This window comes from uncultured Paraglaciecola sp. (assembly GCF_963977085.1).
In the GTDB taxonomy this organism is placed as follows: Bacteria; Pseudomonadota; Gammaproteobacteria; order Enterobacterales; family Alteromonadaceae; genus Paraglaciecola.
Map to the genome: position 1 here is coordinate 1 of NZ_CAXBNC010000018.1, position 57,671 is coordinate 57,671.

General features: G+C 41.1%; 54 protein-coding genes (1 of these 54 running past the window's edge). 27 read left to right on the forward strand and 27 right to left on the reverse strand.

The genetic code is table 11. The features are described 5' to 3' along the window. Nucleotides 1–169: 169 nt before the first annotated feature. The 4 genes from AAC000_RS17585 to AAC000_RS17600 are packed head-to-tail and all read right to left on the reverse strand — an operon-like array spanning nt 170 to nt 4,003. Nucleotides 170–865 (reverse strand): histidine phosphatase family protein, encoded by a 696-nt coding sequence (locus AAC000_RS17585; protein WP_339724504.1) that lies wholly within the window; start codon nt 863–865, stop codon nt 170–172. Nucleotides 866–877: 12 nt separating this feature from the next. Next, the gene (locus tag AAC000_RS17590; RefSeq protein WP_339724505.1) at nt 878–1,972 is read right to left on the reverse strand and encodes a phosphotransferase family protein; all 1,095 of its coding nucleotides are present in this window, start codon (nt 1,970–1,972) and stop codon (nt 878–880) included. A 4-nt stretch (nt 1,973–1,976) separates the two neighbouring features. After that, the gene (locus AAC000_RS17595; RefSeq protein WP_339724506.1) at nt 1,977–2,786 is read right to left on the reverse strand and encodes an SDR family oxidoreductase; all 810 of its coding nucleotides are present in this window, start codon (nt 2,784–2,786) and stop codon (nt 1,977–1,979) included. Further along, nucleotides 2,783–4,003: an acyl-CoA dehydrogenase family protein gene (locus tag AAC000_RS17600; RefSeq protein ID WP_339724507.1), complete on the reverse strand. Its 1,221-nt coding sequence runs from the start codon at nt 4,001–4,003 to the stop codon at nt 2,783–2,785. The genes AAC000_RS17595 and AAC000_RS17600 overlap by 4 nt, the downstream gene beginning before the upstream one ends. 119 nt (nt 4,004–4,122) lie before the next feature. Between AAC000_RS17600 and AAC000_RS17605 the strand changes: the two genes are divergently transcribed. Further along, a complete protein-coding gene (locus AAC000_RS17605) occupies nt 4,123–5,049 on the forward strand; it encodes a LysR family transcriptional regulator (RefSeq protein WP_339724508.1) in 927 nt (308 codons plus the stop codon). A 47-nt stretch (nt 5,050–5,096) separates the two neighbouring features. Here the strand turns inward: AAC000_RS17605 and AAC000_RS17610 are convergent, their stop codons facing one another. Both AAC000_RS17610 and AAC000_RS17615 read right to left on the reverse strand, forming a co-directional pair. Continuing rightward, nucleotides 5,097–5,306 (reverse strand): DUF6500 family protein, encoded by a 210-nt coding sequence (locus tag AAC000_RS17610; RefSeq protein WP_339724509.1) that lies wholly within the window; start codon nt 5,304–5,306, stop codon nt 5,097–5,099. A 392-nt stretch (nt 5,307–5,698) separates the two neighbouring features. After that, nucleotides 5,699–5,857, reverse strand: a complete 159-nt coding sequence (locus AAC000_RS17615; protein WP_339724510.1) for a DUF3012 domain-containing protein — start codon at nt 5,855–5,857, stop codon at nt 5,699–5,701. A 229-nt stretch (nt 5,858–6,086) separates the two neighbouring features. Here AAC000_RS17615 and AAC000_RS17620 point away from each other — a divergent pair, with 229 nt between their 5' ends. After that, a complete protein-coding gene (locus AAC000_RS17620; RefSeq protein ID WP_339724511.1) occupies nt 6,087–6,791 on the forward strand; it encodes a glycosyltransferase in 705 nt (234 codons plus the stop codon). Nucleotides 6,792–6,910: 119 nt separating this feature from the next. Continuing rightward, nucleotides 6,911–8,764 (forward strand): diguanylate cyclase, encoded by a 1,854-nt coding sequence (locus AAC000_RS17625; protein WP_339724513.1) that lies wholly within the window; start codon nt 6,911–6,913, stop codon nt 8,762–8,764. A 41-nt stretch (nt 8,765–8,805) separates the two neighbouring features. On the opposite strand, the gene AAC000_RS17630 is transcribed toward AAC000_RS17625, so the two are convergent. The 6 genes from AAC000_RS17630 to AAC000_RS17655 form a co-directional block, all read right to left on the reverse strand. Further along, on the reverse strand, nt 8,806–9,069 hold the full coding sequence (locus tag AAC000_RS17630) for a hypothetical protein (RefSeq protein WP_339724515.1): 264 nt from the start codon (nt 9,067–9,069) through the stop codon (nt 8,806–8,808). Between the two features lie 128 nt (nt 9,070–9,197). Continuing rightward, the gene (locus AAC000_RS17635) at nt 9,198–9,533 is read right to left on the reverse strand and encodes a VOC family protein (RefSeq protein WP_339724516.1); all 336 of its coding nucleotides are present in this window, start codon (nt 9,531–9,533) and stop codon (nt 9,198–9,200) included. Between the two features lie 14 nt (nt 9,534–9,547). Continuing rightward, nucleotides 9,548–10,078 carry a DUF4199 domain-containing protein gene (locus AAC000_RS17640; protein ID WP_339724517.1) on the reverse strand — a complete coding sequence of 177 codons (531 nt, stop codon included), beginning with the start codon at nt 10,076–10,078 and terminating at the stop codon, nt 9,548–9,550. A gap of 148 nt (nt 10,079–10,226) precedes the next feature. Next, entirely contained in the window at nt 10,227–11,435 is a 1,209-nt protein-coding gene (locus tag AAC000_RS17645) for an ammonium transporter (RefSeq protein WP_339724518.1), read from the reverse strand. A gap of 85 nt (nt 11,436–11,520) precedes the next feature. Further along, nucleotides 11,521–11,859: a P-II family nitrogen regulator gene (locus AAC000_RS17650; RefSeq protein ID WP_339724520.1), complete on the reverse strand. Its 339-nt coding sequence runs from the start codon at nt 11,857–11,859 to the stop codon at nt 11,521–11,523. Between the two features lie 141 nt (nt 11,860–12,000). Further along, on the reverse strand, nt 12,001–12,444 hold the full coding sequence (locus AAC000_RS17655; RefSeq protein ID WP_339724522.1) for a LuxR C-terminal-related transcriptional regulator: 444 nt from the start codon (nt 12,442–12,444) through the stop codon (nt 12,001–12,003). A 167-nt stretch (nt 12,445–12,611) separates the two neighbouring features. Between AAC000_RS17655 and lspA the strand changes: the two genes are divergently transcribed. Further along, the gene (gene lspA, locus AAC000_RS17660) at nt 12,612–13,106 is read left to right on the forward strand and encodes a signal peptidase II (RefSeq protein WP_339724524.1); all 495 of its coding nucleotides are present in this window, start codon (nt 12,612–12,614) and stop codon (nt 13,104–13,106) included. A gap of 7 nt (nt 13,107–13,113) precedes the next feature. Continuing rightward, nucleotides 13,114–13,290 (forward strand): hypothetical protein, encoded by a 177-nt coding sequence (locus AAC000_RS17665; RefSeq protein WP_339724526.1) that lies wholly within the window; start codon nt 13,114–13,116, stop codon nt 13,288–13,290. A 40-nt stretch (nt 13,291–13,330) separates the two neighbouring features. On the opposite strand, the gene AAC000_RS17670 is transcribed toward AAC000_RS17665, so the two are convergent. The 4 genes from AAC000_RS17670 to AAC000_RS17685 form a co-directional block, all read right to left on the reverse strand. Then, nucleotides 13,331–14,011, reverse strand: a complete 681-nt coding sequence (locus AAC000_RS17670) for a Fe2+-dependent dioxygenase (RefSeq protein ID WP_339724527.1) — start codon at nt 14,009–14,011, stop codon at nt 13,331–13,333. Between the two features lie 21 nt (nt 14,012–14,032). Then, complete coding sequence (locus AAC000_RS17675; protein WP_339724528.1) at nt 14,033–16,330, reverse strand: TonB-dependent receptor; 2,298 nt, start codon at nt 16,328–16,330, stop codon at nt 14,033–14,035. Between the two features lie 118 nt (nt 16,331–16,448). Then, nucleotides 16,449–16,787, reverse strand: a complete 339-nt coding sequence (locus tag AAC000_RS17680; protein WP_339724530.1) for a HopJ type III effector protein — start codon at nt 16,785–16,787, stop codon at nt 16,449–16,451. 597 nt (nt 16,788–17,384) lie between these two features. Beyond that, a complete protein-coding gene (locus AAC000_RS17685) occupies nt 17,385–17,993 on the reverse strand; it encodes a MarC family protein (protein ID WP_339724532.1) in 609 nt (202 codons plus the stop codon). Between the two features lie 306 nt (nt 17,994–18,299). Between AAC000_RS17685 and AAC000_RS17690 the strand changes: the two genes are divergently transcribed. Continuing rightward, on the forward strand, nt 18,300–18,656 hold the full coding sequence (locus AAC000_RS17690; RefSeq protein ID WP_339724534.1) for a hypothetical protein: 357 nt from the start codon (nt 18,300–18,302) through the stop codon (nt 18,654–18,656). 87 nt (nt 18,657–18,743) lie between these two features. On the opposite strand, the gene AAC000_RS17695 is transcribed toward AAC000_RS17690, so the two are convergent. Together AAC000_RS17695 and typA are read right to left on the reverse strand one after the other, a co-directional pair. Beyond that, entirely contained in the window at nt 18,744–21,938 is a 3,195-nt protein-coding gene (locus AAC000_RS17695) for a response regulator (RefSeq protein ID WP_339724536.1), read from the reverse strand. A gap of 323 nt (nt 21,939–22,261) precedes the next feature. Next, nucleotides 22,262–24,100, reverse strand: coding sequence for a translational GTPase TypA (gene typA / locus AAC000_RS17700; protein ID WP_339724538.1), 1,839 nt, complete (start codon nt 24,098–24,100; stop codon nt 22,262–22,264). 424 nt (nt 24,101–24,524) lie between these two features. Between typA and glnA the strand changes: the two genes are divergently transcribed. The 4 genes from glnA to glnG all read left to right on the forward strand — a co-directional run bounded on the left by glnA (nt 24,525) and on the right by glnG (nt 29,158). Then, nucleotides 24,525–25,934, forward strand: a complete 1,410-nt coding sequence (glnA, locus tag AAC000_RS17705) for a glutamate--ammonia ligase (protein ID WP_339724540.1) — start codon at nt 24,525–24,527, stop codon at nt 25,932–25,934. Between the two features lie 118 nt (nt 25,935–26,052). Next, nucleotides 26,053–26,583 carry a DUF4124 domain-containing protein gene (locus tag AAC000_RS17710; RefSeq protein ID WP_339724542.1) on the forward strand — a complete coding sequence of 177 codons (531 nt, stop codon included), beginning with the start codon at nt 26,053–26,055 and terminating at the stop codon, nt 26,581–26,583. Between the two features lie 92 nt (nt 26,584–26,675). Next, a complete protein-coding gene (gene glnL / locus AAC000_RS17715; RefSeq protein ID WP_339724544.1) occupies nt 26,676–27,755 on the forward strand; it encodes a nitrogen regulation protein NR(II) in 1,080 nt (359 codons plus the stop codon). Beyond that, nucleotides 27,752–29,158 carry a nitrogen regulation protein NR(I) gene (gene glnG, locus AAC000_RS17720; protein ID WP_339724546.1) on the forward strand — a complete coding sequence of 469 codons (1,407 nt, stop codon included), beginning with the start codon at nt 27,752–27,754 and terminating at the stop codon, nt 29,156–29,158. The genes glnL and glnG overlap by 4 nt, the downstream gene beginning before the upstream one ends. Before the next feature lie 55 nt (nt 29,159–29,213). Here the strand turns inward: glnG and AAC000_RS17725 are convergent, their stop codons facing one another. Continuing rightward, nucleotides 29,214–30,365: an HD domain-containing phosphohydrolase gene (locus AAC000_RS17725; RefSeq protein ID WP_339724547.1), complete on the reverse strand. Its 1,152-nt coding sequence runs from the start codon at nt 30,363–30,365 to the stop codon at nt 29,214–29,216. A 194-nt stretch (nt 30,366–30,559) separates the two neighbouring features. Here AAC000_RS17725 and AAC000_RS17730 point away from each other — a divergent pair, with 194 nt between their 5' ends. From AAC000_RS17730 to AAC000_RS17760, 7 genes are all read left to right on the forward strand, one after another. Beyond that, the gene (locus AAC000_RS17730; RefSeq protein ID WP_339724549.1) at nt 30,560–31,294 is read left to right on the forward strand and encodes a 1-acylglycerol-3-phosphate O-acyltransferase; all 735 of its coding nucleotides are present in this window, start codon (nt 30,560–30,562) and stop codon (nt 31,292–31,294) included. After that, entirely contained in the window at nt 31,291–31,653 is a 363-nt protein-coding gene (gene rraB / locus AAC000_RS17735; protein WP_339724551.1) for a ribonuclease E inhibitor RraB, read from the forward strand. Before AAC000_RS17730 ends, rraB begins: the two co-directional genes overlap by 4 nt. A 168-nt stretch (nt 31,654–31,821) precedes the next feature. Next, nucleotides 31,822–34,164, forward strand: a complete 2,343-nt coding sequence (locus AAC000_RS17740; protein WP_339724553.1) for a TonB-dependent receptor — start codon at nt 31,822–31,824, stop codon at nt 34,162–34,164. A 92-nt stretch (nt 34,165–34,256) separates the two neighbouring features. Continuing rightward, complete coding sequence (locus AAC000_RS17745; RefSeq protein ID WP_339724555.1) at nt 34,257–35,390, forward strand: alkaline phosphatase family protein; 1,134 nt, start codon at nt 34,257–34,259, stop codon at nt 35,388–35,390. A gap of 3 nt (nt 35,391–35,393) precedes the next feature. Further along, entirely contained in the window at nt 35,394–36,434 is a 1,041-nt protein-coding gene (locus AAC000_RS17750) for an alkaline phosphatase D family protein (RefSeq protein WP_339724557.1), read from the forward strand. A 47-nt stretch (nt 36,435–36,481) separates the two neighbouring features. After that, entirely contained in the window at nt 36,482–37,570 is a 1,089-nt protein-coding gene (locus tag AAC000_RS17755) for an alpha/beta hydrolase-fold protein (protein ID WP_339724558.1), read from the forward strand. A 253-nt stretch (nt 37,571–37,823) separates the two neighbouring features. After that, complete coding sequence (locus AAC000_RS17760) at nt 37,824–38,303, forward strand: hypothetical protein (protein ID WP_339724560.1); 480 nt, start codon at nt 37,824–37,826, stop codon at nt 38,301–38,303. Nucleotides 38,304–38,414: 111 nt separating this feature from the next. On the opposite strand, the gene AAC000_RS17765 is transcribed toward AAC000_RS17760, so the two are convergent. From AAC000_RS17765 to AAC000_RS17775, 3 genes are all read right to left on the reverse strand, one after another. Beyond that, nucleotides 38,415–39,629, reverse strand: a complete 1,215-nt coding sequence (locus tag AAC000_RS17765; RefSeq protein ID WP_339724562.1) for an alginate lyase family protein — start codon at nt 39,627–39,629, stop codon at nt 38,415–38,417. A gap of 168 nt (nt 39,630–39,797) precedes the next feature. Next, a complete protein-coding gene (locus tag AAC000_RS17770; RefSeq protein ID WP_339724564.1) occupies nt 39,798–40,694 on the reverse strand; it encodes a DapH/DapD/GlmU-related protein in 897 nt (298 codons plus the stop codon). Between the two features lie 143 nt (nt 40,695–40,837). Beyond that, nucleotides 40,838–41,686: a hypothetical protein gene (locus AAC000_RS17775; protein WP_339724566.1), complete on the reverse strand. Its 849-nt coding sequence runs from the start codon at nt 41,684–41,686 to the stop codon at nt 40,838–40,840. A 192-nt stretch (nt 41,687–41,878) separates the two neighbouring features. On the opposite strand from AAC000_RS17775, the gene AAC000_RS17780 reads away from it, so the two are divergent. Then, a complete protein-coding gene (locus AAC000_RS17780; RefSeq protein ID WP_339724568.1) occupies nt 41,879–43,402 on the forward strand; it encodes a VCBS repeat-containing protein in 1,524 nt (507 codons plus the stop codon). Between the two features lie 132 nt (nt 43,403–43,534). On the opposite strand, the gene AAC000_RS17785 is transcribed toward AAC000_RS17780, so the two are convergent. Next, nucleotides 43,535–44,851 (reverse strand): hypothetical protein, encoded by a 1,317-nt coding sequence (locus AAC000_RS17785; RefSeq protein WP_339724570.1) that lies wholly within the window; start codon nt 44,849–44,851, stop codon nt 43,535–43,537. Nucleotides 44,852–45,242: 391 nt separating this feature from the next. On the opposite strand from AAC000_RS17785, the gene AAC000_RS17790 reads away from it, so the two are divergent. Then, the gene (locus AAC000_RS17790; protein ID WP_339724572.1) at nt 45,243–46,100 is read left to right on the forward strand and encodes a PA4780 family RIO1-like protein kinase; all 858 of its coding nucleotides are present in this window, start codon (nt 45,243–45,245) and stop codon (nt 46,098–46,100) included. A gap of 349 nt (nt 46,101–46,449) precedes the next feature. On the opposite strand, the gene AAC000_RS17795 is transcribed toward AAC000_RS17790, so the two are convergent. Continuing rightward, entirely contained in the window at nt 46,450–47,826 is a 1,377-nt protein-coding gene (locus AAC000_RS17795; RefSeq protein ID WP_339724574.1) for a 5-methyltetrahydrofolate--homocysteine methyltransferase, read from the reverse strand. Nucleotides 47,827–47,861: 35 nt separating this feature from the next. Further along, a complete protein-coding gene (locus AAC000_RS17800; RefSeq protein WP_339724575.1) occupies nt 47,862–50,288 on the reverse strand; it encodes a TonB-dependent receptor in 2,427 nt (808 codons plus the stop codon). Nucleotides 50,289–50,372: 84 nt separating this feature from the next. On the opposite strand from AAC000_RS17800, the gene AAC000_RS17805 reads away from it, so the two are divergent. The 7 genes from AAC000_RS17805 to AAC000_RS17835 all read left to right on the forward strand — a co-directional run bounded on the left by AAC000_RS17805 (nt 50,373) and on the right by AAC000_RS17835 (nt 55,412). After that, nucleotides 50,373–51,020: a DUF2796 domain-containing protein gene (locus tag AAC000_RS17805; protein ID WP_339724577.1), complete on the forward strand. Its 648-nt coding sequence runs from the start codon at nt 50,373–50,375 to the stop codon at nt 51,018–51,020. Nucleotides 51,021–51,022: 2 nt separating this feature from the next. Further along, nucleotides 51,023–51,535, forward strand: a complete 513-nt coding sequence (locus AAC000_RS17810; protein ID WP_339724579.1) for a transcriptional repressor — start codon at nt 51,023–51,025, stop codon at nt 51,533–51,535. Then, nucleotides 51,510–51,914 carry a MerC domain-containing protein gene (locus tag AAC000_RS17815; RefSeq protein ID WP_339724581.1) on the forward strand — a complete coding sequence of 135 codons (405 nt, stop codon included), beginning with the start codon at nt 51,510–51,512 and terminating at the stop codon, nt 51,912–51,914. The genes AAC000_RS17810 and AAC000_RS17815 overlap by 26 nt, the downstream gene beginning before the upstream one ends. A gap of 13 nt (nt 51,915–51,927) precedes the next feature. Beyond that, nucleotides 51,928–53,133 (forward strand): zinc metallochaperone GTPase ZigA, encoded by a 1,206-nt coding sequence (gene zigA / locus AAC000_RS17820; RefSeq protein ID WP_339724583.1) that lies wholly within the window; start codon nt 51,928–51,930, stop codon nt 53,131–53,133. Continuing rightward, nucleotides 53,130–53,798, forward strand: a complete 669-nt coding sequence (locus AAC000_RS17825) for a DUF1826 domain-containing protein (protein WP_339724585.1) — start codon at nt 53,130–53,132, stop codon at nt 53,796–53,798. The genes zigA and AAC000_RS17825 overlap by 4 nt, the downstream gene beginning before the upstream one ends. A gap of 244 nt (nt 53,799–54,042) precedes the next feature. After that, the gene (locus AAC000_RS17830) at nt 54,043–54,210 is read left to right on the forward strand and encodes an SEC-C metal-binding domain-containing protein (RefSeq protein ID WP_339724673.1); all 168 of its coding nucleotides are present in this window, start codon (nt 54,043–54,045) and stop codon (nt 54,208–54,210) included. A 191-nt stretch (nt 54,211–54,401) separates the two neighbouring features. Further along, nucleotides 54,402–55,412, forward strand: coding sequence for a GTP-binding protein (locus AAC000_RS17835; RefSeq protein WP_339724587.1), 1,011 nt, complete (start codon nt 54,402–54,404; stop codon nt 55,410–55,412). Between the two features lie 103 nt (nt 55,413–55,515). On the opposite strand, the gene AAC000_RS17840 is transcribed toward AAC000_RS17835, so the two are convergent. Beyond that, nucleotides 55,516–56,112 carry a DUF3299 domain-containing protein gene (locus tag AAC000_RS17840; RefSeq protein WP_339724589.1) on the reverse strand — a complete coding sequence of 199 codons (597 nt, stop codon included), beginning with the start codon at nt 56,110–56,112 and terminating at the stop codon, nt 55,516–55,518. 228 nt (nt 56,113–56,340) lie between these two features. Then, entirely contained in the window at nt 56,341–56,892 is a 552-nt protein-coding gene (locus AAC000_RS17845; RefSeq protein WP_339724591.1) for a DUF3299 domain-containing protein, read from the reverse strand. Nucleotides 56,893–57,032: 140 nt separating this feature from the next. Here AAC000_RS17845 and AAC000_RS17850 point away from each other — a divergent pair, with 140 nt between their 5' ends. Continuing rightward, nucleotides 57,033–57,671: the 5' portion of an ATP-binding cassette domain-containing protein gene (locus tag AAC000_RS17850; RefSeq protein ID WP_339724593.1), read on the forward strand. The gene runs 84 nt beyond the window's last position; only the first 639 of its 723 coding nucleotides appear in the window; its start codon is at nt 57,033–57,035; its stop codon lies off the right edge, out of view.

Here is a 57,671-nt window from a genome sequence, read left to right on the forward strand (position 1 = left end):
AAAGCCAAAAGCCAAAAGCCAAAAGCCAAAAGCCAAAAGCCAAAAGCCAAAAGCTTATTTACCACAGAGAACACAGAGCGCTACGCTACAAAGAGAAACAGATTTAAAATCATACTTTTCTTTTACTCTGTGCTCTCGGTGGCCTCTGTGGTTCAAATTTGTTAGGTTTTTATTTGTAAGTCAGTAGGTGCTTACTCTTGCCCTCAAATACGCTGTGTTCGTTGAGTGTGGATAAAATCACTCTCTTTTTGGTGTTAATGAGTTTGGTGATACCGCAATTTACTAGGGTCCAGTTAAGGGTCATTAAGTTTTCTGCGGGTACACCTAGTATGGCTTGAGATAACAATGCAATGGGCCCACCTGAACTGAACACCGCGACACGTTTTTCACCATCAAGGCGACTAATTAAGTTTGCTAAGGCGGTCTGTATCCTGTGCTGATATTCTGGCCAAGACTCAATATAATCTTGATTATGTAAGCTACCTATCCAGCGACTAAAAGCCTGAGCAATCACATGCTCCAAGGCTTTATGTGGATTGTCTTGGCGTCCTACATAGTCTTTTACACCTTTGGCAGTGGCTAACTCAGGGTCGAATTGTGCGAGTATGTCTTGATGATCATATTCATTCCATCCTGCATCTTGATGCATTTCAAAATTGGTTTGCCCCATAGCGGTTAGACAACCTTGTGCCGTTTGATGGTGCCGCTGCATACTGCCTAGCACTACTTTATCAAAGCTGCCAATTCGAGCTTTAAAACTATCACCTAAGTGCGCCGCTTGTTGTTCGCCAAGCTCAGATAAACAATCATATTCGGCTTTACCAAAAGATGCTTGTCCATGCCTAATCAAATAAATCGCTGTCATAGTAGTGCTCCTTTAGCGTTTACCTTTGATGGCTTTGCGACATTGCCAAAGCAAATAATGTACAAAGAACCAAATGTGTTTAAAGGCTGGATTATCGGTTTGTTTGTGGTGATAACGATAATAAATTTGCTGTGCAATGGCCGCTAATCGAAATAAACCATAGACTTCATAAAAGGCGAAGTTGTCGACCTTAAATCCGGTCTTTTCTAAGTAGTAGTCAATCACTTCTTTGCGGGTCAACATACCAGGTAAATGTGTGGGTTGACGACGGGTCGATTTAGCGAGCTTATCGTCATCTGCTTGCACCCAATAGGCTAAACTATTGCCTAAGTCCATTAAAGGATCGCCTAAAGTAGCGAGTTCCCAATCCAAGACGCCTAAAATTTGAGTAGGGTCATTAACATCTAATACTAAATTATCAAATCGGAAGTCGTTATGGGTTAAACAAATATACTCATGGCGAGGCCTATTATTTTTAAGCCAATTCATGACATATTTACCGCTGGGTACATTCCATGTTTTGGCTTTGGTATAACGGGCGCTCCAACCTTCTATTTGACGTTGGGTATAACCTTCACCTTTGGCTAAATGGTCGAGTCCTGCTGCTTGGTAATCTACTTGATGTAACTCTATTAGGCTATCCAACGCATTCAGACAAAGTTGCCGAGTACTGTTTTGTTCAAGTTTGAGCCCTTTAGGTAGGTTCATTCTTGGGATCAGCCCATTGAGCTTTTCCATCACATAAAACTCTGCCCCTAATATTGATTCATCATTACAATGACCTAACATCTTTGGCACATAGCTATAAACAGGTTTTAAGGCTGTCTGTAAACGAAACTCACGGCCCATATCGTGGGCACCTTTAGCTTTGGTTCCCGCAGGTCCGCGGCGTAAAATGACTTCACGCACCGCACCCTCTTCAGTAGGGTAACTTAAACAATATGTCCAGTTAGATGCGCCGCCAGAATATTGGGTCACCTTAGGCTCGCCTTTAAGACTAGGAATATGCTTTTCTAGCCAAGGAACCAAGGTTTTGAGATTAAGCTCTTCGCCTTTTCTTACTTGACCTGCTGTATCTATTACCTTTTGTGTATCAGTGTCGCTCAAGGTATTAGGCTCTTGGCTTAAAGTTTTTTAATTGTTTTTTCATCATGGCCAAATAACGCATCGGGGCTAACCAGCGTTTCATACGAAACGCAGTACGACCTTCTTTATGGGTGATAGTTATAAACTTGAGGTTTTCACTGTCTTGGTAGATGGCTTCGGCTACGTTAGCTGCGGTAATATCCGATGAATTATGCAGCATTTTACTCACCAGTTTTGCCACGCCTGGTTGATTGCTACGCAGCGATTCGTCCAAGTTAGTGGAAAAGAACCCCGGGCAAGCCACGCTCACATGAATGTTATCGTCAGCTAATTCAAGGTGCATGGTTTCAGAAAAACTCACTACTGCCGCTTTGCTGGCATTGTAGCTTCCCATGAGTGGCGCTGGGGTGATCCCAGCTTGCGAAGCAATGTTAACTATTTTGCCTCCACCTTGTTTTTTCATCATAGGCACAAATGCACGGCACATACGCACCATGCCCAATACGTTAATATTTAATACCCATTCCCACTGTTCGATATCTTCAAATTCCAAGGCGCCACCCGTGGCAACACCTGCATTGTTCACTAATACGTCCACTTGGGGCCAACGCGTTAGCAATTGTTGTTTGAGTGTCTCAATGCTGGTTTCGTTAGTGATATCACAAGGTAAAAAGAAGGCGGCGCCACCTGACTTGCAGATACTATCCACTACTTTATGCCCACGTTCTGAATTAAGATCGGCTATACACACATCATAATTTTGTTTGGCATATTGTAACGCCAGCGCTTCACCTAAACCGGAAGCGCCACCTGTTATTAATACATTTTTTTTCATTGATATTTCTTCAACTCTAAGCGTGCAACCATGCCTTTGTGTACTTCATCTGGACCGTCGGCAAGGCGCAAGGCTCTGGCGCCAGCAGCAAATCTGGCCAGTGGGAAGTCGTCACACATTCCGGCTCCGCCATGTATTTGGATTGCCATATCAACCACTTCTTCAAGCATTTTGGGCACTGCTACTTTAATGGCAGAAATGTCCACCATGGCATTCTTAACCCCTACGTTGTCAATCTTCCAAGCAGCTTGTAGAGTTAATAAACGGGCTTGTTCAATGGCGATGCGCGCCTCTGCGACACGTTCGCGATTTCCTCCTAGCATCATTAAGGGTTTACCAAATGCAGTTCGTGACATACCGCGCTGCATCGCAAGCTCCAAGGCTTTTTCAGCGCCGCCAATAGATCGCATGCAATGATGAATACGACCCGGCCCAAGGCGACCCTGAGCAATAGCAAAACCTTTACCCATGCCCACTAACAGATTTTCTTTAGGTACTCGTACATTAGTGAAGTGCATTTCGCCATGACCAGAAGGTGCGTCATAATCGCCGAATGCTTGCAACATACGTTTAATTTCAATGCCAGGTGTGTCTAGAGGTACTACGACCATGCTGTGTTGGCTGTGTTTATCATTTTCTGGATTAGACAGGGCCATAAAAATGGCGATTTTTGCGTTAGGGTGACCTAAACCAGTGCTCCACCATTTTTTTCCGTTAAGCACTAACTCATCGCCATCTAATTCAACCGTAGCTTGCATATTAGTGGCATCAGATGAGGCCACATCGGGTTCAGTCATGCCAAACACAGAGCGTATTTCACCGGCAAGTAATGGTTTAAGCCACTTGTTTTGTTGGTATTCGTTACCAAAGTGATATAACACTTCCATATTGCCTGTGTCAGGAGCGTTACAGTTAAATATTTCTGAGGCAAATAATACTCGGCCCATTTGTTCTGCTAGCGGCGCATATTCTAAAGTGGTGAGACCTTTGCCTAATTTAGCGTCAGGTAAAAATAGATTCCATAATCCCGCTTGTTGTGCTTTCTTTTTAAGAGGTTCAATTGACGGATGAACTTGCCAATTTTGCCAATCTCCAGCGGGATTTAACTCCAGAGTTTCGGCATAAATTTGTTCTTCAACGGGATAAACGTGTTCATCCATAAAGGCTTTAACACGTTCGATATAACCTAGTGTTTTTTCGCTGTGATTAAAATCCATGATAGTGACTCCAAAGTGAGGAAAAAGTAGAACTTAAAGCTAGCATAGTCTCTTTATTTAATTGAATGAAATGAAAAATACTATATGGTTATTGTGAATTTTATTCATTGGGGTTGTAAATGCCAGACGTATCAAAAATACAGCAGCTTGATCTTAATTTACTTAAGGTGTTCGAAAGTATTTATCAAGAGCAAAATATGTCGCGGGCGGCAGATGTGTTGCATATTACCCCCTCGGCTGTGAGTCATGCTTTAAAAAGGCTTCGAGAATATCTGGGTGATCCACTTTTTCAGCGCAGTAATAATCGCATGTTGCCTACACCTGCTTGTCAGCGTATGGCGCCGCAGATAATTGACAACCTAAGTCGACTAAGACAAATACTCCAGCACTGGGGGGAATTTCAGCCCCTTAACAGTCAACATCACTTTCGTTTGGGGATTCATTACGCTCTTGAACCTTCGATTTTGCCGAGCTTGGCTAAAAAGCTGGCTGAGTTAGCACCCAATGCTACTTTTTCTAGTGTCAAAGTTGATAGAGAAAATTTAACTCGAGAGTTAGGGGCTGGGCATATTGATATGGCATTTGATGTGGCTCTACCGATTAAACCTCCGGTTTTACACACTAAACTCATTGACGGTGAATTTTGTGTTTTAATGCGCAAAGGGCATCCCCTTGCAAGGGACTTAACACAAAGTAGCTACTTTGCCGCTAAACACATTGGTGTGTCCAATCGCCCAAGCGGTGATGCTGCAGAGGATATTTTGTTCCAACAACAAGGGCTTTCTCGACATATCAGTATTCGCTGCCAAAACTACTACGCAGCAAAAGCCATGTTGATTGAATCTGACTTCTTATTAACCGTGCCTTATATGCTGGGCAAAGAATTGATGGCAGACTCAACCCAATCCAATGGATTAATCGAAGTTTCCATGCCAGTAAAACTAACCAATATTGAAACACACCTTTATTGGCATAAAAACACCCAAGACGATGAAGCACTAAGTTGGTTTAGAGGCATAGTGCAAGCAATGTTAAAAACATTTTAAGCCACTATCAACTGTGATGGACAAATGGGACTGTTATCTGGAGCCAGTTATAACAGCATATTTTTAATCTTTATGGCTTTTTCAAAATGGTCTAACTGATGGGTTGTAATCCACCAAGTGGCGGCTTCCATCAGTAGTTCAGGATCATCATTTTTATTAGCAAAAAACGCGTAGAAAGATAAACCCACCGATGGACCCTTAGCAGCTATCTTTTTATCGCACACTTCAATGATTTTATGGCGTAGCTTATCTCGCATTATTGACCTTTTGCTCTGTTATTATGGACTTCACTATTGGTCGCGCATTTTCATCAAAAAAAGCACAAGGCTGATTCAAAAACTTAAATGCCAACTTATCAGTTTACCTAAAATTCGCATCGATACTTTGAAAAAAGATACTTGAAATGAATTTGGCACAGTTGCTGTCGCTGACGCACAGTGTATGGGTTTCTATAGTTAACGGCCATGTGTGGTGCTAAATATTGGTAGAAGTGATTATATAAGAAAAGGGTTATTGGTTAGTAAACTAGCATTTTTGAGTACACTCGGATGTATTGCGTTGTGAGCTTGAATCTTCTGTAAAGCCTGATGATTTTGAAGTTATGAGCCATACACATGCCCCATAACTTCAGTTTTAGCTTGCTTTAAAACTAAAAAATGCAGTGTTTGGCAAAGTCGGTGCCTTCTGATGCTGTCCAATCACCTTTGGGCTTTTCTTTCATATCTGCACACCATTCTTCACTACCAATTTCTGGTGCACAACCACTTAAAAATAATGCTACTGCAAAAATACCGATTAACTTTTTCATAAACTGTTATTCCTTAAATTCCTAATCAAAGTTAGTTAACAAAATAAATCCTGACGTTTAGCATAAAAGAATTTGTTTAAGGAGTACAGATGCCTTAAGTCATTCGTCAGTGCTTTAAAATAAAAATAGTTTAAAACCTAGTTGCTTTAATTGATGTTTCAACGTTTATTATACTGCCTGCTAGTTTGGTTTAAGCTAGCCAATAGAGAATCAAAAAGAGCTTATTACCTTGCTTAGTATTGTTGTTCCCACGTTAAATGAATCCAAAACGGGTTATCTGGCCAAAATGCTTAGTGCATACCATGGACTAGCGGACATTGAAGTCATTTGTGTGGATGGTGGCAGCAGTGACAATACGGTTTCGCTCATTCAGCAGTTCAATGCTTGCTTAATCAGTACCGATATTGCCTCGCGAGCAGGTCGACTCAATGCAGGGATTAAACATGCCAAGTTCGACATGGTATTGCTTCATCATCCACGTAGTCTAGTGGATGTTGCAGGTATTAAAGCCCTAGTTAAGCTTGCCCCAAAACTATCTTGGGGCGCCTTTACCCATCAGTTTGATATTCAGCACCCCTTGTTAAGGTTCACGTCTTGGTATTCGAATCGCATTCGCGGTGATTGGCGTAGGGTGTATTATTTGGACCATTGCCTATTTGCCCAAAAACAGTTGTTACTTGATGTCGGACTCATTCCTGACATTGATATTTTTGAAGATACTGAGATTTGTTTAAAACTTAATAGTCAGGCAACACCTCATAGACTGCCCTATATCAGTTGTACTTCTGCGGTGCGTTTTCAAACCAATGGGATCTATAGTCAGGCACTTAAGAACCAATATATGAAGTGGTGTTATTACTTTAGTGGTTCAGATAAAAATATGAATGCCCTATATGAAAAGGGTATAGATTTAAATACCAAGTATAAAAAATAACCGGAAATTCAGGGATATTTAAACAAGGAAATTGTTAGTATGTATTAGCAACAATTTGTTAATATCTTGTACATACAGCTTAAGTTAAGGAAAATATGGCTGCCTTAAGAATATTTCACATGGCAATTTGGTCAAAGGCGCTATCAATCGCATTGTTCTTTATGACTATGCTGTTATTTTTGCCTCTCATCTATCATTTTGGTATAGCGTTACAGCCCGGTACCAAAAGTGCCATCAATGGCCAGACATCTATTCAGCCCTCGGATTTTTTGCAAAGAGAAACGCTGGCTTTAGATGGACAGTGGCGCTTCTTTTGGAATCAACTACTTGAGCCTAGCCAAGCACAAGAATCTATCAAACAGTCTACTTTCATCCAAGGCCATGGCGGCTGGCAATCTTCAACCTACCATCAAAAATATGATGCTATTGGCTATGCTACTTATCAATTAGATGTTGCTCTTGAAAACGGCGCGAGCAATTTGGCGCTCCAAATACCACATATTGAGAGTGCCTATAGGTTATATATTAATGCTGAATTTATGGCATCAGGTGGCGTTGTGTCAGATACAGAGTTGGCTGGAGCTCCAGGATACAATACTGCCATAGTTAGAATTCCTGAAGGACTCAAAACGTTTTCGATAACCATTCAAATATCAAATTATCATTCGAGTTGGGGTGGGTTATGGGTACCCATTGTATTGGGAGACGCAGATGCCCTGTATACTTTACAACGGGATAAAGTGGCGATCAGTCTGTTTATTATGGGCGCACTGCTTATTACTGCTATCCATTCTTTGATCCAATTTTTCTTACGACCCACAGATAACATTCCTTTGGTATTTGCATGTTTATGTCTGTTGTTTTTTCTTCGAGAATTTACAATTGAACATATGAGTTTTGCATTGTCAGAACTGGCGGGTGGTTTTGTGTTGATAACCAAGTTAAATTTCTTGAGCTTTTATGCGGGCATTCCTACAGCCCTGTATTTCTTTCACTTAAGTTACAATCAAGAGTTTCACCGCAAATTTTGTTATTTTATCTACCTGGTGGGGATGTTTTTTTCGGCCTTTGTTTTATTCTTCCCGACTCGTTATTTTGGCATCCCATTTGTGATATTTGAGGTCATTGCAGTGATTGTCATGCTTTACATCTTGCAGCGTATTTGGGTCGCAACAAGCAAAAGACAAAAAGGCGCAGGTATTATGTTGATTGGTTCTCTAATCGCTTTTTCTTTTGCCCTTAATGATATTTTAAATACAACTGGTGTGATAACTACAGGCAGATTTTTTAGCTTAGGTATTATTGGCTTTATTATGTCCCAGAGTTTTGTGACCAATAATCGATTTAATCAGTTGAGTAATAATAACGAAACCCTGACTGACAAGCTAAAGGAGCGAAACGCAGATTTGGTGCTGATGAGTGAGCTACTTGAGACCAAAGTAGAGCAACGAACACGGCAGCTTAAGTTAGCCAATATAGAGCTTAAAGCCTTGGCTAATAACGACCCTCTGACTAACACTTATAATCGACATGGTTTACAACAGTATATTCAGGGCGCTTTTGAGCGATATCGTCGTTCCCAGGAGGTATTTTGTATCGTATTGATTGATTACGATCATTTTAAAGAAATCAATGACAACTATGGTCATGATGTGGGCGACATTGTATTAATTACTGGGGCAGACCTGATTAAATCCGGCATTCGAGAACAAGATAAATTAGCGCGATGGGGGGGCGAGGAGTTTCTTATTTTATTGCCAAACACTGACTTGGAAGGTGCCTTTGCCATCGCCAATAAGCTGAAAGATGCCATTAGCGCCTATCCCATTGGGCAACCTATTGCTGTTGAAGTATCCGTTAGTGGTGGCGTCGCTATGGTAAAACAAGATGATACATTCGAAACATTGTTTAAACGGGCAGATGACGCGCTGTACCAGGGTAAACAGAATGGAAGAAATCAAATTTGTAGCTAACAGTAGAGTAAGCTTGAAACAAGGATTAACCTCGCCATCAATTACAATCCGTTCAACATGTCACGTAACTTTTTGTCCGCCAATTCAGCTGGTGATAAAGACTCATCTTCTGGTGTTTTTACTGGGAGCTCATCGCCAAATAAGGCAGCTAAATCAGCTTTGGCTTTAGCAGATTTTTGTTTGTCGACACTTTTAAATGTTTTGTTGCTTGGTTTGAAGTAGTCACAAAAATTCGCTTTTTCGGTATCACTAATGTGCTCAGCTCTCTCTTCGTCACAGCGATTTTTAACAAAATAAAGGCACATATTACACACGTGCTGATCTGCTTTACAGTTGTGACACTCTTCACGTCGTGACATCGGCAGGATGACATTGATTAGGTGCTTCCCACATTTCCAACAAACAAATTCATTAGCCATAAAAATAGCGCTCGTTAAAACTGGTCAAACATAATTACGTTACCATCAGGATCTTTTAAAACACAATGGGCCGGGCCCGATTCACCTTTAGTGGCGGTCTCTATAACCATGCCATTTTCTTGTAAATGTTTCTCTATAGATCTGACATCAGTTGGGTTAAAGGTTAGAATATTAGACTCAAACATCCCCTCAAATAAACCAATTACAGTGGTACCTTTTTGTAAGATAAGCCACTTATCGTTGATAGAGCCACATTCAGGAAGTGCTTTAAAGCCTAAGGTTTCATAAAATACCTTGGATTTTTTAATGTCTTTCACGGTAAGGCTAACTGAAAATTGTCCTAACTCCATTGGAATCTCCTTTTTTAAATTTTAGGTTGTATTTGCGATGTACGCAGAGCTATCGCAGTTACGACTGAAAACAATAGCCCAATAATAAACACAGTAGCAAACATCACTACAGATTGATTGAAGTTACTACTCATCAACTCGGCATAATGTGCTAATTCTGCAAGTTGTTGCTCAATTATGACTGGGTCTAGACCACTGGAGCGAATTTGTTGCTCAGAATATTGAATGTAAGTCGCGGTAAATTCTGGGTTGATAAAAGCCAAATAAAACCAGTTATACAATGCAAATATGCTTGCAGCGATGAAGCTGATCCCTAAACCTACTCCTAAGCCGTTCATAAAACCCAAAGGGGCGGGGGCGCGTTTTTGCTTGAATTCTTTGATTCCCATGACTACAGCTAACGAACTTATGATCATCACGCTGTAGCCAACAATTTCACCTTTAGTAAAATTGTCTGGGTCTGTACCTAATAGCAAATGAGATAGGTAAAAACTGAAAACGAGTGCCAAGCCATATAAACAACCAAAGCGAAGAATAGAGTTCATTTTTTGTAACCTGTAGTGTTTTTGTAAATCTAACTGTATGTTATTTATGTATAAAATAAAGGGTTTAGAGGGGTGAAAAATGGGTGAAATTGAAAATATTAGTGATAATTAGGGGCTTCGTCCTTGAAGCCCTTTGAATTATAAAAAACTAGTCGTGATTGATGGAACCAATGCTATGGATACTTAAATCGGCTCCTTTAAATTCTTCTTCTTCGGATAGTCTTATGGTGGTGATTTGGTTAACAAGTCCATAAACAACTAGGCCACCTATTAGCGCTACAACTATGCCGGCAACTGTGCCAATAAGTTGCGCAGTGAACGAGACACCACCCAGCCCTCCTAATGATTCAAGGCCAAAGATGCCAGCAGCAATACCACCCCACGCACCACAAACACCGTGCAAAGGCCATACACCTAACACGTCATCAATTTTTTTAGTTTGTTGCATGATGGTAAACAGCTTCACAAAAATCCACCCCGCAATTAAACCAACCAATAATGATCCTATAGGGTGCATGACATCAGACCCCGCGCATACTGCAACTAAACCCGCCAAGGGACCGTTATGTATAAAACCTGGATCGTTTTTACCAAACCATAAGGCAGCTAATATTCCACCAACCATAGCCATCAGTGAGTTCATTGCAACTAAACCACTGATGCCGTCCATACTTTGTGCCGACATCACATTAAAGCCAAACCATCCTATACATAATATCCATGTTCCTAGGGCTAGAAAGGGAATATTTGAAGGGGCAAAGGCGATTAGTTTGTTGTCTTTTTCACGGCCTTTACGTAAACCTAAAAAGTACACACCTACTAATGCTAACCATCCACCCATTCCATGGACGACAACCGAACCAGCAAAGTCGTGAAAACTTGCGCCTGTGGTTTGTTGTAACCAAGCTTGAAAGCCGTGGTTGCCGTTCCAAATGAGCCCTTCAAAAAATGGGTATATCAGTGAAACAATTAACGCAGAGGCAATTAAAAATGGGTAAAACTTGGCTCTTTCAGCAATACCACCTGAAATGATTGCTGGAATAGCAGCGGCAAAAGTCATCAGAAAAAAGAATTTTACTAAGTCATAACCGTTGTTTGTGGCCAACTCTTGCGCACTATTAAAGAATGTCACGTCGTAGGCAATCCAATATCCAATAAAGAAGTAGGCAACACAGGAAACGGCAAAGTCAGTAATAATTTTCACTAAGGCATTCACCTGATTTTTGTGTCTGACTGTGCCCACTTCTAAAAAAGCAAAGCCAGCGTGCATGGCAAACACCATGATCGCACCTATGAGTAGAAAATACGTATTGGAACTGTGCAGCAGTGTTTCAACTGCGCTATTAATATCTTGCATCTGGGATCTCAATTTATAATTAGAATAATATGTTCACGGAATCTAGGGGAGTAAAAGCAAGGCTATATTTGTTACATAGCGACCGCTACACGGCGTCTTCACCTTCTTCTGAGGTGCGAATACGTATGGCACGTTCGACGTCAAACACGAAGATTTTTCCGTCACCAATTTTACCTGTATTGGCTTGGGCGATGATGACTTCGATACAACGTTCAACTTGATCATCAGTCAGTACAATTTCAAGTTTTATTTTGGGTAAAAAGTCTACTTTGTATTCTGCACCACGATAGGTTTCGGTATGACCCTTTTGACGTCCATAACCTTTCACTTCGGTTACTGTTAATCCTAATATCCCAGCCTCAGTTAGTGCTTCTCGCACATCTTCAAGCTTAAATGGTTTAATTATGGCTTCGATTTTTTTCAATTTTTTATGCTCCGAACTGTAGTTAAAATGCCTATATTACAGAAGCAGAACGAGCAGGTGAGGCGGTCTTTAGAACTAAATAAGATAATTAATTATCTTTGGTTAACACTTAGTTAACATTTTGACGGCGGATCCTGTGACCTATAATTCTAAGAGGTTTAAGTTTTTCGCTTTGGCAACGGCTTCGCTGCGGTTTTTCACTAGAAGCTTACGATAGAGTGATTTTAGTTGGGTTTTGATAGTATTGACTGACAGGAAGGTTGCATCGGCTAATTGTTGATTGGTTAAACCCTGAGCTAAACCTTGAAGTAGTTTAAGCTCTTTAATGGTGAGAATTGGGACTGTGTTGTTTGTAATCACATGGCTATCGTTAAATCGACGCCACAAATAAGTAGCTGCTACACCTAAAAACAAGAAAAAACTCGCAATAATGCCAATATACAGCTGTTGATTCAATCGAAATGAAAACACTTGATATTCTAGTGTTTTTATACAAACCAAGGCTAACGCTAACAGTGTGCCATAGCGGATCACTATCGGAATAGTGGTAATCTGTTGCTGCAATTTTTGTAAGTATTTTTTCATGTTTCGACTTGTGTTGATTAACGATAGTTTCTCAAACAATCATTCTTGGGTAAACCGCGCTAAACAAATAACGAAAAAGCGGCTCAAGATAGACTGTCACTAGGGTACGTGAAATAATTACAATCTAGTGATAATAGCGTCACATTATAAAGGGCAAATAAAAATAAATGAGTAATTTAAAGCGCGTACAAATGATAGTGGTTATTTGTTTAATCAGTATCGGAATTGATCAAGGTACTAAGTGGTATGCATCTGAGTACTTACCCAAATTTGAAATGACCAGCTATTGGGGTGATCTACTGCGTATTGGGTACATTGAAAATACCGGTGCATTTTTAGGTATGGGTAGTGGCATGTCAGACTCAGCCAAGTTTTGGATATTTGTATGTGCTGTGGGTTTAATCCTTGCTGCACTATTCATTTATATATTAAGAACTAAGACACATACAGCATTTGGACTATCGTCGTTAATTCTTATTTTTTCTGGTGGTATCAGTAACTTTTACGACAGAGCCCTTAATAATGGTGCGGTGATCGATTTTTTAAATATTGGTATTGGCACTTTAAGAACCGGCATCTTCAATGTTGCTGATATGGCTATTATGCTAGGGGTATTTTTATTATTGTTTGCTAAAGATAAAACCGCTGAATCTAAGGAATGAAGCGCTGATGCCAAAAGGCGTTAAATCAGGTGTGTATCACTCACCTTTAAGCAAGCTGTTTGCCCGTCAGCAACCCAAAGTGAGAGCTAAAAAGGGTATGGCAAACTTGCTACTTACCTACGCCGAAAACGACAATAAAAGAATTGCTGATCTTTTAAGTCGTTGGATAGACGAAAAGAAGTAACGGCTATGCTGTTTTTGTAGTGGTTAGGTGTGCAAAGGCGTTAAACCTGAGTATGTTGCCTAATGAGATTATGGTAAACATGATGCAGTCTATCTAACTCTTGCCGTTCAATATCTGGATTGCTAAGTAATGTTTGAATACTTTGATCAAGTTCATGCAAAATACTGCGCATAGGCGCGTCAGGCACTAAGCTTTGCATCCAGGTTATGGCTGCCAGTCTTTGACCTTTGGTGACCGGGGTGACCTTATGTAGACTACTAGATAGATACAGCACAGCATCACCCGCCTGACCTTTTATGCGTTGTTCACCAAATTCTGTTTGGATCACTAACTCTCCACCTTCGTAGCTATCAGGATCAGATAAAAACGTGGTCATGGACATATCTGAACGCAACACATCTTGGCTATTTGGCATCCGCATTATCGCAGCATCCACATGAAACCCGTAGGATTCATCTGTTGCGTAACGATTAAAACAAGGAGGGAATATACGATGTGGTAGTGCCGCAGAAACCAACTTGGGATGGGCACCAAATATGCCCAAGAGTTGGTTGCTGAGTTGTTTTACTCTTGGGTCTTCAGGGTTGGCTTGGGCGTTTTGTTTTACTGAGGCCGCCATTCCCATTGCTGTTTCTTTTCCATCAAGCCATGGTACAAGATTAAGGTTATCTCTAAAGCCGCTAATTTGTGCTTCGGATAATAATTGCTTAATAATGACCATGGTTGATTCCTTGTTGTTTAATTAAAACTCGTAGGTAAGAGTTGCGCGAGCTGTGCGACCATCGCCAAGATACATAAAGGCGCCAGAGCGATACGCAGCTGTCCAATATTCTTTATCGGCTATATTACCGATATTGAGTCTTAAGGTCATATTTTCAGTGGCATTGTAGTTGGCAAACAAGTTAATCACACTGTAGCTGGGCACGACTATGCTGTAGTCATCAAGGTCGCTATTGTAACCCGCTGCTGAATCGGGTTGGCCACCGAACATTTCACTTTTGTAGGTAAAGTCACCACCAAAAGCGAACTTTTCAGTTGGTTGATAGCGTAGTTGCAAGTAGAAACTATCTTCAGCAAAGTTACTTAACACCCGCCCAATATTTTCTGTGGTATAGGATTCTAGTACTTCAGATTGCATGGTGGCGGCACTAATTTGCACGCTTAATGTTTCTGTTAAGTTACCATTAAGAGCAAATTCAATGCCGTCTACGCGGTTCTTACCTGTATTTAAGGTGCCTAAGGTAGAGTAGTCATCACCGACACTTTCCATGACATCTGACTTAGTCATTTGGAACCAAGTGGCCGCTAAGAATAGTCGCTCGTCTAAAAATTCCCATTTAGTACCAAGCTCTATGTTTTCCACCAACTCAGGATCTGCTACCGATGCTTGATCAGGATCGCCGCATAAACCGCCATATCCGCAACTTGAACCTACATCTGATTCGCCACCATTGATGTTAGTCGCAGTGGCGTAGGTAGCATAAATATTGCCGTGTTCTGCGACACTATAAACTAGGCCTAGATGACCATTATAAAAGTCATCTTTATAGGCGTAATCTAGGGGTGTACCTTGGCTCACAACATCATTGCTGTAGTCGATGCTGTCAACTCTTATACCAAAGAAAACCTGCCAATCTTCACTGATTTTGGCGGTATCCATTATATAAGCTGAAACAGTTGTTGCATCAAATAATGAATCTGAGGAGCCTTGCTCGAATGTGCGACCAATGATTTGTGATGGGTTTGCATACATTTCGGTATTTTCATCTAATAAACAATAACTGCCACTTACTCCATTTCTGCCTGATGTGGTGCAATTGGTGGGGTTGTTGTAGGTAATATCAAAGGTACCATTGGTCACTTGTTCATCGGTAAATTCTATGCCGAATACTAAGTCATGTTCAATTTCAGCGGTTGTCACATCCCACAAAAAATTAAATTGTGTAGCGAAGTATTCAATCTCTTGCCAACCTTGGTGTGTGCTTAGCCCAATACTTGCAACATTTGGGGCAAGTTCATCTTCTTCTGCTCTAACGTTTCCTCGTGCACCCGTTGAGATATAACCGTTTTCAGTTTCACCGTAGCGAGTGGCATTGTAAAAGGTGAAGTTGTCACTGATGTCGTATTCGGTTCTCACAGTAAAGGCCATAATTTGTGAATCAAGAAAATCTTCGTCTTGGGCGTATACCGGAATATCTTCCACTGGTTTACGTGTAGTGGAGTCAAAGTAGCTCCCTAAATCTGGTGTATCTTCACTCTCAAGGTAATAGAAGTCAGAAAATACACGTAGGTCATTGGTATTGTCGTATAAACCGGACAACAACAGCCCGTCTCTGCTTCTTTCAATGCCTTCTCTATTTGGTGCTTCTTCTTCGGCAGTTAATAGATTGATACGTGCGGCAAAGTTTTCGGTTAAGGGTTTATTGTAATCAAGTACTAGTCGATGATACTCATCTGAGCCAAGAGATGCGTCAACACGTCCAAAATCATAAGCGGTTGATGCTTTTTTGGTGATGCTATTGACCGCACCACCAGAAGATCCCCGTCCGGCAAATGTCGAGCTAGGGCCTTTTGTTATTTCTATTTGTTCAGCAGAAAAGCTTTCTCGTGTGGACATGCCAGGATCACGTAAACCATCAACAAAGACATCCGAACGTGCTTCGTGGCCACGAATAATATAACGGTCGCCAAAGGCATTACCATTTTCACCTGTGCCTAGAGTCACTCCAGCTTGGGAAGACAAAATTTCTTTTAAATCACTGCGACCAGATTCATCAATTTGGTCTTTGGTGAGTACTGTAATCGTTTGTGGGATGTCAAATAACTCGGCTTGACGCCTTATGTCACCAGAATGGTCGACCTTATAAATTGAATTTCTGACGCCATGGATTTTAATCAATTCCATTTCTTCTTGGGCGCAATTGCTGTCTTCACATTTTGTTGCTTCATCATTTGCAAGTACGTTAGACGAGGATATAGCTAATGTGGTGAGTAGGGCTGCAGAGCCTAATTGGAAAGTTGAGTGTTTTTGTTTAGACATGAGTTTGTGTGTTCCCTTATAAAAATTCGGGAAGATCCTAACTCAATGTATATCCCAATGCAAATGATAGTTATTATCATTTGCATTGTTTTTTCTTGATTATCTCTAATTGATAAAGTCAGGCAAGGGCAACACCATCAAATTTTAACTCAGTCCAACCTGTGTCCATAAAGTTTCGAATATTATTGTGATCTTTACCCCTTGGGTTGGCTAACACATCTTCACGATAATAACGTCCAAATAACGCCAATGTGTGTTTCTCGTTTAATTGCTGCAATTGTGCAAAATAAAAAATCTTACAGGAACCCTCATTACTGCCTGCTACATTTACCAGCGTACCATTGGTAAAACGAGTAGGGGTGTAATCATAAAACTGACTAATTACCTGTATGACGTCTTTAAAATCGATTGTGTCGCTGGCGTTACGTAATTGCAGTAACAAGTCGTTGATGGTCATGAGATTTTCCTCGTCATATAAAAAGTGTAAAGTGTTTTTGGCTGTATTAGGTTTACCAAATAAAGGGCTGTTTTTTGCAAAGGGGAGCGTTAGTCAATGGCAAAAGCAAAGGTTAACTTGCAGTCGATATGTTTCAGTAATTTGTTTACTAGTCTAGGGATTTCAACCTTATTAACGTGATTCTTTGAAGTGACGGAGATCAGAATATCGCAATCATCTAATAGGATTTGTTGGCGTACAAAATAAATATTCAGATCGTTAATGTTATCTAACGTTTCAGTCAGAGCAACAGCTCCAATAAAGTGGTTGGTATCATTTTGGGGATAATAAGTCGCCCCAGTGATTTCCCTGGTGAGTGTAATCCCTTGCAATTTATTTAAATTAAGAAAGCGAAACGAGACCTGTATTTTAATGTTTTACACCTTACCCTGGAGGAGTCGATGGATTGTATGGGCCAAAGCGTCGGGGGCGAAATAGTCAATTTCAGATTATTATAGGAAAATGAGCGTCGCTAGAATTTAAGTGGCGCTCAGTAGCATGCCTATCTAAAGTAAATCAAAACCTAATCCTGTAGTGCTTAGGTCAAAACAAAGGTAGTTATAATTCAAAATACAGTTTGATTCCACCTAAGGTATTAGTGGTAGCGACCGCTGCTAGAATAAGTCCCATGACTCGACTTACTACACTAGCGCCGCTATTACCTATTATTCGGATTATAAAGTTTGAGCCAAGCATCAAGATATAAACAATGAACAACACTAATAACATCATGCCTACCGTTTGCATTTGCTCCATAATATTAAAGCGAGAATTTTCGGTGAGAATCACTGCTCCTAACATTGCACCTGGACTTGCAATCGATGGCACCGCTAGTGGAAATACCGCAGTGTCGTTATGAGTTTGGGCAAGTTTAACTTCAGCATCAGGTTTACTTTCACCAAATATCATAGACAGAGCAAATAAGAATAACACAATGCCACCGGCTATTTGAAAGGCGCTAAGTGGTATACCCATAGCTGTTAAAATAAGCTCACCGGCTACAACAAAAAATATCAACATGGCTGCAGAGGTTAAGGTTGCGTATAACGCAATTTTACGACGAGCGGCATTGTCGAATTTTTGGGTGACAGCAATAAAAACCGGTACAGTGCCAATGGGGTCAATGACCGCAAAGAAGAAAATAAAGGTAGCTAAAAAATCAATCATAAATGGGAACCTCCAAAGGCGTGTGGCGCGTAGTTAATTCTTTGTACCTATTTAATTTTTTTAAGAAGGCTTGTACAAAGTGCTGGGTACAATAAGTTTTTTCAGATGTCCTCTAGGAATTGGATGGTAAGTATCTTACCAAAATAGTTGCTTTAACTGAAATTGATTACTTAATTAACCGCAGAGCAAAGAAACAAAAATTCAAAAATTACAGTAATTGCGCTCCCAAATTAGGTAACCTAATGTGAGAGTTAACAAAGATATTCGAATTAATGTACATATGCATTTCTTAAAAACAGGACAGATATGAAAGTTATCATTGGAAAATTTAGTCATGAACCTTTTCATGCATTGTCAAAAAAAGACCTGAGTTTGTTATTCAAACTCGTGCCAAAAGAATGGATAAAACAGGTATCTAGTGTTGTTTTAAGCTCGAAGATATTGAACAAAACCAAGTTACCCCATCCAATAGAATATAAAGTGACAACTCAACAGTTATGTATTTATTCTAGAGGCCTAGGGCGCGAGGAGATTGCCAGACAGCTACTGTGTGAATTAGCCATATTGGGTGGGCCAAAAGAACAAGCTAATTCTGATAGAGCACCCGAACTAGCTAGTCTGATAAAGCCTTTTATGGATAAATTTTTGAAAACCAAAGTGTGACGAACAAATTGCTTTTGGACAAAACGTGCGTCAATTAAACGGCGCGAGATGCCGTAATAGTTCAGTAAAGCCTTCCCAAATTTATTATCAGGTTTGGTTTTGCACTTTTGTTAACCACTGCTCTAACACTTGCTGTAGGTTCAGAGATTCCACCGGCTTTGAGATAAAGTCATTCATGCCTGAATTAAGACATTTCTCACGATCACCCTGCATAGTGTTGGCTGTCATGGCAATAATAGGTATTGAGCGGTCGCGCACTTTTGATTGTGGATCTCGAACCATACGGGTAGCCTCAAAACCATCCATCACCGGCATTTGACAGTCCATCAATACTAAGTCGAAGGGGAAGTTTTCTAGGGCTCTCAGGGCTTCTTCGCCGTTAGCGGCCACGTCAGATTGAATACCAAACTGTTCCAGCATTGACTGGGCGACCATCTGGTTGATGGCATTGTCTTCAACCACTAAAATTCGAGCTTTAAACTGTGGCGTCTGGCGAGCACTATATTCATTGAGTATGGGCGCATCATCTGTTGTAATTTTCGCTACTTGCAATAATGTGTTGTACAAAACGGCTTGATCGACTGGTTTATTAAGGTAAGCGTTAAATCCTGCGGCTTTTAATTTTTTTGTATCGCCGCGTTTTCCTTGAGATGTAAGCATGACTAAGTGTGTGTTGGAGATGGTCGGATTATTTTTGATTTTTTTCCCCAATTGTACGCCATCCATATCCGGCATCTGCATATCGACTATAGCAATATCATAAGGTTGCTGCTTTGCAGCTGCGGCGTTAAGGCTTTCAAGCGCTACTTGGGCACTTTCGTCCAAAGTGTGTTCGACATGCCAATTAGTCAATAAATGCCCAAGCAAAGTGCGGTTGGTCAAGTTGTCATCTACCACTAAAACCTTTTGTCCCCTTAGGTCTGCCATAGAATAGGAAGTAGCCGAAGCTTCTGCATTTTCAAGATCCAAGGTAAACCAGAAAGTAGAGCCTTTACCTAGGGTACTCTTAATGCCAATTTCGCCGCCCATAAGTTCAACTAGTTGTTTGCTGATAGCGAGCCCAAGTCCGGTCCCACCGTGTCGGCGAGTAGTAGAGCCATCAGCCTGACTAAAACGTTCAAACAGTCCGGCTTGTTGTTCTGCACTGAGACCAATGCCGGTATCAGTCACTTCAATGAGTATTGTACTGCGTTTCTCTGTTTTTTTCTGAACCTGATAATAAACCGCGACTTCACCTTTTTCTGTAAACTTAATCGCATTACCAACCAAATTATTGAGAATTTGTCGTATACGCCCAGGATCAGCGCTAAAACACTGATTTTGAATCGGATTAGCAGGACAGATTAACTCTAGACCTTTTTCGTGGGCCCGCACCGCAATACTGCTACCAAACTCGTTCATGAGCAGATCCATATCAAAATCTATTGATTCCATTTCCAACATGCCTGCTTCTACTTTAGAAAAATCCAGAATGTCATTGATAATGGAAAGTAATGACTTGGCGCTGCTTTTAACTATTTTTGCGAAGTTGTGTTGCTCCGGATTCAGCGGGGTGTCTAATAATAAGTTGGTCATGCCTATCACTCCATTCATCGGGGTGCGGATTTCGTGACTCATATTAGCGAGAAATTCACTTTTGGCCAGATTGGCTTGCTCGGCCGTGTGTTTGGCTTCATTCAAGGCTGCCTCAACTTGGTGACGCTCAGTGCTATCGCGAATGATGCCAACAAAACGTTTTGTATTGTCGATAACAAGTTCACTCACTCCAAGCTCTATTGGGAAGGTAGAACCATCCTTGCGTTTGCCAATAACGATGCGTGCAATCCCGATAAGCTTTTTTTCACCTGTTTTAATATGATGTCGTAGATAATCGTCATGTTCGCTGTAATAAGGTTCAGGCATTAACATTTTTACATTCTGCCCAATTACTTCCTGTTCGCTATAGCCAAATATTTTCATTGCTGCTGGGTTAAATGATTCGATAATACCGCGTTCATCAATAGTAATAATTCCATCCACAATATTATTAATAACTGCAGAAAGTCGCTTGGTTTGTGAGGCAACTTCGTTCTTTAGTAGTGTTGTTGTCTGTTGTTGATTTTTAACAAACGAATTGATGCCTTGGTATAAAGTAAGAATTTCATCATCAACTGAGTCAGTATCGAGTCGCACCGCCAAATCGCCCCCTTTAAATTTTTCATACATTGCCGCCATGGTAACGACTGGGGTTAAGATTTTTCGTGAAACAAACCAAATAATAAATACAATTGCCAAAAGACCTATCAATAAACTAAATAGAAGCAAATTTTGAAGGGAAGCGGTGATCTCTGAAAACACTAAGTGTTCTGGAATATGGAAGGTTAATACCCAATAATTATTTTTATCTTGAGGTGAGAAAAATATTTTTTGAAATCCTTCCAGCTCTTTTTCATTTTTGTCATACCTAATGAAAGAATCCTGTTTAAGTATGGTTTCAGCCATATAAGGCTCATCATTACTGAGCTTATTGTCGATACCTAAGTCAAAGCCAAAAGTTTTAGATGGGTCGGAATGTTTAATATAGAAACCATGGTTGTCAACAATACTTCGTTGTATGCCGTTGTGATCTGACGTAATGCCAGCAAAAAGTTTTTCGATAGATAAGTTTAATACTAAAATCCCGGCTATTTTTGCATCCTCACCAAAAACTGGGGTTGCGATCCTCAATACAGGAATGTGGGGGAATTGAATGGCCCCATATTCTCGGTTGAGATTGACGTTAGAGTAATAGGTTTCTCCGGGTTTTAATTTGAGGCTTTCTATTACATAGGGTGAATCAGCCTTATTTTGTAGTTTATTCAAAGCAACATCATTAACCGTGCCAGTCATACTGCGTTGTACTCTCACCATTTCATCACCGGAAATATCAATAAACCTTAATTGTTGATATTCAGTGTGGTGGGTGAGAAATGCTTTCAAAATGACAGTGAGGCGTTGCCGCCAGTCTTCAAAGCTATCACCGCTTATGGGGTCAATGGCGTTATTGGCACGACTTCTTATCATCGCTTGTACTGGTGATGTGTCGCGCAGTGAGTGTAGGTTTTGATGGTGATTTTCCAAGGTCACTTCTATTGCCTGTTTAAGCACAAAAGACTTACTCTGCTCTAGTTCAAGTACTTTAGTTTCGGCAAGGTGCCTTGACTGCCAGTGACTGGTAAAACTGATTACTACCAGTGCTATGGCGATTAGCCCTCCTAACACTAGGGTGGTCTTAGCCCTAAGTCCAAACGTAAAGTGTTTCATTTTAGTACATGTCCTAAATCATATCCGAGCAATACATCTGAATGTATTCCAACTTCGTCGGTGGCATTCAACACACTATAATTGAAAGAGTCTCACAAACAAGACTGAGTTTACTTGTTCATGTGAGGATATTTGCACCTGTACCATTACATTAGGCTTTTATTGGAGAGTCTGGAAGTATTGGATTTAATTAATTTATTCGTGGCCAATAAAAAACCGGCTTCCGCCGGTTTTAAATGTATTTTCTAGAAACTAGAAACTAGAAACTAGAAACTAGAAACTAGAGGCTAGAGGCTAGAGGCTAGAAGCTAGAAGCTAGAAGCTTAAGACTTAGCTGGACGTCCAGCTTGCTTACGTAGATTCTCAGTCAATAACTTCTTACGAATACGTATACTTACAGGCGTCACTTCAACCAACTCATCGTTATCGATGAATTCTAGGGCTTGTTCTAACGACATATTGATAGGTGGCACTAAGCTTTGTGCTTCATCTGTACCAGATGCTCGTACGTTAGTTAACTGCTTACCTTTAAGTGCGTTAACGGTTAGATCATTTTCACGAGCGTGAATACCGATAACCATGCCTTCGTATACTTCCACACCGTGACCGATGAATAAACGACCGCGACTTTGTAGGTTAAACAAGGCGTTAGTAAGGGCTTTACCCGTTGCGTTGGCAATCAATACACCATTCTTACGTTGACCGATTACACCGCCTTTGTGAGGACCGTAATGATCAAATGTGTGGTACATCAAACCAGAACCTGAAGTCATAGTCATAAAGTCTGTTTGGAAACCAATCAAGCCACGGCTTGGGATCATGAAGTCCATACGAATACGACCTTTACCATCTGGTGACATATTGGTTAATTCACCTTTACGGGTACCAATTTGTTCCATAACAGAACCCTGATGTGCTTCTTCCACATCGATTGTCACTGATTCAAATGGTTCATGAGTTTGACCGTCTACTTCTTTCAAAATAACTTCAGGACGGGAAACGGCTAATTCATAACCTTCACGACGCATGTTTTCAATCAATATACCTAAGTGAAGTTCACCACGACCAGAAACGCGGAATTTGTCCGGATCAGGCATTTCTTCGACTTTAAGCGCAACGTTGTGAACTAACTCATTTTGCAAACGTTCTAGGATATTACGTGATGTGACGTATTTACCTTCTTTACCTGCAAACGGCGAGTTGTTGACTTGGAAAGTCATAGTTACTGTAGGTTCATCTACAGAAAGTGCTGGTAAGGCTTCAACAGTACTAGGATCACAAATAGTATCGGAGATTTTAAGCTCACCTAAACCTGTAACAGCAATGATGTCACCAGCGTCAGCAGCGTCTACTTCGTGACGAGCCAGACCTAAGTAACCTTGTACTTGGCCAACTTTACCGTTTCTGGTTTTACCATCAGCGCCAATTATGGTCACTTGTTGGTTAGGTTTAACTGAACCACGGGTGATTCGACCAATACCGATTACACCTACATAAGAATTGTAATCCAATTGGGATATCTGCATTTGCAATGTGCCGTTAATATCGGCTGCTGGTGGCTTAACATGTTTGATGATAGTTTCAAACAGAGGAGTCATGGTTTCGCTAGGCTCATCTAAATCGTTAGTTGCCCAACCATTGATAGCTGATGCATAGACTACTTGAAAATCTAGTTGATCGTCTGTTGCACCTAAGTTATCGAACAAATCAAAAACTTGATCCATAACCCAATCAGGACGGGCACCAGGTTTATCAATTTTGTTGATAACAACAATAGGTTTTAAACCTTGTGCGAACGCTTTTTGCGTTACGAAGCGAGTTTGTGGCATAGGGCCTTCTTGCGCATCTACCAACAACAATACCGAGTCGGCCATAGACATAACACGCTCTACTTCTCCACCGAAGTCGGCGTGTCCAGGGGTGTCTACTATATTGATACGGAACTCGTTCCATTTAATTGCTGTGTTTTTCGCAAGTATGGTAATGCCTCGTTCTTTTTCAATATCATTTGAGTCCATCACACGCTCTTCGGCTACGCCGCGGCTTTCTAAGGTGCCAGACTGTTGTAATAGCTTATCAACTAGGGTGGTTTTGCCGTGGTCAACGTGCGCTATTATGGCTATGTTCCTCAAATTTTCGATTGAGGTGGTTGATGAACTCATTATCTTTTCTCTGTTAGGGCCAAGTATTCGTCATTATTGACAGGATATTCGCAAATGAAATACAGGGCTAAAATTTACTGAAATTTATTGGGCGCGGATTGTACAGTTTTATCCTACGTTTAGCGAACTTCAAATGCATTTTGCTGTAAATAAAAGATAGGCACTCATTTCGCTAACGTTACGTTAACATTATAGGCGGAATTTGAAGTATTTAAGTGCACATGTATCATAATGGTGCGCTAATGTGCCTTTGTGGTGCGTCACTTGATGTTTTTTTCGTTTACTCTATGCTAAAAAAACATAAACAAAAGGCATTCCAAACACTTAGGTATGTGGCATGATTATCGCTTTATTGTCGCACGTTTTAGAATTGGGAGTAAGTTGCTCCTACTAATGCATGTATACTTTTTATCTGGAGGACACCATGTCAGCACAAAAGGCCTTTGACCTTATTAAAGAAACCGAAGCGAAATTTGTTGATTTACGCTTTACTGATACTAAAGGTAAGGAACAACACGTTTCTATCCCTACTCATCAAGTTACTGAAGACTTTTTCGAAGAAGGCAAAATGTTTGATGGCTCTTCTATTTTAGGATGGAAAGGCATCAATGAATCAGACATGATTTTGATGCCAGATGGCGAAACCGCTGTTCTTGACCCATTTGCTGAAGAAACTCAAATCAATATTCGTTGCGATATTTTAGAACCTATGACGATGCAAGGTTATGACCGCGATCCTCGTTCTATTGCACGTCGTGCAGAAGAATATTTGAAGTCAACTGGTATTGGCGACACTGTATTGGTCGGTCCAGAGCCAGAATTCTTCTTGTTTGACGATGTACGTTTCCATACTGATATGGCTGGTTCAATGTTTAAAATTGATTCAAGCGAAGCAAAGTGGAATTCAGGAGCAGAGTTTGAAGAAGGCAACATGGCTCACCGTCCTGGTGTTAAAGGCGGTTATTTCCCAGTTCCTCCAGTCGATTCAGCTCATGATACTCGTGCTGCTATGTGTATGGTTATGGAAGAAATGGGCCTAACAGTTGAAGCCCATCACCATGAAGTTGCCACCGCAGGTCAAAACGAAATAGCTTGTCTTTTCAATACTTTAGTTAAGAAAGCTGATGAAGTACAAATCTATAAGTATGTGGTACATAACGTTGCCCATGCTTACGGACAAACGGCTACCTTTATGCCTAAGCCTATTGTGGGTGATAATGGTTCAGGTATGCATGTGCATCAATCAATTTCTAAAGATGGTAAAAACATCTTTGCTGGTGACAAATATGCTGGGATGTCTGAAGAAGCCTTGTTCTATATTGGCGGGATCATCAAACACGCTCGTGCAATCAACGCTTTCACAAACGCATCTACTAACTCCTATAAGCGTTTAGTACCTGGATTCGAAGCCCCAGTTATGTTGGCATATTCTGCTCGTAACCGTTCTGCTTCTATCCGTATTCCTTTTGTGACTAGTGATAAAGCGCGTCGTATTGAAGTGCGTTTCCCTGACCCAACAGGTAACCCTTACTTAGCATTTACTGCTATGTTGATGGCTGGTCTAGACGGGATCAAAAACAAAATTCACCCTGGTGATTCAATGGATAAAGACTTGTATGACTTGCCAGCTGAAGAAGCTGCAGCGATTCCACAAGTATGTAGTTCATTTGAGCAAGCCTTGGAAGCCCTTAACAATGACCGTGAGTTCTTAACTGCCGGTGGCGTAATGACTGACGACTCTATTGATGCGTATATCGCGCTTAAGAGTGAAGAAGTACAGTTACTAAACATGTCAACTCACCCAGTTGAGTTTGATATGTACTACAGCGTTTAAGGTTACATTCGCAGTTAGTTATTAAAATAAATAACAAGCCCGCATTTGCGGGCTTTTTTTTAACTGAAATAAAGCTACACTGACTTAAGCTTCGAATCAGCTTGTATAAGGGGAGTGAGTGATTGTGCGGGTATTCTGTATTCTATGTTTATTGCTGCTGTGCATCAGTGTTTCTGCGCAAGTGGTATATAAAACGGTAAAGGCTGACGGCAGCGTGGTGTACAGTGATGTGCATAGTGAGGGGGCAGTGCCCGTTAATTTATCGTCAATGAATACTGTAGTTGTGCCTTCGCTAAATAGTGCGTCAAAGCAAGCTGTTAACAATAAACCAGTCCCAAAACCTAAAGCAAAAATTCAATACGTGGTATCCATTCGCTCGCCTTTGGCTGAACAAACCTTGCGTGATAATTCTGGTGCAGTGACCATAAATGTTGAGGTTGTGCCAAAAAAATCAGGTAAGTTTGAATTAATTCTTGATAATCAAGTAGTTAAAACTCAAAGTGAAAATCAATTTCAACTTGAATCAGTCAATAGAGGCGCTCACATAATTCAAGTTAATTTTCTCGACAACTCAGGCAAGATCCTTGCATCGTCTAAGCCGCAGACCTTTTATCTGCAAAAAGCTTCTGCTCTGATCAATGCTAACTAGTACTAATTAAGCATATTGTTTAAATAATAGTATCTATATCACAGCAGCTAAATAATACTTTGCACTATAAAAGTGCGCGAAACGTTGAGTTTATGTCTGAATCTGTCACTACTGAAAATTTACTAGATAACCTATCGACTGCTGTGTTTATACTGGATGGTAATCTGATTGTGCAATATGCCAATCATGCTGCACAAGCTGTATTTGAGCGTAGTGTGAATTTATTAATTGGTTGTTCGTTTAATCAATTTATTGCCTCTTCGAGCTTGGATTTCGAGCGCTTTCAGAATTCTATGCAATTTGGTGAAGTCTATTCTGACAGTGAAGTGTCCTTTAAATTTATTGATGGCCGACATACTCAGGCAGATGTGTCTGTTACCAGTATTCTGGAAAACCAAGATAAACGCTTATTAGTGGAAATTCGACTGGTTGAACAACAGAAAAAAATCAGTCAAGAAAACCACCAATGGGCACAACAGCAAGCCGCTCGAGAGTTGGTGCGTGGTTTAGCTCACGAAATTAAAAACCCATTAGGGGGTATTCGTGGGGCAGCGCAATTATTAGGTAAACAACTCCCTAATGAAGAATTAAAAGAATTTACCCAGGTTATTATTGAACAATCTGACAGGCTTACTAATTTAGTTGATCGCTTATTAGGGCCGAACCTACGACCAAGCTTTGATTGGCATAATGTGCATCAAGTGCTTGAGAAAGTGTGCACTTTAGTGCGACTCGATCCAAGTCACAACATTACTATTACAAGGGATTACGACCCAAGTATTCCTGATGTATACCTTGATCAAGATATGCTGCAACAAGCTACTTTGAATATAGTGCGTAATAGTGTGCAAGTGTTATCAGACAATCTAGACATTACCGGCGAGATAAGCGTGGTAACTAGAATTGAACGTCAAGTGATTATTCATGGCGAGTGTTTCCCGTTATGCGTAAAAATTCAAATTATCGACAATGGCCCCGGCATACCAACAGAACTAAAAAACACCCTTTTTTACCCTATGGTGACCAGCAAAAAAGAGGGCAGTGGTTTAGGGTTATCTATATCACAAACCTTGATTGGACATCACAGAGGGAAAATCGAAGTGGATAGTTGGCCAGGCAGAACAGAATTTACTTTATATATACCTATTGAAAAAAAGGATCCCCAGACATGAGTGCAGAACCCGTATGGATAGTCGATGACGACAGCTCGATTCGCTGGGTGTTACAAAAAGCGTTACAAGCGGCGAATATCCCTTGTTTCAGTTTTGAAAACCCTGAAGATTTATTATTACAGCTAGAAACGGCGCAACCGCCTGAAGTGATAGTCTCAGATATTCGTATGCCACAAATGGATGGCATGGTCTTATTAAGCGAAGTACATAAGCGATATGCCAATATTCCTGTGATTATTATGACTGCGCATTCTGATTTAGACAGTGCAGTTAATGCTTATCAAAGTGGTGCATTTGAATACCTACCCAAACCCTTCGACATCGACGAAGCAGTGAATTTAGTGCAGCGGGCATTAACACACGCTCGGGAACAATCGAGCAAAAACCAGCCCCCTGAACAAATAAAAGCCACCGAAATTATTGGTGAAGCACCGGCTATGCAAGAGGTGTTTAGAGCGGTAGGGCGTTTATCTCGTTCCAGTATCAGTGTATTGATTAATGGTCAGTCGGGTACAGGTAAAGAATTAGTGGCCCATGCTTTACACCGTCATAGTCCTCGTTCCGAGAATACCTTTATTGCCCTCAATATGGCGGCAATACCAGCTGATTTGATTGAATCTGAATTGTTTGGTCATGAAAAGGGCGCGTTTACTGGCGCTCAAGCCGCTAGGCAAGGGCGCTTTGAACAAGCCAATGGCGGTACTTTATTTTTAGATGAGATAGGGGATATGCCCTTAGACGTGCAAACCCGATTATTAAGAGTCTTGGCAGACGGGCAATTTTATCGTGTCGGGGGGCATAATCCTGTTTCAGTTGATGTACGTATTATTGCTGCGACCCACCAAAATTTGGAGCTACGTGTTTCAGAAGGTAAATTTAGGGAAGATTTGTATCATAGATTAAATGTCATACGCATCCATATCCCGACCCTTAGTGAAAGACGCGAAGACATTCCTTTATTGGCCGGACACTTTTTACAAAAAGCGGCACTGGAATTAGCCGTAGAGGTTAAATCACTGAGTAAAGAGACTAAAAAAATTCTCTCTAACTTACCTTGGCCAGGTAATGTTCGTCAGCTTGAAAATATGTGCCGCTGGTTAACTGTAATGGCTAGTGGACAAGAAGTCCTGCCTCACGACTTACCCCCAGAGATAAACCAACAACCTGTATCAGTTGAAAAAACCGCCCAGTCTGGAGATTGGCAAACTCTCTTAGCCAGTTGGGCAGATATTCAATTGCAGTCTGGCCATAATAATATTCTTGATGATGCGATTATGAGTTTTGAAAGGATCTTGTTAGAAAGAGCATTACATTATACCCATGGCCATAAACAAGACGCGGCTAAACGTTTGGGCTGGGGTAGAAATACTCTGACTAGAAAGTTAAAAGAATTAAATATGTAAACCCTAGTTATATCGCTTTGTTACTGCTATTTAACACAGTAGCAAGGTGGCCTGACTATTTAGCTCGTTCATTGGTCAACAACGCTGCCATTCCGGTGTTAAAAGCCTGCATCCATTTAGTGGAAAATTGCCCCTTGGCGATACGGTTTATTTCGATAACCGCCTTTTTCTTTGGCCGTTTTAAATGGCTCTGATGTGCCCGCGCATGAGTAATGGCGTCAAATGTGTCAAGTATGGCTAATAACTTGGCTCCTTCGCAAATGTCATCTTCTTTTATTCCCAGTGGGTAGCCGCTGCCGTCGATACGCTCATGATGCTGCATCACAATTTTTCGCGCTTCGTTCCATTGATTAAGGTTTTCCAATAAACGTGCACTTTTATACACATGAGAGCGCATCAAATTAAACTCAGCTTCTTGCAGTTTTTCTTGTTTATGGAGTACTGCAATTGGCATAAAAGCCATGCCAAAATCATGCATGTAACAAGCAACGGCTAGTTGCGGTTCACTGACTGGTGTCCCTGCTATTTTATTAATATAACCGGCTAGTTTTGCAATCCTATCGCCTCTGCCATCCCAGTATATAGAGCGTTTTTCTATGGGTTTCATCAATTCTCTAAAAAACACTAAGTCTTCACGTTGTTCGTTGGAAATGGATTTAGGTATGCCTGTTGTTGCAATACTTACCGGTGCTTCGACAGAGGATTTTTCAGTTGTTTGTTGATGCTCTTGGCCTAAATCTAGGCTGGGATCAAGTAACAATACAGCTTTGGTTAACAATTGTTCATGCTGTGAGCTATTTTCTGGTGTAATGCGTTTGATGGCTGTAACAAGCTCCTCAAACAGTTGTTTGTCATATTCAGCTTGCCCAGTTTGAATGCAGCTTTGTACAAACACTTTGACTTTGTCCATTATCAATAACACCAAGTCACTCATGTTGCTGGTGTAGTGAATTTGCCCTTTACGTAAATAATCAAGCAGGTCTTCAGCATGTTGTAGAAGTGGGATGAGTGGAGAAAAATTGACCAGTCCCAAGTCGCCTTTTATGGTGTGGATGGAACGGAACAATGAACGCTGTAGTTCGTTATCATCTGGTTTTAATTCCAATTCAATTAAGGTTTGTTCGCTGGCTTCATAAAGTTCGTTAATTTCTTCCAACAGGTCGGTGAGGATGTCTTCGTCGAGATCTTCATGTTTAAACATTTGCATAGATTGAATGGCCTTAATGAGTAAAAGAGACACTTACTTTATAAGTATCGGCTAATTATAAATTTTATTCATTCATTTTTATGCGCTATTAAGCAACACCAAAATAAGCGCGTTTTAAATCAAATAGCATAAGTGTTTTAGCTATCAGCTAAAATGCGTATACTCTGCGCCCACTTCTTTGATAAGGATATGCCTTGTTAGCGCTTTTACGCATTGTTGCGATATTCTGTTATTTTTTGCTGATAAACGTATTGTTGATTCTGGTGTGTTTGCTGCGACCTTTTCATCGGGACAACGTACATGCCGCCGGTGTATTGTATAGTTCTGTTTCGGCACTACTTGGATTAAAACTTGAAATTCGCGTACCTGATAGTGTTAAGCAAGGTGGTCCTTATGTGTTTATCGCTAATCATCAAAATAGTTTTGATTTACTGACAATATGTGCAGCAGCACAAAAAGGTACGGTCACTGTAGGTAAAAAAAGCCTGATATGGATCCCTCTGTTTGGACAAGTCTATTGGCTAACAGGTAACATCATGATTGACCGGAAAAATTCAGGGCGCGCCCATGATACCTTACAGGGTACGGTGCAAAAAATTCAGAAAAGGCGTCTATCAGTGTGGTTTTTCCCAGAAGGGACTCGTAGCAATGGGCGCGGATTGTTACCTTTTAAAACAGGGGCGTTTCGTATAGCCAAAGCCACCAAAGAACCCATAGTGATGGTGACTGCCAGTAATTTGCATAATAAAATAAAACTAAATAGATGGGACAATGGCACTTTAGTGATAAAACTGTCTGAGCCAGAGATGATGGATGAAAATAAATCCATTAAACAAAACGCCGAATATTTTCATCAAAAAATGCAACACCAACTTAAAGATATAAACACAGAATTAGATAACAAAATTGTCCATAGGAGTATTTCATGAATTCACAAAGCGCATCCGAATTAGCCGAATGGCATGAATTTAACCAAGAAACAGTCGAAGCCTTGATTGAAGATGGCAGTGATGCCAGTCAAGCTCATACCATTGAATATCACTTTGCTAGCGATGACTTTGAATTGTTAGAAAAGGCTGCAGTTGATGCTTTTAAAGCAGGTTTTGAAGTGGGGGATGCTGAAGAGCTAGAGACAGAAGAGGGCGAAGAAGTATTTTGTTTTGATGCCGTGGTAGAACGTATGTTGGATGTCAATTTGATCAATCAAGATACTGATAAACTTTTTGCTATTGCTGAAAAACATAAAGTCGATTATGACGGCTGGGGTACATTTTTTATTGAAAAGTAGCCAGCATATCCTCGTTCAAAAAATCAACTAATGACACATAAGTGTCATTAGTTAGCCAAAAAAATGTAGTAAAACCATCACCTAAGCGTCAATAAAAGTACATCTCAATTACATATTGCTCATTCATATTACTGCCCACAATAAAAATCACTTGGGACAACACATTCAATGAGCAGTCAATTATTATCCAAATTAGCTTTATCTATCTCTATTGCACTGAGTACTTATGCAGTTGCAACCCCAGTAATTGGCGCCGAAGAATCAGACCAAAGTATGGAGTCAATCACAGTAGTCGGGAAAAGTGTTTCTTATGCCAATAACCAAACTTCAGAAGAAATGGCAAAGCAACAAAGTAACTTAACCAGTGTGTTAGCCCAAATTGATAATTTACCTGGTGTGTTGATTAACGAGGGGGACACGTTTGGATCAGACGATTGGTCGACTACTGTGTCTATTCGTGGTTTTCAGTTAAGCCTAGATGAGCAACAAATAGGTATTACTATAGATGGCATTGCTAACGGTAATTCTAACTATGGTGGCGGTGCAAAAGCGAATCGTTATATTGATACTGAAAATTTAGCTGCTGTTGAAGTCTCACAAGGTACGGGGGATGTCGCATCTCGTTCGAACGAAGCGTTAGGTGGTACCTTAAACTTTACGACTATTGCTCCTAACGATGAAGAGCAAATGACTGTCAGCTGGTCACAAGGCAATTTTGATGCCCAGAAGTTTTTTGTACGTTATGACACAGGTGAAGTCGCTAAAGATACTTTTGCTTGGGTCAGTGTTTCAAATAGCCGTAATTCAGATTGGATAGATCACTCAGCTGAAAATAGGCGTGATCATATTGCGGCTAAAGTCGTCAGTTTGTTTGGTGATGTTGAAGTCACCGCCTACGGCTCTTGGGATGATACTCATGAAGACAACTACCAACGTGTTAGCCTAGCGCAATTTCAACAAAATCCAGAATCAGATGGTTTGATCTCAGAATGGACAGGTATTCCTTATGTTGATCAAGTGTATCGTCAAGGCTGGTCTACTTTACGTGAAAATCTTTTTGGTTATGTCTCTGCCGAGTACAAAGGCGACAACATTGAACTTAATGCCAATGTGTATTATCACCAAAATGAAGGGCGCGGTGACTGGGTGCCGCAGTACGTAGTGGATGTGAATGCTGATGGTGACAATGCACCTCATTCTGAATTGGTTTCAGGTCAAACCGTTACTGGCGGTTCTGCTTTAGGTCAAATTTTCTTTGTAGATAAGGCAGGGTACGCCCTAAGCCCTGAAGCTGATTGCGAAAGTTCAATTACTTTCCCTTATGGTGGTGCAGGTGCAGTATATGACCCAGCTTGTTACACGGATGGTGCAGTGCCGGTTGGTTCATACCGCCATACCCATTACGAAAAAGAGCGTGTGGGTTTTAATGCTGACTTTACTTGGTTCAGCAAAATTGCTGATATGGATAATTCGTTACGAGGCGGTATTTGGTATGAAGACTATAGCCGTAATGAGTCTCGTGACTGGCATAAAATCATCGACTCACGCACTAGTGCAGAATTCGACCACACACCTTATTGGATAGAGTACGAACGCACATTCCCAGTAGAAACCACTATGTTGTACCTAGAAAATGAACTAGATATGGACTTTGCTGTGGTGCGTTTAGGCGCTAAAAAATTCCTAGTGGATTTAGCCCGTGAAGATAATTTCGACTCTTCTAATGGTGCCTCTATTTCATCTGACTCTGACCTTTTAATCAGTGCCGGTGTTGTCGTGCCTATGCCGATTGACGGTTTAGAGTTATTTGCGGGATACGCTGAAAACTTTGCCGCCATTAAAGACACTGTTCTTGAACGTGATGCCTCCACACTAGACTTAGTCACACCAGAATCGGCTGAAAATGTAGACTTAGGCCTACGTTATGTATCGCAAAATATTAATGCCAGTTTGACCTATTACAGTATTAAGTTTGATGACCGTTTAACCTTTATCGCACCAGATTCACCAGATGGTATTGATTACCTGATTGGTACAAACGGCAGCTACGTCAATGTGGGCGGCGTGGAATCAAGCGGTATAGAAGCGTCATTATCGGTAAAATTGACCGATACCTTTTCGGTATATGGTGCGTTTACGGCTAACGATTCCGAATACACTGAAGGTTCTATTGGTTATCCTGCCGGTAACACGGTTTTTGGTTCAGTTGAAAATATGCTGGTTGTTTCACTCGATTGGGAAAAAGACAACCGCTTTGCTGGTTTGTCTTCCAAATGGGTTGATGACCGTTATATCGATGCTGCCAATACTGCTGTAGCCGACGCTTACTTAGTGACAGATTTGTACGCTGGGATCACCCTACCTTCTTTAGCACAGGGTATGGGCGACTTAGAACTTCGTTTTACAGTGAACAATTTGTTTGACGAAAGTTATTTGGGCGGCATTGCCGGTCAGTCCGCATGGATTGGCGCACCTCGTACTGCTGCATTTAACGCTACTTTGAAATTTTAATTTTTAACAATAACTAGTTTTCCCTGTGTGTCACCTTTGGGACGGACTTTATGTTCGTCCTTTTTTTTTATTTTTTTTGGGGATGAGTCATTATGAAACAGCTATCTTTTTATTTGATGTTATGTTTGGCAAGCTTTAGTCATTCTTTACTTGCGGCAGATAATTTATTGCTGGTCAGCATCGACGGATTACGTTGGCAAGAAGTGTTTCGAGGTTATCAAGACGATGTCCTGAACTTGGAAGATTTCAAAGCGGATAAAAGTGCGATACAGAAACAGTTTTTTGGAGATACCCCCCAAGAGAAACGTCAAAAGTTGTTACCTTTTTTATGGCAAGTTATCTCTAAGCAAGGAATTTTAATTGGCAATCGAGATAACCAATCTTCGATGCAGCTAACCAACGATTTATGGTTTTCGTATCCTGGCTATAACGAATTATTGACCGGTAAGGCTGATCCCAATATCGATTCTAATCATGCAAGTGACAATTTAAATATTACGTTTTTGGAATGGTTAAACACCCAGCCAGGTTTTAAAAATCAAGTCGCTGCATTTGGCAGTTGGGATGTTTTTCCTGCCATCATCAATCGCACTCGTAGCCAAATCCCCATTAACGCCGGATTTGAGTCCGCTGCTTGGGACCACTTATCTGCTAAAGCAAAGTGGTTAAATGAGTTGCAACAGCAAATTCCTAGCCCATGGCATAATGTGCGATTGGACGCTTTTACTGCTGGGTTCGCTCAAGAATATATTTTGGCAAAGCAACCTAAAGTCATTTACCTTGCCCTTGGTGAAACCGATGATTTTGCTCATCAAGGTAATTACCCCGAGTATTTGCGTGGCGCTAAAAGGGCAGACCAATTTATTGCAAATATATGGGGGTTATTACAATCCATGGAGCAGTATCGAGGTAAAACCAATTTAGTGATTACCGTTGATCATGGCCGCGGAAATTCGGCAAAAACTTGGCAACACCATGGCAGCGCTAAAGCGGTAAAGGGGTATTTGAATGGTTTGAATCAATATAAAGATGGCATCCCCGGTGCCGATCAGGTTTGGTTAGCCGCATTGGGCCCAGATGTAAAACAAGTGCTGAAAAGTTCAGATCAAAAAACAGACTTTACTTTAAATCAGGTGGCAGCAACTGCGATTCAACTGCTAAATCTTAATCACCGACAATTTTCTCCTGATATTGGGCAACCCTTACCTATAGTGAAACAAAGATAAATCATGAAATATGTCGCTAAAAGTATTTTGCTATTTTTGATAGTAATCACCATGCCTGTGCTGGCTAAGGATGTGGCGCATTCACAGCTTAAAATCCTCTTTGGCTCTTGTTTACATCAAGACAAACCGCAACCTATCTGGCAAGCGATGCAACAAGAGCAAGGCGATTTGTTGGTGTTACTCGGCGACAATATTTATGGCGATACCGAAAATATGACTGAGCTAAAAGCCAAATATGCCAAACAGTGGGCGACAACAGGTATGCAGACTATGTTAGCCACTACCTCTGTCATTGGTATCTGGGACGATCATGATTTTGGAGAAAATGACGCAGGCGTAGAATATCCGCAAAAAGAAGCGTCGCGGCAAATCATGCTCGATTATTTTAATGTGCCCAAAGACAGTCCAAGGCGTACTCGCGTAGATGGTATTTATACCAGTCAAATACTGATTCAAGACAAGACTAAAGTGCAGCTTATTTTGCCGGACTTACGTTGGAATAGAAGCCCTCTTGAGTCGGTTGGTCAGCTCGAATACTTGAATAGCAAAGCGCCTAATAATTTGGGCCCCTATATACCAAGTGAAAATAAAACCAGCACTTTGCTGGGCGAAGTTCAGTGGCATTGGTTAGAACAACAACTACAACAACCCGCAGATGTGCGTATTTTTGCTAGCAGCATCCAATTGTTACCCGAATTTTCGGGGTGGGAATCCTGGGCTAACTTCCCTCATGAGAGGCAACGTTTTTTAGCTTTGCTCGATAAATATCAGATTACTAACTTAATCATTGTCAGTGGTGATACTCATTGGAGTGAGTTAAGCCAAATCACCCGAAAAAATGGCAAAACTTTGTGGGAAATGACAACTTCTGGATTAACTGAAGAATGGAAAAGTGTCAGCCCCAATCAACACCGAGTAGGGCAGAGTTACAGCAACGCAAATTATGGCGTAATTGAACTAGCAGATAAAAAACTCAGTATGACTATTAAAGATGTTGCAGGTAAAAATGTCATGACAAAAATACTCTCTTTGGACAACGATTAGTCTGTAAGGGTAGACTCAATAACAACTCCTGTTATTTGGAAATGGTTATGAGAATGTTTTACCTTGGTTTGGTGTTATTGTTAATGAATGTTGTGGATGTGCAAGCTAAAGAAGGCTTGGCTGAAATGACTATTATAGGCTCAGAAGTACGCGCGCTGCAGTCAAAAATCGTCCCTCAAGAATACCAACTACTGATTAAGCCCCCCGCCGGTTATGGACAATCAGATAAACACTATCCGGTTATTTATTTTCTAGATGCTCAATGGGATTTTCCTTTGATGGTGTCTACCTACGGCCAATCCTATTACGATGGTTTTATACCTGAAGCTATTTTAGTGGGGATTCAGTGGGGAGGTGCGAATCCTAATCCAGATGTGTTACGTGCTAGAGATTTCACGCCAAGTAATATGACTCAAGTTCCCAATTCTGGTGGTGCTGAAAAATTTTTACAGTTTATTGAACAAGAGCTTATTCCTTTTATAGGCAGCGAATATCGTACTAATGATAATCGAGTTTTGATGGGAAGTTCCTACGGTGGTTTATTTACACTGTACGCTATGTTTAATCAGCCCAATTTATTTAACGGTTATATCCCCACCTCGTCTGCGTCAGGCTGGGATAACAATATTGTTTATTCCTATGCTAATACGTTCTCCGATAAAAAATTGTCAAGACCCATCACTCTTTATTCGGCAATAGGTGAGTTTGACGGTTTAATGCCAGCATTTGATGATCTCGTTAGTTTTTTTGAGAAGCAAAATTTTAAAGATTTGTCTTTTAAGTTTGAGCGTTTACCGGGTCTAGGGCACGCCAGTGTAAAAGGCGCTGCGAATACCTGGGGGTTACATTATGTTTTCTCTAAGCCCCGAGTAGCTCTGAGCGAAGCCAAACTTATGAGCTTTATTGGAGAGTACCGCAGCAGTACCTCGAATGCGCTAATCCAAGTATTGTTTGATAAAGGGCAATTGCAGTTGCAAATAAATGGCAAAACACATCCACTTTTTGCCAGTACAGAGCAAAGTTTTTATCACCAAGGAGAGTTATTGGAAGTTACTTTTGACTCTGGTGTTAAGCCGCAAATACTGACAGTTAATCGTTTTATGAGTGTTGAAAATTTTTCACGAATAGCGAAATAATCAAAAGTAACATGCTGAGTGAACATTTCTTTAATGGTAGTTGCATGTCAATATCGTCCTGTCTACTACATGGCCAAAGCATTACTATGTAAAGTTTATGTATAGGTCAAAAATTATGATTTAAAAAACGTTATGCTGCATTTTAAGTTGTGGCTTACACAAAGCGTATTCTGGGCAGTTGTACCACCCATTTTATACTTAGAGTTTTAGGTTTTGATTTTCAAAACTATCTGTTTCACTTTGGAATACCATCATGCTTTTGCGTTTCACTTTATATATCCTACTTTTTTCATTTTGCTTAACCGCTTGTTCAAGTAAACCAGATTACAACAAGGGGGAGCCTAATCGATTCAGCACCGATATTCATTCCGATGGTTCAAAGCGTTTTGTATTGTCTATGAACTATCTAACTGATCAACCTAAAGGTGAACGAGGCAAAAACAAAGGCTCTGGTAAAAAAGGACAGGGTGAAGGTAAAGGTAAAGGCGGTCGCGGACAATCAGGTCAAAAGCGAGATGATAAGCTAGAGCGTGTGCCTCAAAGTGGTGAGTACATTTCAGACGATGAAAAACGCGAGGCCATTATTACTTTGCTTGAAGAAAAAATTGCTGAAACTGGCTATTGTAGACTAGGGTACATTGAATTAGATTTTTCGCAAATGCCTGATAGCACCGAAATAACTGGGGAGTGTGTCGAAAGCGCTTCTGACCAAGATAAGCAACAGTGGGAATAGTGAATTAGCACAGTATTTTGTGCCTTAATCTATAGGCAATAGTGTTATGTCTTTCACCCGCATTCAGGTTGTTTAGCTGTGAAGTGGGAAGCGAAAAAGCTTTTGATACACTTACAAATCTAGTAATACTTCAGGCTTGAACAAAGCAAAATGATAATACAGAGAACTTGGCTTTTGTTTTAATTCGGCGCTGTTTTTGTGTGTGTTTAATAAATTTTTGAGTAAAGGCTTTTGTGATTTTTGACCACTGTATTGATTGTATCTCTCTAAGACCCTGATGAAATCAGTTGGGTCTATATGGTTTGATGAAGCATGGGGCCATGTTTGGCCTTGGGCTGCGGGAATCAGATATTCGACACCAGTGGCTAATAGGCTGTTTTCAGTGGCAGGATATCGCCAAAGAGAATCGCCTGCCTTATCGGCAATGATGGCAATGCTGGTTAACGCTTCTAAGTTAAAACAGCTGTAAAAAAATGCACGTGTTCTAGCTAGTTCATGTTGCTGTGCGCCTTGCTGATCAAACTGGCTGAGCATGTGGATTTTACTCTGTTCCAAGCTGGTTTTTAAGCCTTGTGAATCACCTAAATACCAAGACAAAGCGGCCACTTGAAAGTAATACCAAGAACCGTGATTATTGATTTGTTTGGCTCCAGCCTGACCCATTTTGCTATTGGTTAACCAACTAAGGTAATCACTTAGCCATAGGTTCATTTTTTGGTTGTCATTTTCTGACCAATGTTTAGAAGGGGTGAAAAGAGTGATGGCATCTAATATTTTTTCAGGGATTAATCTACCATCTAGGATCCCTGAACGCCTTCTTTGATCCCTCCCAGGCACAGTTTGCGCAAACTCCAAATGTGGATTCATTTTTGTATCTGAGTCTAAAAACCACTTCTTAATTAATGCGGTGCCTTTTTGTGCGTATTTTTCGTTACCCGAAAAGTAGTAAGCATAAGATAGCTTGCTAACATATCGACTCATTGCACCTAAACGTTTACGATCTACATGGTCTGTCTGGGTGTCTGGGTTAGTGATGCCATCTCGTCTTTTCCAAGGTAGGCCATCGACTTTGGTTTCATCTGGCCACCAATAACGACTGATACTTAAATAATCGTGATGGTCTTTTGATGGCGGCATGATTTTTTTATCTGTGACAGAAAAACCATCAAGATCTAATGCTTTATCAGCCTGTTGCAGTAATAGTTGGTAGGCCTTTTGGGTATCAGCCATAGCCGTAGCGTTTTTTAAGGCAGTTTTTACCCTTGCGATTTCTGTTTGCTCCAGTAAAACCAAAGGTGCTGCCAGCGAGGCGAAACTGATACACATAAAACACACAGCTAAAAATATTCGATAACAATTAATCAAAATGAGACTCTCTAAACATGTGCTTTTATTTGAACACAGAACAGAATAATGGGGATATAACAAAAAACAAGTGGAAAAGCTTTGTAGGGAGATGAGGCAACCCAAGAATAGGGTTGCCTCTGCAATCAATTAATCGTTGCTGTGTAAGCTGGCGTTTAGGCCGCCCCATTTAGATGAATCTGCTACTACGGCTTCCACTACACCGGTTTGGCTGTTGCGGCGGAACAATAGTCCATTCATGCCTGATAATTGACGTGCAGCAACTACTTCGCCATCTGGTGTTTTCACTTTAGTGCCTGCAGTGACATACAAGCCTGCTTCAACGATACAATCATCACCCAGTGAAATACCAATACCGGCGTTAGCACCCAGCATACTACTTTTGCCAATAGCGTTAATGGACTTACCGCCACCAGATAACGTCCCCATTGTGGAAGCGCCACCTCCAATGTCAGAACCATCACCCACCACTACACCTTGTGAAATACGACCTTCAACCATGGAACTACCTAAAGTACCAGCATTGAAGTTGACAAAACCTTCGTGCATCACAGTTGTGCCAGGCGCAAGGTGAGCCCCCATACGTACACGGTCAGCATCGCCAATACGCACACCTTCTGGAATAACGTAATCGACCATTCTAGGAAATTTATCGATAGAGGTCACGGCTAAGTGATGATGTTCTGCGGCGATTAATTCTCTTAATTCTTCCACCTTATTGGGTAATACGGGGCCCGCTGAAGTCCAAGCTACATTTGTCAATAGGCCAAACACACCTTCAAGGTTGATGTTGTTAGGTAACACCGCACATTCTGACAATAAATGTAGGCGTAAATAAGCGTCCTCAGCAGAGTTGGGGGCGGCATCAATATCCAGACTAATTTCTACAAACTCGCCCTTAATCAAGCCAACTTTACTGGCTAAGCAATGACGCTCAATTTTTTTATTGCTACGAGGAAACCATACATCTAAGGTTTTGCCACTTTCGACATCAATATATCGGTGACCATTGCGGGTAATTGTCATTATTACGTCCTAAAAAAGAGATTTTAATTATGGCGTGATTATCGCGTGAATTAGACTTTACCGCAGCCAGTATTTGTTTATAGGTTATGCCATATACCCATACCAGCTCGAAATGTGTATCTCAGAGTGTTTGGGTATATGGGTTACAATGCAATGTCTGGTTTGTTGTGTGGATTACCCAGCTCAGTAATTTGTTGACTGATAGGGAAATCATGTAAGTCTAACTCTACCCCTCTGCTATTTGGGTTGGCGCTGGTTTTATCAAAAAAACAAAATGTTAAAATTTGCTTAAATGTATTGGTATGCCATAAATAACAACGGTCAAAACCACTGTGCATGAGGGCGTAATCTTGTTCACCCTTTACCCATTTGGAGCTTCTAGAAATATTACGCTTATTTAAATAGGCTAGCGCCAATGGGTGTAACTGAGTAGATTGCTGTAGTCCGTTAATAAATTTATCGAAATCTATTTCTCCATTCTGTTGCCCACTGAAATCATAAGCTTGTTGCATAGTCATAGGTGAACCAAATTTTTTAACCGCGGCGCTTAGGCTTTGTTCCCGGATTGGCACAATGCTTAAATAGGCATCTTGTAAAAAATAAGTGGCGGTGACTTGCTGAATAAAGCCATTGTGCTTATCGAAGTACAATTCCACTTTTTGCTCTAAGCGAGAATCTTCATAGGGTTGATAGAAACTCAATTTTATTTTATCGCTGCGAGTGCCACCACGAATGCGCCCTAATTGCCCCCCTTGTTCTGCTAATTGAATGGCCTGCTGCAATACGTTGTCACCGATTTTAACGCCTTTAATAGCGAGTAAAGTCTTCTCCATTTCAGTATTGTTATGCATTGATAAAGTGCTTGATTTATTAAAGCGTTCAAGACCGCGCAATGTTTCAAAGGGGTGAGATTGTGTTGGTGACTGTGCCCAGATTAGCGGCGTTATTAAGATTGCTACTAAACCACTTATTAACGCGAAACGTTTAACCACTTTTTTAACTCCTGATTGACACTACTAGTGAATTTTTATCATATCACCCTGTATTACTTAACGATTAAGTTTAGGTTAGTTAACCGAAGGAAACAGGAATACGTACGCACTTACACTTTTTACCTTTTTAACATAGTTTATTTTGCTAATGTATAACACGTATCCTCAATCTATATGGAATTGTGTTACTTAATGGTTCATTTTTTTCGTCGATTTTTTTTATTTATAAGCTTCGGGCTTTGGGTATTTCAGGCAAATGCTAAAAATACAGACATTTTCACGCAGCAGCAAATTGACCTAAGTTTTAACGTTAATCAAGCTGTATTGATTGCTGATCTTTTACCTCATGGGGGAAAAGAATTGGTTGTTGTGGGTGTAAATGATAAACAACAGCGGATGTTAGTGATTTATTTTTTTGATACACCAAGTCAAACCTTTATCGCAGCAGACCAAATTGAAATTCCCAACACGGTGTTTGCCTATGATGTAGGCGAACCTCTAAAAGACGGTTTACAACGTTTGTACCTTTTAGATAAAACCACTGTGAGTCACTATGTGCCTGCACATCTATCCCATAAATCTGCATGGGTGCAGGCTGAGGGGGTTTCCTCAATGTTTATTGGTGATAAACCTGACACATTTCAAAAAATGGACTTTGTACAGGATTTAAATCATGACGGTCTTGATGACATTGTGCTGCCGCACTTTGAACAACTTAATTTATGGTTATCCGATTGCTGTGGCGCTAGGCACCCACAGAGCTTACCTATAGCGGCACGGATTGAAATGTATGAAAGTGGCATAGGTTATGACGATCACGAATTATACTTCCAAGATATGAACGCAGATGGAAAATCGGACTTAGTTACAGTAGAACAAGGGCAACTGAATGTGTTTCTGCAAAACGATGACATGCGCTTTTCAGACACAGCCACAAAGGTAAAAATTAATCACACCATTTACCCTTGGGATTGGTGGGATATCAAAGCGGCAAACGGACAGAAGATGGACCAAAGTAATATACAACACCGAGTCGTCAGAAAAATAGACGATTTAAATGGTGATGGCATACCTGATATTGCCGTGCAGTTTACTAAAAGTACTGGAGTGTTAGATAAAATTATCGATTTTGAGTTTTTTTATGGCGCGTTAGATGAAGGTAAAGTGAGTTATCCCCAGCAGGCAAACAGCAGTGTCACTTCAGAAGAAACCTTGTCTGATATCATCATATTGGACATAGATATGGATGGTAAAAAAGAAGTATCGGTGTCGTCTTTTGATATCGGGATCTCGCAAATTATAGGTGCCTTGTTATCTGGGAGTATCGACCAAGATGTGTTGATTTTTTCAATGGATGAAAAAGGGCAATATGGCAAAAAGCCTTTTGTGAGGCAAGAGGTAGAGATGACGTTTAGCTTATCTTCGGGCGCCCGAGGTCAACCTCTGGTTAAAATGATTGATGTCAATGGAGATTCAGTTAAAGACATAGTGTACTCGGATGACGATGATTTGATTCGTATAGTGTTCGCAACACCTGATAACAAAAAACCTTATGCAAAACGATCACAAAGCCAGAAAGTAGCTATGCCTAAAAATCCCTTTGATGCGGCTACTGACGATATCAATGGCGACGGAAAAACAGACATAGTGTTACATCATGGCTATGCCGACAGCCCTGAATTATTGAAAAGGATCATAGTGTTGTTAGCAAATTAACGGACACTTCGCTACAGTAAAATGCGTATAAACTTTTTGTATTGAAGCTATTTTTATAATCCACCTTGCAGATTAAAAAGGCTGCTAGTCGCAGCCTTTTTAATGCACCCAGAAAACTGTTTTACGCCAAGGTTAATCCAGCATATCTGACGCGGTGGATAATTCCGTTAACATTCGCTCAAAGGCTTGCCATTTGCCAGCTTCGTTTTGACTTTGTTTGCTGATGTAGGCTGAAACAATGTCTTTGCCTAAATTATAATTCAGGACGTAAGCGCGGTATTGTTCAATAAACCGCACACTTTGTTCTGCTTTTTCTTGAGACACTAAAGAATACTTGCGGCGTTGTTCAATGGCTTGTTCGCGGCTAATGTCACCGTTTAGGTAAAGTTGTGCTGTGGCGGTAATAGCGTGCGATAATTGAGCTGTTAATTTATTGAGTTGCTCTAACGTTGCCGCACTAGCAGGATCCAATCCAGCAATAGGAAATAACACATCTCGCTCATACAACACTTTTTGATCCTCAGGGAAAGCTAAATCCACACCATAATTAGCACTTCCTTCAGCAATGAGGGCATAAGGACTAAATAACGGAAAAAGTGAGAACTCCACCCACGCATTTTTATTGAGTAAGTTATTTTCAATTAGTACATTCCATACATGATGACCGGGGTAACCCTCATGGCACCCAAGGCCAATGGCTCGGTCTATTTGCATGGGGAAATCTTGGTTGATTTGCATCAAACTTTTGTTATCGCCTTGATACCAATTATACCCAGACCAACTTTTTCCTGTGACGTATTGCAACTCAAAACGTTCATTTTGGGGTAAAGAAATGTAGGTGTCAGAGCGTCTTTTACATTCAGCAATAGCCTGATCCACTACATCACCAACTTTTTCTTCAGCAATAACAAAGCGGTTGCGAAATGTATCTACTCGTTTGGCTAAGTCACCTTCTCCAGGCACCAGTTTGTTTATCTCATTTAATGCCTGATCAAATTTTTTGAGGTCATATTCGGGAAGAATAGTATCGTAGATAAGTCGTGCCTCTTCAGCAAAACTGAATGTTTCGCCAAGTAACATGCGGGCCCGCACATCCATCGCCCGTACATTGCGAAATAACGCTTTATGACGTAATTTTAGATGTTGATCTGTTAGATCAAGTGTTTTGAGTTTTTGCAGCAACTCACTGATATCAAAAGCCAGCTGTTGTTTGGAACGCAGCTGTGCCTTGGCGTGTTTTTTCCATGCATCGGGGCCAAGATAAGCGTCAACATAATCCTTATCGTATTCGCCCAGTTCTAATCCGAGTTTTACATATTGTTCTGCGATTTGATTGAGTTCATTGGCCACCTTGCTAGGCTTTGTGTCAATTTCAGCGCAGCCAAAGAGCAGGGCTGTTAGGCCCCAAAATACAGCCAGAGAAAACTGTCGATACTGTGTGATTATCATATAGGGTTCTTGTTCCATATTTAGATTTAGTCTCTACCTTATACCATTAGTGACCAAAGGATGGCTGCCCTATTTAACCTTTGTATAGAAATTAATTAGGTTGTTGCTGTATTTTAAAATTGCCACTGCCTTGCCATTAGATCTTCTGGCTTTAGTCTGTAACCAATTGAGCGAGGTGTTTTCTATCTATAGCTGTTTGGTCTAAGTAGCATTTATTTGTTTTTCAGAGATTCTGGTGCTGTGGTAAAATTTGTTAGGTACTTAGATATCGATATCAATGTGGCGAATAAACTTGATATCATATTGTTTGTTTTTTAAGGGGTTCAAATTTTGATGATTTGAACGACATAATAATTGAACCAACAGCAATATTTGTTGGCCTTAGGTTTTAATGAAAATACCAAAAAGATTACAGCCACTGGTAGATGATGGACTGATAGATGAAGTGCTTTATCAGCTTATGAGTGGCAAAGAAGCCACAGTATATGCAGTGCAATGTGGAGCCGAAGTACGTTGTGCCAAGGTCTATAAAGAGGCCATGAAACGTAGTTTTAAAAAGGCTGCGCAATATCAGGAAGGCCGCAAGGTCCGCAACACTCGTCGTGCCCGAGCTATGGAGAAAGGCTCTAAGTTTGGCCGAAAGCAACAAGAAGATGCATGGCAAAACACTGAAGTGGACGCCTTATTTAAATTAGCCAAAGCTGGGGTCAGAGTACCTGAGCCTTACGGTTGTTATGAAGGTGTGTTACTGATGGAACTAGTCACAGATGACGAGGGCGAAGTGGCTCCCAGACTCAACGATGTGTCTATGTCTGCGGAACAAGCCATTGAAGATCATGCTTTAGTGATGGTCTATGTCATGCGTATGTTGTGTGTAGGTTTAATACACGGCGATTTATCAGAGTTTAATGTCTTAGTAGACGACTACGGCCCGGTTATTATTGATTTACCCCAAGTGGTGGATGCGGCAGCGAATAACAATGCATTTAGCATGTTACAGCGCGATGTACGCAATATGTGTGAGTATTACGGACAATACGCCCCAGAATTGACAAAAACATTTTACGCTGAAGAAATGTGGGCTTTATTTGAAGCAGGTGAATTGACACCTGAAACACAACTAACAGGGCACTTCGAACAACCTGATGATGATGCAGACGTAGACTCAGTATTAGAAGAAATCAAGGCCGCTTTCGCTGAAGAACAAGAACGCCAAGAAAGAGTAAGAGAAGCTAACGAACCGCTTTAACTTGCTTTTGTCTGGAATACCAAGTGCAGAAGCAGATGCTGCTTAAATATTCAGTAAGTATATATGCGAGTGTGTTTTAACGTTTTATTCGAGCAATTTGGTATTACAAGTGACCCATGCAGGCGCCTTTAAACTTTTCCCTTTATCAGTAAAGTATTCGACAGTTGGGTGAGATGATAGAGGAAAAAACGAGCATCACTGTGGTGATACTCGACTTTTAATCCCCATCTAATTTAAAACTACTTAGACATTACTTCCCAACCTGTAAATTGCGGGTTTGCGGAGGTGTTATTATTCCATAGCCAAATGGATGGGGTTGTTAGTTTTCATTCCTGCTTAAAAGATCCGTTTATTCGTGATCATGATCTTCTTCTGCAACGCCTAGCCAGGTAATGGCTCCAGGTGCATAATCCAGTTCTATGTCACCTTCAATTTCCTTATCTTCCAAATGAATTTGCAGGACATGCTGAGCAATAGGATCCGCCACATACACATAATGGCCGTTTTGCGCCACAGTCATGCTGAATGACATACCCTCAGGCATAGTGGCTACATCTTCTTCAGTAATATCTAACTGACTTTCTAATTCCCAGTGCATATGACCATCGTGTTCATGGGCATTAAGAATATTCAGGTAACCTGCGTCATCCAAAACCAGAAAATATGCCCCATCATGCGAGAATGCATAAGCAACCGGGCTGGCATCAGGTTGCCATTCCAGCGCTTCCATTTCATTTTCCTCAGGATTCACACTCAGCAAAATGGCTGGTCCACCACCGTGTCCTGAAGCTATACCGATAAAAGACTCATTATCTTCATGACCGTATAGTGTGCCGATGCGCAGTCCATCTAGGATGTCAATATTGGCAATTTTTTCAGCTTCGTATTCATCGTCGTGTTGATGAGCAACTAACACGCCATCGATACAGCCAAATACCACATATTCATGATTTTGTGCGGCACCATGTAAATCTGGACAGTTGATTTCTAATACCTGTTCCAGTTCATATTCATCGTCATGCAAGTGATACACACCTACTTGATCTGGTAGTATTTTGGCTGCCGAAGTGCTCTCGGCATCATCGCGGCGCACTGTAGACAACAAATGCTCACCACGAGGTTTGGCTACGCCATGCATGTTGATGCTGTAATCCAAAGTAGGTAACACACTGGTTTGATTGCTAATGTCGGTATCTGTGAGAACCTGTACTGAAGCAGGGATCCCAGATTCGGCATCACCATCATAAAAAATGGCCATCTGACCATCATGCTTGATGACGTGGGTCGGACGACTTGCGGCCAACTCATAGTCGCTCATCACTGGGGCTTGTTTATAATCATGTAGATGTTCACCGTGATCTTCTCGCCACAAGCCTCCATCAATAAAACCAACATAATCCTGAGCGCGACTGGCAATCACTGCAAAACGATAATCGGCTGATACGCTTAAGGCATTGGATTCATGTACCAAAGAAAAGCTATCTAACGCGTCATTATCGTCTAAATCAAATACAGTTAGATCGGCACTTTCAGCCGATAGTACTGCTAAGCGCCCCATAGACTCGATGGTATAACTGTCATCTACATGGTCGTGATCATCATGATCGTCATCTGTTTCCTCAATAGGATCTTTTTCAATTATGTTTGTTTCTGCATCGCCACATGCAGTTAACATTAACGCACTGATCGTGACTGCCAGCAGGTTAAGTGGAAATGGTTTGAGCATAGTATTTTCCTTATTATTTAAATGTAATTCTCAGATTAGAAGTAGCCACGAATGCCCAAGGCAAAGCTGCGGCCTGGGCGTGGAGCAATGTCTTTAATAAACGAGCTATGCACTCTTGCCTCGGTATCCGTTAAGTTGCTGCCTTTTAGATAGATAGCCATATCCTGATTAAAGAGTGGTAGGTCGTAAGAAATACTGGCATCAACCAGCGTATATCCACTTGTTTGGGTTTCCTGGGCAGCAACACGGTCTTGCTTCTGATAGCGGGTAATATCCAGATGGGCACTTAATCTCTGGTTTTCATAGCTAAACTGGGTGCCAAAACGCATGGGTGGGGTGCGAGGTAAATCACCACCGTCTTTTAAACGGGCTCGGACATAATCGGAAAACACGGCGGCTTTAAATTCATCGCTAGCCTGCCAAGCAAGCTGTGTCTCAAAACCATGGAGGATCACATCATCGGTTTCGAAAATGTAAACAGGTAATTCATCGGTATGCTCATCACTTTCTTCTTCATGATCATGAGCATCCTCTTCACCATGGTCATGGCCACTTTCAGCAAATAGGCCAGTAGCGCTTTGATAGTAGTAATTGTCCACCTGATTATAGAAGGCATTAAATACAAAACCCAGATCACCTTGTGTTTTACGGAAAGTTAGGTCGATATTATTGGCAGTTTCAAGATCGATGTTTTCGTCAGTTAAACCAATATGGGTATCACCGTCATCCTCATGTAAGGCGAACAAGGCACCTACTTCATAAGAACTGGTGCCAATATGCGGACCAAACGACATTAACTCAGACGCCGAAGGCGCACGCTCTGAGCGTGATATTGCAATCCCTAGATTATAACCAGGGGTGAAATCCCAAACTAAACCTGCTGATAAGCTGACTGGGGTGAATTGATGTTTTACAGCAAATACACGGGTGGTAGTGGTTTCAACTTCTTCTTCATGTGAATGATCATGCTCATCTTCATCATGGTCGTGAGCTTCCAAAGTCGGCAGCAGTAGGTTGTTTGCCTCTAGTGTCACGCGCTCAATGCGGGCACCTAGTTGAAACAGTACATCGCCAAAGTGCTTTTCTTCCATCATAGCCAATGCAATAGTTTGGGTTTCTGATGGGGGAGTAAAGGCTTCTTCTCCTTGGGCCGCCACTTCACTGCGTTTATAATGCAAGCTGAGGCCACCATTCCACTCATCAAAAGGGTTATGATGAATATCTACCTTGAGCTCTTGAGTTTCGTTTTCGAATAGAGTACCTGTTTCGCCATTTTCAATTTCGGCATGTTCATATTCGGTAAAGCCACCTCGAAAATTAACTCTATTAATCACCTTCCCGGCAAAATTATACTCGCCCAACAACTGCACTCGGGTTTGTTCTAAGTCGGCGAAGACACTTTCTTCTTCTTCGTCGTGATCGTGATCTTCTTCCTCTTCTGAGTGACTATGGCCAGGTATGCCGTATTCGCGGTTAAATTGCTCTACTGCGACACCAAAATAACCCTCGTCAAATAAGTAACTTGCACCTAAAGTAATGCCATCGGACTTTTCACTGCTGTTTTCAACGACAAAATCATGGGCACCATCCTCGTCATCGTGATCCAGATCTGGCGCGATAGGCACCTCATAATCACTGGATTCTCGATAGTAACCATCAGCATAAAAGGCAAACGATTTCATACCTGTTGTTAAATTAAACGACGCCAATTTTTGCTCATCAGCAGAGTTGCCTTCCAGTAACCATTCGCCTTGCGTAGTGTTATCTGTAGGTACACGTCCATCAACCACATTGACTACACCACCTATTGCGCCGCTACCGTAAAAGAGTGTTGCTGGACCACGTAACACTTCGATTTGTTGTGCAGTTGACGCTTCTGATGCAACTGAATGATCAGGACCCACTCTAGATACATCGCTTACATCAAGCCCATTTTGTGCGATCAATACACGTGGGCCACTTAAGCCACGAATAATAGGGGTACTGGCCACATTGCCATGGAAGTTGGTATTCACTCCTGGCAATTTTTCCAAACTATCACCCAATGTAGAGGCTTGCTGGCGACGCAATGCATCACCGGCCAAAACGCTGACCGGTGATGCAGACTCCATAATTGACATATGTATAGGTGTGCCAACAATATCGACCACTTCAATGGGGGATCGACTCAGAGACAAGGTTAAGGTTTTAACTTTGTCGTCGGCCAACATAATGTCTTGATGCAGGTGGGCATAATTTGCCGCAGAGATATGAATTTCATTTTTGCCAGCACTAAGTTTTTTGAAAACAAAGCGCCCTTCGTTGTCAGTGATGGTTTGAATATTTTCCCCATCAACTCGCACCGTTGCGCCAGTAATCGCTTTACCATCACTATTTACTACTACCCCTTCTATTGATTGTGCCATGGCAACAACAGGTAGCAGTGAAGTTATAACAGCCGCAATCCGTGATATTTTGTACATTTATCCTCCAACGTAATGTTATATTATTTCATTTTGTGGATGTTATGTTATATTGTATCAAAATGGAAATCAAACAGGTCTTAAATGCCGGATATGATCCACATGATGAAAGTATTGAGTGAACTGTTGAAACAATTATTTTCAGCAGGCGGCGAAGTGTCGTTTCTAAGAAAGAGTCAATCCATTAACAGGGGATGCGTAGTTTTGTTTATGAATAAGGTATGGACTCGGTTGTTTTTAATGTTCTTGATTAGTATTGGTTTTTCAGCCAACGCCCAGCAGCATACACATGGTCAAGGTCAACTTTTGATATCCCAAGAAGGAAATGAGTGGCATATGCAATTGATTTTACCGGCCGCTGATACCTTAGGTTTCGAGCATGTACCAGAGACTAAAGCACAGAAAAGTAAATATGAAACTCTCGCAAAGAAATTACAAAGAAACGCAGCTGTTATTGAAGTTGATGGTCAGTGCGCCCTAATAAAAGCCGCACATACTTTGGTAAACCAAGATGGGGATGAGCGCCATAAAAATCATAAACATAATAATGAGCAAAATCACCATGATGTAGAAGTTGAATATCAGTTTAAGTGTAAAGCAGCCATTACTCGGGTATATGTGAAAATCTTTGAAACTATGCCATCTCTGCATGCCATAGAGCTGCAGTGGCTGCTGGAAAATAGTCAGGGCATGTACACACTTACCCGCAACCAACCCTATATAGAGTGGTAGTTATGAATACTATGAACACAAGGGATCTTATAGAGGTTGCCAAGGATATTTGTGAACAGACGGGGTCTAGGCTCACAGAAACACGTCAACATATGTTGGAAGTGTTATCCACTGTAGATACGCCTAAATCCGCCTATGAGTTAACAGATGATTATAATCGGCTAGTTAATTCACCCATTATGGCGATGTCGGTTTACCGGATCCTCAATTTTTTGGCGTCCATAAAACTGGTTCATCACCTTCATTCAATAAACAAATACATTATTTGTAAACATCCCAAAGGGAGCAGTGAAGACCAAGTACCGCTGTTTCTAATTTGTACTTCGTGCCAACAGATAGAAGAAGTTGCAATAGCGAAAGATCTTATTCATGCATTATCAGACCATGCTGAAAGTAGCGGATTTGTCAGTGCAGGTTCACAAATTGAGCTCAATAGCTTATGCAAAAAATGCCAATCAAATATTCATCAACACTCACCTGGAGACTTAAATGGTCAAAATCCAACAAATAAGTGATAAAGCAGCAGTGGGGCTATCATTATTATGTGTGGTTCATTGTCTTTTCTTTCCCACTCTTTTAATTCTAATTCCCTCATTATCCGGCGTATTTGCCTTTAACGATGAGCTATTCCACACATGGCTACTCTACGCAGTTGTGCCTATCAGTATGATTGCCATGTTAATGGGGTACCTCCATCACCGCAGTCAGCGAGTGTTTTTGATTGGCGCCTTGGGCTTAATCATACTTATTTTGACTGCTTTTTTGGGCCATGACCTTTTAGGTAAATACGCAGAAGTAGCGTTGACCGTATTGGGTTCAAGCATCATTGCCTACAGCCATATTCGAAACTATCAACTGCGCTCACAAAACAAGCGTCCAGAACCTCATCATTAGGAGTCAAAAAAATATGCAGCAAGCAAAACTGCCGGTCACTGTTCTATCAGGATTTTTAGGCGCCGGGAAAACGACAGTACTGAGCCATATATTGAACAACCGTAAAGGGAAAAAAGTGGCCGTCATAGTGAATGATATGAGTGAAATCAATATCGATGCATCAACCTTAAAAAATGAAGTAACGTTAAATCACAGTGAAGAGAAGTTAGTTGAAATGAGTAATGGCTGTATTTGCTGCACTTTACGGGAAGATTTATTGTTAGAGGTAGGCAAACTCGCCGCAACTGGAAAGTTTGACTATTTAGTCATCGAATCGACAGGTATATCGGAACCACTTCCGGTAGCAGAAACCTTTACTTTTGCGGATGAAAACGGCCTCTCACTATCCGACGTTGCAGCTTTGGATACCATGGTCACAGTGGTCGACGCCCTTAATTTTCTTAACGATTATGATGAAGCAAAGTACCTACAAGAAACAGGCGAGCATCTCGGTGAAGAAGACGAACGCAGTGTCACAGACTTACTGGTTGAGCAGGTCGAATTTGCCGATGTCATTTTAGTCAGTAAAACCGATCTGGTTGAAAGTACAGAGCTTAATCGATTAATCAGCATCTTGAAAACTCTCAATACACAGGCACGTATTATTCCAATAAGTCATGGAAAAATTAATGTGGAAGAGGTGCTTGGTACTGGGCTTTTCGATTTTGACAAAGCCCAACAAGCCCCAGGATGGCTAAAAGAAATGCGTGGAGAGCATACACCTGAGTCCGAAGAGTATGGCATTGCGAGTTTCAGCTATTTAGCCCGTCGTCCTTTCCATCCTGAGAAATTTCATGAGTTTTTGCACGATACAGATAAGTTCGGTAAGTTAATTCGTTCTAAGGGGTACTTTTGGTTAGCTTCACGGCCAGAGTTTGCTGGTCAATGGAATCAGGCTGGTGGTATTGCTCACTATGGATTTGGCGGAATGTTCTGGAAAGCAGTGGCCAAATCTCAATGGCCTAGCGACGCAGATTCTTTAGCATCCATTGAAAAGCTCTGGGAAGAACCTTTTGGTGATATGCGCCAGGAATTAGTGTTTATTGGACAAAACCTGGATCGGGAGGCTGTCACTGACGCATTGAATCTTTGCCTGTTGTCAGATGAGGAGCTTGTGCAAGGAAAAAGCTACTGGAAAACCTTAGCCGATCCATTTCCTGAATGGGAGAACGAAGCATGAACAATGTATCTGTTTTGACGGAAATCACTCCAGAAAAAGTTCGAATTTCCTCGGAATCACACAGTCCCGCAGTTTTAACCGATATTTATGCTCAGAACATCAACATGTGCATCTGGAAACGGGAGCTGTCAGCAGAGATGCTCACAGATATTGAACAATATCTGCAGGGTGAACCAATCTTGAGTATCACTAAAATCATAAAGTCTGATGCAATTAATCAGCAGCTGAGTGACATTCTGAGGGATTTTTCAAACCTTACTGCCCTGCGGGACAACATCGCCGAATTAATCGATATGTTTTCTTGTCTTTTTGACCTGAAACAAGTGGGTTTTCGTCTTAACGTTCTCGAACATGCCATGTGCCCGCGTTTTCATGTAGACAAAATTCCTTTCCGTTTAATTACCACATTCAGTGGCAACGGCACACAATGGCTTCCCCATGATCGAGTCAATCGCGACAAACTGGGATTTAAAAGTCAGGGACTTTGTGATGAACAGTCAGGATTATATTTGAACGCCGATGATATTCAAATTGTAGCGCCGGGACATGTGGCCTTACTTAAAGGTGAGTTTTGGGAGGGGAACGAAGAGGCTGGATTAGTGCATCGTTCCCCCACGGCTAGTTCTGATAAAAAACGGCTGGTGATGACATTAGACTTTGCGTAGAAAGTGATACATGAGCACTCAGTTAAATAAAAATGCCTTGCTGGTCAACAAGGCATTTCACAGTGTTTGAACTTCTGTTGCTGGTACTCAAGTTTCAGCAAAAACATGACGAAACTGGGTTAACGATTAGGGGGGGGACGGGCAAAACTTGCAAATATTATCAAACTAAATCGCCTGTAATACCTGGTCATTACTCACAAATAACATTCAAGGAATTGGACTATCCATGACTAAAAATAATCAAATGGCTGCTATTGAGTCAGTAACCAAGGAAACATCTTGCTGTAGCCATTCTAGTTGCTGTGCCCCTCAAGAGCCTATTGTTCGCGACAAGCCCAAAGTCGGTCGCAATGACCCTTGCCCCTGCGGCAATGGTCGCAAGTTCAAAAAGTGTTGCGGTAAAAATAGATAAACTCTGAATTGGTATCTTAAGTGCTTGGATAGCCTATTTAACCAACGGCTATCTGAGCACTATCATATTTACAGAACTTGGTGAGTAAATTAGTCAATATATTAAACCTTAAATAAGGAAGCATGCTATGCATGTGGGCCGTGTAGCGCTATGCAATAGTGAGTTACACCTTTTACATATAACGAGGGAAAATGAACACTAAACAGTTAGCTATTCGAGCAGTTCCCACCAACATCATTAGTGGATTTTTAGGCGTGGGGAAAACGTCTGCAATCTTGCAGCTACTCAAACACAAACCTAAGGGAGAGCGCTGGGCAGTACTGGTAAATGAATTTGGTGAGATTGGTGTGGATGGAAGTTTACTTGAAGGACAATACACTAATGCTCAGGGTATTTTCATTCGTGAAGTGCCGGGAGGCTGTATGTGTTGCGCCGCGGGTCTGCCTATGCATATTGCATTAAATCAATTGTTGGCCAAAGCCAAGCCCGATCGCTTACTCATCGAACCCACAGGACTTGGGCATCCCAAAGAAGTGTTAAAGACACTCTCAGCAGAACATTATCAGGATGTATTATCATTGCATAAAACACTTACTCTGGTGGATGCAAGAAAACTCTCTGACAAGCGATATACTAGTCACGACACTTTTAATCAACAGATCGCCATTGCCGATGTTGTTATTGGTAATAAATTGGATCTCTATAAAGAGGAAGAACGAGCAAATTTAATCGCTTATGTTAAACAGCTCGGGCAAACTCACGCTGAAGTAATATTTACTCAATATGGGGATATCCCATTATCAGCATTGCAAGGTTTAACCACTAACAATCCTATACCAATACATCACCATCATCACAAAACTCAAACAAAACCACTGGTTTCAGAGCTAGCGATACCAGCCTGCGGTTTTGTAAAAGCGATGAATGAGGGAGAGGGGTTTAGTAGTATCGGTTGGCGCTTTTCACCCAAAAAGATTTTTAATCATAAATTGTTGTTTTCATTTTTAGCAGGTCTGCGAGTTGAACGAATGAAGGCAGTCTTCATTACGGATGCAGGTGTGGTTGGCTATAACCTGACTGGTGATGCGCTAACTGAGATCCACTTGGACGATTGCCTGGAGAGTAAAATAGAAATCATATCGAATGATATAGATGACAAATGGGAGTTGGCATTAATGCACTGTTTGCAAAACCCAGAGTAGCGCAGTACTTAAAAAATACGCCTGTGACTAATAGTTATTACACACTTTATACATCAATTCGATCGATAATCCTAAATATTGGATTTCTCCAGAAACGGGCACGTCAGTGTTGGCGTAGGTCGTCAGGTTGCCCTTGATAAGGTTTTATATTGACCAGACTTAGTTGATAGGCCGAGGTGCCTAATGGATCCTCAAATAGGCCCTGACTCAAAATACCTGACAAGGTAAACGCCTTATGTAATTCGATGTTTTTAAATCCATCTCTGAGTTGCACAAAAATCATTTGGTTAGGCGGTGGTGGTGGATAATGAATACAGGCTCCGAAATAAGGCACCAGAAAAAAACTTTTGACACTTCGGTCAGCATTAAGGTCAATAGGGACGATAAATCCAGAAATTGAGACGGCTTGTTCAAGTACAGTATCCACAATATCCGTTGAATACAAAGCTGACTTATAAGCAGGGTCACTACTCGCCTGTAGTGACAAAGCTAGCTGCTTGCTAAAGTCGTTTTCAGTTGTTTGATAATGAGCCAGTACATTCTTTTCTGCTTCGGGTATCAAAGCTGCCCAGCCTAAGGGGGATATTGACCGAGTGCTAAAGGTTTTGAGCAATGATGTATCTGGGGTTGTGTACAACACTCTTTCGGCGTTCCATAAAGTGTATATCGCTGGACTGACTTTCTGATAAAGCTTTGCCATTACTATGCCTGTTACAAAGAACACGCCCAGAAAAACAACCCATTTAAATCTGTTATTTAGCACTGTATTTGACAACTTTTCATAGTTAGACGCCGCATACCTAGGGAATTGTGTTCCTGTTATGTTTAATGACTTGGGGTAACGTGAAAGTGTGCCTCGTGCGTTTTAAAAATGGGAGCGCGCTTAAAAACCAGTCATTAAAATTACAAATATTTGAGTCATCATGGGTTATTCATCCTGATAAGGCATGATATTATCAAGCTGCATTCGGTAAGCAGAAGCACCCAGTTCGTTCTCTTTAATTTCGGTAGACAACACGCCTTCAAACCAAAAAGCATCATATAAATTATCCAGTGCGAAACCTTTGTCTAGCTCTGCATAAATGATTTGATTGGGTGGTGGTGGGGGCATATGCAGACAAGCTCCAAAATAAGGCACGATAAAAAACTCAGTGACCAATTGCGCGTCGTTTGTTTGCAGGGGCACGATAAACCCCGGCAATCGGATCGCTTTTTTATCATAAGTATTAACAACTTGAGTAGAGCGTAAGGCTTGCTGAAAACGCTGACTTTTCAGATCATCTGGGGATAACTCACCGAAAGACTCCATTGAATCTTGCTCGGAACCATCTTGTATATCTAACAAAAAATCCGGTGGATTCATCAATGCGTCAAGATCGTCCTGTGGCATAAGTGCGATCCAGTCTAGTGTTTGGTACTTTTGTTGTTGCAGCGGCTCAGCCACAGAAAACCCTGCCAACCCAATTAATATAAAAGCCATTAACCTTATTGCGAAATGCTGAAAACTGAGCATGTTACCTCTGATTAAAAGAATAGATTAGCGAAGTGCTTGCAGTATGTTATAACATATCATTATGTCAGGTGTATATCGACAACAAATAACAAGAGCACGGCTCGGGAATGAAATTGATATCAAGTGAGTTAAATAGTCATCAGCCTCTGGCGATTAATGTGAAAGGGCTGTATCACCGCTACTCAAAAACTGAAGATGCCACGGGGATATCCATTCCTCGATGGACCTTAAGGCGTGGAGAACGTATTTTTTTGTATGGTGAATCCGGCTCTGGTAAAACCACATTGCTGAATCTTTTAGCAGGCGTGCTAAACCCTACTAAAGGGGAAATACAACTGCTAGAACAAGAGTTTTCAAGCCTTACTTCCCGGGGTAAAGATAAATTTCGGGCCAAACATATAGGTGTGGTATTCCAGCAATTCAACCTAATTTCTTATTTAAGTGTAATGAAAAACATTCAGGTTGCAGCCTATTTTGCCGGTAATGCAAAAAGCCAAGTTGAACAAAGCGCCAGTGAATTGTTACTTAAGCTCAAACTTTCCCCTGATGTGTTACAACGACCTGCAGGCTCATTAAGTGTTGGACAGCAGCAACGTGTTGCTATTGCGCGGGCTCTCATCAATGAGCCTGAAATATTGCTGGTAGATGAACCCACTTCTGCGTTAGATGCCTGTGCTCGGGATGCGTTTATGGAAATTTTGATTGAGATCTGCCAACTCACTAGCACTAGCCTGGTTTTTGTCAGT

Bases quoted from the DNA above. Each gene is read 5' to 3' on its own strand.
- AAC000_RS17585 (WP_339724504.1), bottom strand. From the start codon at position 865: ATGACAGCGATTTATTTGATTAGGCATGGACAAGCATCTTTTGGTAAA.
- AAC000_RS17595 (WP_339724506.1), bottom strand. From the start codon at position 2,786: ATGAAAAAAAATGTATTAATAACAGGTGGCGCTTCCGGTTTAGGTGAA.
- AAC000_RS17600 (WP_339724507.1), bottom strand. From the start codon at position 4,003: ATGGATTTTAATCACAGCGAAAAAACACTAGGTTATATCGAACGTGTT.
- AAC000_RS17605 (WP_339724508.1), top strand. From the start codon at position 4,123: ATGCCAGACGTATCAAAAATACAGCAGCTTGATCTTAATTTACTTAAG.
- AAC000_RS17610 (WP_339724509.1), bottom strand. From the start codon at position 5,306: ATGCGAGATAAGCTACGCCATAAAATCATTGAAGTGTGCGATAAAAAG.
- AAC000_RS17615 (WP_339724510.1), bottom strand. From the start codon at position 5,857: ATGAAAAAGTTAATCGGTATTTTTGCAGTAGCATTATTTTTAAGTGGT.
- AAC000_RS17625 (WP_339724513.1), top strand. From the start codon at position 6,911: ATGGCAATTTGGTCAAAGGCGCTATCAATCGCATTGTTCTTTATGACT.
- AAC000_RS17630 (WP_339724515.1), bottom strand. From the start codon at position 9,069: ATGTGCCTTTATTTTGTTAAAAATCGCTGTGACGAAGAGAGAGCTGAG.
- AAC000_RS17635 (WP_339724516.1), bottom strand. From the start codon at position 9,533: ATGGAGTTAGGACAATTTTCAGTTAGCCTTACCGTGAAAGACATTAAA.
- AAC000_RS17640 (WP_339724517.1), bottom strand. From the start codon at position 10,078: ATGAACTCTATTCTTCGCTTTGGTTGTTTATATGGCTTGGCACTCGTT.
- AAC000_RS17645 (WP_339724518.1), bottom strand. From the start codon at position 11,435: ATGCAAGATATTAATAGCGCAGTTGAAACACTGCTGCACAGTTCCAAT.
- AAC000_RS17655 (WP_339724522.1), bottom strand. From the start codon at position 12,444: ATGAAAAAATACTTACAAAAATTGCAGCAACAGATTACCACTATTCCG.
- lspA (WP_339724524.1), top strand. From the start codon at position 12,612: ATGAGTAATTTAAAGCGCGTACAAATGATAGTGGTTATTTGTTTAATC.
- AAC000_RS17665 (WP_339724526.1), top strand. From the start codon at position 13,114: ATGCCAAAAGGCGTTAAATCAGGTGTGTATCACTCACCTTTAAGCAAG.
- AAC000_RS17670 (WP_339724527.1), bottom strand. From the start codon at position 14,011: ATGGTCATTATTAAGCAATTATTATCCGAAGCACAAATTAGCGGCTTT.
- AAC000_RS17675 (WP_339724528.1), bottom strand. From the start codon at position 16,330: ATGTCTAAACAAAAACACTCAACTTTCCAATTAGGCTCTGCAGCCCTA.
- AAC000_RS17680 (WP_339724530.1), bottom strand. From the start codon at position 16,787: ATGACCATCAACGACTTGTTACTGCAATTACGTAACGCCAGCGACACA.
- AAC000_RS17685 (WP_339724532.1), bottom strand. From the start codon at position 17,993: ATGATTGATTTTTTAGCTACCTTTATTTTCTTCTTTGCGGTCATTGAC.
- AAC000_RS17690 (WP_339724534.1), top strand. From the start codon at position 18,300: ATGAAAGTTATCATTGGAAAATTTAGTCATGAACCTTTTCATGCATTG.
- AAC000_RS17695 (WP_339724536.1), bottom strand. From the start codon at position 21,938: ATGAAACACTTTACGTTTGGACTTAGGGCTAAGACCACCCTAGTGTTA.
- typA (WP_339724538.1), bottom strand. From the start codon at position 24,100: ATGAGTTCATCAACCACCTCAATCGAAAATTTGAGGAACATAGCCATA.
- glnA (WP_339724540.1), top strand. From the start codon at position 24,525: ATGTCAGCACAAAAGGCCTTTGACCTTATTAAAGAAACCGAAGCGAAA.
- glnL (WP_339724544.1), top strand. From the start codon at position 26,676: ATGTCTGAATCTGTCACTACTGAAAATTTACTAGATAACCTATCGACT.
- glnG (WP_339724546.1), top strand. From the start codon at position 27,752: ATGAGTGCAGAACCCGTATGGATAGTCGATGACGACAGCTCGATTCGC.
- AAC000_RS17725 (WP_339724547.1), bottom strand. From the start codon at position 30,365: ATGCAAATGTTTAAACATGAAGATCTCGACGAAGACATCCTCACCGAC.
- rraB (WP_339724551.1), top strand. From the start codon at position 31,291: ATGAATTCACAAAGCGCATCCGAATTAGCCGAATGGCATGAATTTAAC.
- AAC000_RS17740 (WP_339724553.1), top strand. From the start codon at position 31,822: ATGAGCAGTCAATTATTATCCAAATTAGCTTTATCTATCTCTATTGCA.
- AAC000_RS17745 (WP_339724555.1), top strand. From the start codon at position 34,257: ATGAAACAGCTATCTTTTTATTTGATGTTATGTTTGGCAAGCTTTAGT.
- AAC000_RS17750 (WP_339724557.1), top strand. From the start codon at position 35,394: ATGAAATATGTCGCTAAAAGTATTTTGCTATTTTTGATAGTAATCACC.
- AAC000_RS17755 (WP_339724558.1), top strand. From the start codon at position 36,482: ATGAGAATGTTTTACCTTGGTTTGGTGTTATTGTTAATGAATGTTGTG.
- AAC000_RS17760 (WP_339724560.1), top strand. From the start codon at position 37,824: ATGCTTTTGCGTTTCACTTTATATATCCTACTTTTTTCATTTTGCTTA.
- AAC000_RS17765 (WP_339724562.1), bottom strand. From the start codon at position 39,629: ATGTGTATCAGTTTCGCCTCGCTGGCAGCACCTTTGGTTTTACTGGAG.
- AAC000_RS17770 (WP_339724564.1), bottom strand. From the start codon at position 40,694: ATGACAATTACCCGCAATGGTCACCGATATATTGATGTCGAAAGTGGC.
- AAC000_RS17780 (WP_339724568.1), top strand. From the start codon at position 41,879: ATGGTTCATTTTTTTCGTCGATTTTTTTTATTTATAAGCTTCGGGCTT.
- AAC000_RS17785 (WP_339724570.1), bottom strand. From the start codon at position 44,851: ATGATAATCACACAGTATCGACAGTTTTCTCTGGCTGTATTTTGGGGC.
- AAC000_RS17790 (WP_339724572.1), top strand. From the start codon at position 45,243: ATGAAAATACCAAAAAGATTACAGCCACTGGTAGATGATGGACTGATA.
- AAC000_RS17795 (WP_339724574.1), bottom strand. From the start codon at position 47,826: ATGCTCAAACCATTTCCACTTAACCTGCTGGCAGTCACGATCAGTGCG.
- AAC000_RS17800 (WP_339724575.1), bottom strand. From the start codon at position 50,288: ATGTACAAAATATCACGGATTGCGGCTGTTATAACTTCACTGCTACCT.
- AAC000_RS17805 (WP_339724577.1), top strand. From the start codon at position 50,373: ATGCCGGATATGATCCACATGATGAAAGTATTGAGTGAACTGTTGAAA.
- AAC000_RS17810 (WP_339724579.1), top strand. From the start codon at position 51,023: ATGAATACTATGAACACAAGGGATCTTATAGAGGTTGCCAAGGATATT.
- AAC000_RS17815 (WP_339724581.1), top strand. From the start codon at position 51,510: ATGGTCAAAATCCAACAAATAAGTGATAAAGCAGCAGTGGGGCTATCA.
- zigA (WP_339724583.1), top strand. From the start codon at position 51,928: ATGCAGCAAGCAAAACTGCCGGTCACTGTTCTATCAGGATTTTTAGGC.
- AAC000_RS17825 (WP_339724585.1), top strand. From the start codon at position 53,130: ATGAACAATGTATCTGTTTTGACGGAAATCACTCCAGAAAAAGTTCGA.
- AAC000_RS17830 (WP_339724673.1), top strand. From the start codon at position 54,043: ATGGCTGCTATTGAGTCAGTAACCAAGGAAACATCTTGCTGTAGCCAT.
- AAC000_RS17835 (WP_339724587.1), top strand. From the start codon at position 54,402: ATGAACACTAAACAGTTAGCTATTCGAGCAGTTCCCACCAACATCATT.
- AAC000_RS17840 (WP_339724589.1), bottom strand. From the start codon at position 56,112: ATGGCAAAGCTTTATCAGAAAGTCAGTCCAGCGATATACACTTTATGG.
- AAC000_RS17845 (WP_339724591.1), bottom strand. From the start codon at position 56,892: ATGGCTTTTATATTAATTGGGTTGGCAGGGTTTTCTGTGGCTGAGCCG.